Origin of the sequence: Belliella marina (assembly GCF_042682445.1) — a bacterium.
Taxonomy (GTDB): Bacteria; Bacteroidota; Bacteroidia; order Cytophagales; family Cyclobacteriaceae; genus Belliella; species Belliella marina.
Genome location: NZ_JBHUHR010000046.1, coordinates 1 through 57,671 on the forward strand (window position 1 = coordinate 1; position 57,671 = coordinate 57,671).

General features: G+C 42.8%; 27 protein-coding genes and 1 rRNA gene (1 of these 28 running past the window's edge). 26 read left to right on the plus strand and 2 right to left on the minus strand.

Translation table 11 applies throughout. The features are described from left to right. Window positions 1-82, plus strand: a 5S ribosomal RNA gene (rrf, locus tag ACFSKL_RS19195); the annotation flags it as partial. Window positions 83-1,226: 1,144 nt separating this feature from the next. Here rrf and ACFSKL_RS19200 read toward each other — a convergent pair. Continuing rightward, on the minus strand, window positions 1,227-2,243 hold the full coding sequence (locus ACFSKL_RS19200; RefSeq protein ID WP_376888444.1) for an NAD(P)/FAD-dependent oxidoreductase: 1,017 nt from the start codon (window positions 2,241-2,243) through the stop codon (window positions 1,227-1,229). A gap of 353 nt (window positions 2,244-2,596) precedes the next feature. Here ACFSKL_RS19200 and pyrR point away from each other — a divergent pair, with 353 nt between their 5' ends. The 13 genes from pyrR to ACFSKL_RS19265 all read left to right on the plus strand — a co-directional run bounded on the left by pyrR (window position 2,597) and on the right by ACFSKL_RS19265 (window position 28,378). After that, the gene (gene pyrR, locus ACFSKL_RS19205) at window positions 2,597-3,139 is read left to right on the plus strand and encodes a bifunctional pyr operon transcriptional regulator/uracil phosphoribosyltransferase PyrR (RefSeq protein ID WP_376888446.1); all 543 of its coding nucleotides are present in this window, start codon (window positions 2,597-2,599) and stop codon (window positions 3,137-3,139) included. 8 nt (window positions 3,140-3,147) lie between these two features. Next, window positions 3,148-4,071, plus strand: coding sequence for an aspartate carbamoyltransferase catalytic subunit (locus ACFSKL_RS19210; protein ID WP_376888448.1), 924 nt, complete (start codon window positions 3,148-3,150; stop codon window positions 4,069-4,071). Between the two features lie 995 nt (window positions 4,072-5,066). Continuing rightward, window positions 5,067-8,153, plus strand: a complete 3,087-nt coding sequence (locus tag ACFSKL_RS19215) for a SusC/RagA family TonB-linked outer membrane protein (protein ID WP_376888450.1) — start codon at window positions 5,067-5,069, stop codon at window positions 8,151-8,153. A gap of 17 nt (window positions 8,154-8,170) precedes the next feature. Next, entirely contained in the window at window positions 8,171-9,805 is a 1,635-nt protein-coding gene (locus ACFSKL_RS19220) for a RagB/SusD family nutrient uptake outer membrane protein (protein ID WP_376888452.1), read from the plus strand. A 35-nt stretch (window positions 9,806-9,840) separates the two neighbouring features. Next, entirely contained in the window at window positions 9,841-12,855 is a 3,015-nt protein-coding gene (locus ACFSKL_RS19225; RefSeq protein WP_376888454.1) for a SusC/RagA family TonB-linked outer membrane protein, read from the plus strand. A gap of 11 nt (window positions 12,856-12,866) precedes the next feature. After that, window positions 12,867-14,567, plus strand: coding sequence for a RagB/SusD family nutrient uptake outer membrane protein (locus ACFSKL_RS19230; protein WP_376888456.1), 1,701 nt, complete (start codon window positions 12,867-12,869; stop codon window positions 14,565-14,567). A 29-nt stretch (window positions 14,568-14,596) separates the two neighbouring features. After that, window positions 14,597-15,565: a BT_3987 domain-containing protein gene (locus ACFSKL_RS19235; RefSeq protein WP_376888458.1), complete on the plus strand. Its 969-nt coding sequence runs from the start codon at window positions 14,597-14,599 to the stop codon at window positions 15,563-15,565. 329 nt (window positions 15,566-15,894) lie between these two features. Then, the gene (locus ACFSKL_RS19240; RefSeq protein ID WP_376888459.1) at window positions 15,895-17,928 is read left to right on the plus strand and encodes a beta-N-acetylhexosaminidase; all 2,034 of its coding nucleotides are present in this window, start codon (window positions 15,895-15,897) and stop codon (window positions 17,926-17,928) included. Between the two features lies 1 nt (window position 17,929). Continuing rightward, entirely contained in the window at window positions 17,930-21,268 is a 3,339-nt protein-coding gene (locus ACFSKL_RS19245) for a VCBS repeat-containing protein (protein ID WP_376888460.1), read from the plus strand. Window positions 21,269-21,524: 256 nt separating this feature from the next. Beyond that, window positions 21,525-22,754: a metallophosphoesterase family protein gene (locus ACFSKL_RS19250; protein ID WP_376888462.1), complete on the plus strand. Its 1,230-nt coding sequence runs from the start codon at window positions 21,525-21,527 to the stop codon at window positions 22,752-22,754. A 49-nt stretch (window positions 22,755-22,803) separates the two neighbouring features. Continuing rightward, window positions 22,804-25,167, plus strand: a complete 2,364-nt coding sequence (locus tag ACFSKL_RS19255; RefSeq protein ID WP_376888463.1) for a glycoside hydrolase family 95 protein — start codon at window positions 22,804-22,806, stop codon at window positions 25,165-25,167. Between the two features lie 248 nt (window positions 25,168-25,415). After that, window positions 25,416-26,987 (plus strand): sulfatase-like hydrolase/transferase, encoded by a 1,572-nt coding sequence (locus ACFSKL_RS19260; RefSeq protein ID WP_376888464.1) that lies wholly within the window; start codon window positions 25,416-25,418, stop codon window positions 26,985-26,987. Window positions 26,988-27,013: 26 nt separating this feature from the next. Beyond that, window positions 27,014-28,378 carry an alpha-L-fucosidase gene (locus ACFSKL_RS19265; protein ID WP_376888465.1) on the plus strand — a complete coding sequence of 455 codons (1,365 nt, stop codon included), beginning with the start codon at window positions 27,014-27,016 and terminating at the stop codon, window positions 28,376-28,378. Window positions 28,379-29,065: 687 nt separating this feature from the next. On the opposite strand, the gene ACFSKL_RS19270 is transcribed toward ACFSKL_RS19265, so the two are convergent. Beyond that, window positions 29,066-30,658 carry a discoidin domain-containing protein gene (locus ACFSKL_RS19270; protein ID WP_376888466.1) on the minus strand — a complete coding sequence of 531 codons (1,593 nt, stop codon included), beginning with the start codon at window positions 30,656-30,658 and terminating at the stop codon, window positions 29,066-29,068. Between the two features lie 452 nt (window positions 30,659-31,110). On the opposite strand from ACFSKL_RS19270, the gene ACFSKL_RS19275 reads away from it, so the two are divergent. From ACFSKL_RS19275 to ACFSKL_RS19330, 12 genes are all read left to right on the plus strand, one after another. Continuing rightward, window positions 31,111-34,236 (plus strand): glycoside hydrolase family 2 TIM barrel-domain containing protein, encoded by a 3,126-nt coding sequence (locus ACFSKL_RS19275; protein WP_376888467.1) that lies wholly within the window; start codon window positions 31,111-31,113, stop codon window positions 34,234-34,236. 405 nt (window positions 34,237-34,641) lie between these two features. Next, complete coding sequence (locus tag ACFSKL_RS19280; RefSeq protein WP_376888468.1) at window positions 34,642-36,387, plus strand: hypothetical protein; 1,746 nt, start codon at window positions 34,642-34,644, stop codon at window positions 36,385-36,387. Window positions 36,388-36,991: 604 nt separating this feature from the next. After that, a complete protein-coding gene (locus ACFSKL_RS19285; protein ID WP_376888470.1) occupies window positions 36,992-39,766 on the plus strand; it encodes a hemopexin repeat-containing protein in 2,775 nt (924 codons plus the stop codon). Window positions 39,767-39,825: 59 nt separating this feature from the next. Next, the gene (locus ACFSKL_RS19290) at window positions 39,826-47,616 is read left to right on the plus strand and encodes an MBG domain-containing protein (protein ID WP_376888472.1); all 7,791 of its coding nucleotides are present in this window, start codon (window positions 39,826-39,828) and stop codon (window positions 47,614-47,616) included. Between the two features lie 73 nt (window positions 47,617-47,689). After that, window positions 47,690-48,658 (plus strand): PorP/SprF family type IX secretion system membrane protein, encoded by a 969-nt coding sequence (locus ACFSKL_RS19295; RefSeq protein WP_376888473.1) that lies wholly within the window; start codon window positions 47,690-47,692, stop codon window positions 48,656-48,658. A 253-nt stretch (window positions 48,659-48,911) separates the two neighbouring features. After that, window positions 48,912-49,940 (plus strand): LacI family DNA-binding transcriptional regulator, encoded by a 1,029-nt coding sequence (locus tag ACFSKL_RS19300; protein WP_376888475.1) that lies wholly within the window; start codon window positions 48,912-48,914, stop codon window positions 49,938-49,940. 852 nt (window positions 49,941-50,792) lie between these two features. Continuing rightward, window positions 50,793-51,737, plus strand: a complete 945-nt coding sequence (locus tag ACFSKL_RS19305; protein WP_376888477.1) for a class II fructose-bisphosphate aldolase — start codon at window positions 50,793-50,795, stop codon at window positions 51,735-51,737. 28 nt (window positions 51,738-51,765) lie between these two features. After that, the gene (iolB, locus tag ACFSKL_RS19310) at window positions 51,766-52,653 is read left to right on the plus strand and encodes a 5-deoxy-glucuronate isomerase (RefSeq protein ID WP_376888479.1); all 888 of its coding nucleotides are present in this window, start codon (window positions 51,766-51,768) and stop codon (window positions 52,651-52,653) included. Window positions 52,654-52,657: 4 nt separating this feature from the next. Next, window positions 52,658-53,668, plus strand: coding sequence for a 5-dehydro-2-deoxygluconokinase (gene iolC / locus ACFSKL_RS19315; RefSeq protein ID WP_376888481.1), 1,011 nt, complete (start codon window positions 52,658-52,660; stop codon window positions 53,666-53,668). 34 nt (window positions 53,669-53,702) lie between these two features. Beyond that, window positions 53,703-55,568, plus strand: coding sequence for a 3D-(3,5/4)-trihydroxycyclohexane-1,2-dione acylhydrolase (decyclizing) (gene iolD, locus ACFSKL_RS19320; protein WP_376888483.1), 1,866 nt, complete (start codon window positions 53,703-53,705; stop codon window positions 55,566-55,568). A 46-nt stretch (window positions 55,569-55,614) separates the two neighbouring features. Next, window positions 55,615-57,198 carry a solute:sodium symporter family transporter gene (locus ACFSKL_RS19325; protein WP_376888484.1) on the plus strand — a complete coding sequence of 528 codons (1,584 nt, stop codon included), beginning with the start codon at window positions 55,615-55,617 and terminating at the stop codon, window positions 57,196-57,198. A gap of 16 nt (window positions 57,199-57,214) precedes the next feature. Then, window positions 57,215-57,671 carry the 5' portion of a CoA-acylating methylmalonate-semialdehyde dehydrogenase gene (locus ACFSKL_RS19330; protein WP_376888485.1) on the plus strand. It continues 1,019 nt past the right edge of the window, so the window shows 457 of its 1,476 coding nt (coding positions 1-457); it begins with the start codon at window positions 57,215-57,217; its stop codon lies beyond the right edge, outside the window.

The window sequence follows — 57,671 nt, forward strand, 5'->3', positions numbered from 1 at the left end:
TTCCCATCCCGAACAGAGAAGTTAAGCCCTGCCGCGCCGATGGTACTGGGGTTACACCCGGGAGAGTAGGTCGCCGCCACATTATTCCAAAGCCAGTCCCGATAGCATTCGGGACTGGCTTTTTTGCGTTTGGGGCATTGTCCCCCGCCATCCACCTCTTCCCATCCCGATCCGCCGTGGCGGATAAGCCCTGCCGCGCCGATGGTACTGGGGTTACACCCGGGAGAGTAGGTCGCCGCCACATTATACCAAAGCCAGTCCCGATAGCATTCGCGACTGGCTTTTTTGCGTCTGTCCCATTGCAACCCCACGCAAAGACCGCAGGGGGGCAGGGAAACGCAAAGGAAGTGGGGGAGGGATGCAGATGGAATGGATGGGTTCTCTACAATATTCCAATCTTCCAATCTTGTAATTTTCCAATCTCCACAAAATCACCAACCTTACAACCTTCAAACTTTGTAACTTTCCAACTTTCTAACCCAATACTTCCCCAGTAAAAAATGGAAGGAGTGGTAATGGGTAGATCACCATGTTTCAAAACCCTTTTCTTAAACTTTTTGTCTTTTCTAAGTCTCCTAAATTGTAGTTAAATGTACCTCATGCTTTAAGATAGCCTGTTTTTGTGGTTTTTCATCAATAATTCAAACCCATAGAAATAATCAATTTAGAATTATTCTAAATAAGTTGATTTGTAATGCTTTCTTTCTTTTATTTGTAACGTAAACACTAACTCTTAAATAAAGAAATGGGGTATTGATGAATAGAGGAACGCATGACAGTTGGAGCAGAAAGTGAAAGTGCAACCTGTTCAAGTTGTGATACTCAATTATTCAAATTGGAAAATATCAAGTCCTGGATCCGGATTGAGTACTTTTGTCAATTGGGTTTATTTGTAATGGTAATTCCGATCCGGATACCAGGCACTAATTATTGATCTTCGAAATAGGGATCTGGAAAAGGCAAAGCTAGCGGTCTTTAAAGTATTGAATGTTTGATTTTTTGATAGACTTGGGAGGCCTTTGACATAGAGGTCTCCCTACTTTTAAAGTGGATTTTGGCTATTTCGGATTTATCATGCTAGAAGAAATAGGTGTAAACTTGGCTGGCTCGTAATTGAATAGTAGCTTTGGTTTTCTACAATTGGGAAAAACCGCCCAAGTTTCAATCTGCCAACCTATTTTGAGAAAGTTGGATAATCTTAGCTAATACAATAATTCATCTGGGTTTTAAAACTCTTCTCCCGTCATGACATTGTTGATCATAGCACCAGCAAGATTCCCTGTGGATACTGCATTGGAAACGGATCGCATCAAACTCGTACTATCTCCACAAGCAAATACATTGTCAATGTTTGTTTTCTGCAACATGTCCACCTTGATGTGGCCTTGTTCTGTCATTTCACAGCCCAATGCTTCAGGGATTTTGCAATGCTGTTCGAATTTAGGTCTTGAGTAGATAGCTGTCAAGTCAAAGGCTGATTTGTCTTTGAATACGATTTGTCTGACTTTTCCATCTTTATGGTTCAGATGGTCAATTTCCTTTTCAATAATAGCAATATTGTTCTTCGTGATTTTATCAAGTTGTTCTGGGCTAAACTTAGCTTCCCCATTCGTGAAAATAGTCAGGTCTTTTGTCCAATTATTGATAAGCTGGGCATAGTGAAATGCGAAATCACCATTGGCCAATATGCCTGTCTTTTCATTTCTAACTTCATAACCATGACAGTATGGACAATGGATAACTGATATCCCCCAGCATTCTGAGAATCCATCTATGGAAGGCATGATATCTTTGACACCTGTTGCAAAAAGCAACTTCTTTGCCTTGAAACTTTCCCCGGTTTCTGTTGTGATTATAAAGCCAGAATCGGTTTTGGTGCTACTGATGGCAAGGCCATTATGGAACTCCACAGTGTCGTACTTCAAGACCTGGGATTTTGCTTTTTGTGCAATTTCATGTGGTTTCTCTCCGTCTTGGGTGATGAAATTGTGGGAATGTGGAGTCTGTCTGTTACAGGGAAGTCCACTGTCGATGACCAGTACATCCCTCATCGCACGCCCTAGAGCCATCGCTGCAGATAAGCCTGCATAACTACCACCGATGATGATTACATCAAAATACTTTTCGTCTTTCATATAATTAGGTTTTGCTATTGTAGAAAATGGGAATGGGCTTGCCAAAGTAGAAAAGATAATGCCACTTTGGATCAGAAAGCTACGCCTTGTTTGCCTTAAATTTCCCATAGAAGCCAAGTTTTATATGCAACATAGTTGCAATAAATTCCGTTCACAATTTTTGTGAAATCTATTGAACAACGGAAAATCCAAAACCCTCTTTAATTTATATGACTATCCGCTTTCTTGCAGGTAGCCAAACAATAGATTGTTGGATGAACGATTTGTGGCTCTGTTGACTGTCAACAGTCGACAATTATCTGCATGATTACATATTCATAATTTAACTACTGGTGCCATTGCGGATAATCATATTAATTTATTTGTCTTGAATGCAATAGTGCAAGTCTTACCGTTTAACTTTAAAATCTTTTCCTTTATTCCAATTCAATTCTTTTTATATTTGCATCCAAACGAAAGCTATGCAAAAAAGACTTGTCCTAGATCAGCAGCAAATCGATATTATTTTGAAGCGATTTTGTCACCAATTGATCGAAAACCATGATACTTTTGAGAATACAGTCCTTCTGGGGTTGCAGCCAAGAGGGCCGATAGTATTGGATAAGCTGGTAAAGCTTTTGGAAGAGATTTCAGGGATCAAAGTTCCTTCAGGCTACTTGGATGCAACATTCCACAGAGATGATTTTAGACGGAGAGACTTTCCGTTGAAGGCAAATGAAACCAAAATCAATTTTTTGATCGAAGGAAAGAAAGTCATCTTGGTGGATGATGTGCTGTACAAAGGCAGGTCAGTTCGTGCTGCCATGGATGCAATGATTGCCTTTGGAAGACCTGCAAAAGTGGAATTGATGGTGTTGGTCGATAGAAAATTTACAAGAGATTATCCAATTATGCCGGATTACTGTGGGCTGAAAGTCAATACCCTTGAAAGCCAATATGTAATGGTGGAGTGGGCGGATAATGGATATGAAAAGGACGCAATTTGGATAACTGAAAAAGCTTAAGAGAAGATATGTCACAACTCAGTACGAAACATCTTTTGGGAATCAAAGACATCAGCACAGAGGATATTCAATTGATCTTTGAGACCGCCGATAATTTTAAAGATGTACTCAATCGTCCCATCAAAAAAGTACCTTCCCTTAGAGATATTACGATTGCCAATATATTTTTTGAAAATTCAACGAGAACCAAACTCTCCTTTGAACTTGCAGAAAAAAGACTCTCTGCCGATGTGGTGAATTTTTCATCAAGCAACAGTTCAGTGAAGAAAGGTGAAACCTTGATCGATACTGTCAATAACATATTATCCATGAAAGTTGATATGGTGGTCATGAGACATAGCAGTCCCGGAGCACCCCATTTTCTTTCAAAAAACATCAAAGCTAATATTGTCAATGCCGGTGATGGGACGCATGAACACCCAACCCAGGCACTTTTGGATTCTTTTTCTATTAGGGAAAAATTGGGGGATGTTGCCGGGAAGAAAGTTGCGATCATCGGGGATATTCTACACTCTAGGGTAGCATTGTCAAACATCTTTTGCCTCCAAAAACTTGGAGCCGAAGTGATGGTATGTGGACCGATTACCTTGATTCCAAAATACATTGCCAGTTTGGGTGTGAAAGTTGAATATGATGTGCAAAAAGCCTTGGCATGGTGTGATGTTGCGAATGTGCTTAGGATACAATTGGAAAGACAGCAGATCAAGTATTTCCCTTCCTTGAGAGAATACTCATTGTATTACGGGATCAACAAAAAGATGCTGGACAGATTGGATAAAGAAATCGTCATCATGCACCCTGGACCGATCAATAGGGGTGTAGAACTGAATTCAGATGTAGCAGATAGCGAACATTCCATCATCCTCAACCAAGTTGAAAACGGGGTAGCCACTAGGATGGCGGTTTTATATCTGTTGGCAGGGATAAAGTAGATTTAGGAAACTGTTGACAAAAAAAGCTTAAGCATCAAACCCATCAAGGGGTGGTTGTTTTGAAATTACACTTCTATTTTGTTGAGTTAGGATATGTCATTGGCGAACCCTTGAAGGGTTTTGCGGTAAAGTCCGTTTCTTTATTTTTAGAGTTGAAAAAGTTTTGTGATTACTTCAACTAGGTTAATAACTCTTTTGATGACAAGATGGCCATGATGCATTTTTTGTAGTCTTTGGTATTTCTGATTATGATGATGGATATCTCCGGGAGTGTTAGCAATACTCTGTCCTTCCCGTTCCCAGGGAGCAAAAGCTTTATCTCCAATCCCCCAATTTGAATCTTATTGATTTTGACTTTGTGATAACAATCGAACTCAGGTCTATATATTCCGTTTTTCCGAATTGTATTTTATGACTGTCCGCTTTCTTGCACGTAGCCAAACAATATATTGTTGGGTGCACGGTTTGATTTTCTGTTGTCTACGCCGCGGAATAAGTTGTTGACGAATATCCGCATCGGATAAATTCTTTTCTATCACAACGTGCAACATTGTGGATACTCATATTGTATTTATGCGCTTTTGCTCATGAATTTATTAATTGTTCCGATAAGGGGTCAATACGGCCTGATGACATTATATATTTTATCAGATATTTTTTGTGGTCAACTATATTTGTTTTGATTTTGAATTTCAATTACTTGTTTTATTATTAAATAATATTTCGAAAATTTGATTATGAAAGTTTTTTATATTTCGAAAAATTACTAAATTTCAAAATCATAGTAAAACTTATACTTTGTTAATTTATTTTATATTCTAAGTTTTGAAGTTATTCATACTTTCAAAGTTGTATTTGAAAAAGGATGTTTTGAAAGGTATTAGTATATAATATAATAATATGAAAGTATTTTGTTTTGGCTTGTATTGGTACCAAAGCTGAAGGCTTGGGTAAAAAGAATGAAAAAGCTAGTAATTATCTCTAAACCTTTAAGAATGATTAAAAATTTACAAAAATCTAAATTGAACTGGCTCTTTGGATGCATCCTGTGTTTGTCCAGTTTGATGGCTGTTGGAGAACTCCAAGCCAGTGAATGGTTGCAGGAGAGGGTGGTGACAGGTGTGGTCACAGATGACGCAGGAGAAACGGTTCCAGGTGCAAATATCCTTGAAAAAGGTACAGGCAATGGTGTTGCTACTGATATAAACGGAAAATTTAGATTGGTGCTCCGCTCGGCAAATCCTGTACTTGTGGTTTCTTATATCGGGTTTCAGACGAAGGAAGTTCCGGTTGGAAATATGTCCTTTATTGAAATTTTGCTTAGTCCAGACTCAAGAAACCTAGATGAGGTGGTAGTGGTTGGTTTTGGGGAGCAAAAGAAGTCTACACTTGTAGGTGCTGTCAATAGCATTGGCACAAAGGAGCTATTGCAGTCTCCTGCCGCAAATCTAGGAAATGCCTTGGCGGGAAGGCTTCCAGGGCTTATAGTACAGCAAAGAGGAGGGGCTCCCGGAGGGGATGCGCCTGCGATTCAGATCAGGGGTATTGGTACGACCAATAATGCAAGTCCACTTGTCTTGGTAGATGGAGTAGAGCGTCCCTTTGATCAGATCGACCCCAACGAAGTGGAGTCTATATCTATTCTGAAGGATGCTTCTGCGACAGCTGTGTTTGGGGTGAGAGGTGCCAATGGGGTTATTTTGGTAACTACTGTCAGGGGTAAGCAAGGCAAGGCAACAGTCTCTGCCACAATCAATACAGCACTCCAGACACCGACCCAGACTCCTAGGTATCTGAATTCCTACAATACTGCAATCCTGAAAAACGAAGGCCTGGCCAATGAAGGGCTTGCACCCATGTGGAACTCAGAACAGCTTGAAAAGTTTAGAACAGGCTCAGATCCGTTTTTGTTTCCTGATGTAGATTGGTATGATGCAGTACTCAATGATTATTCCCCACAGAGCCAAGCCAATGTCAATATCAGTGGTGGGACAGAAAATACAAGGTATTTTATCTCGGGATCATATCTTTCCCAAAAAGGTCTATATAAAGATGCAAAAACGGCGGATTATGATGCTACAGATAGATTTCAGAGGTTCAATTTCCGATCAAATTTAGATTTTGATGTAACCAAGAGATTTAAGGCATCTGTGAATCTGGCAGGTAGGAAAGAGATTAGAAACCGCCCAGGAATACCTTTGGGGACTGTTTTTTCACATATGAACAGATTGCTGCCATGGGAAATGCCTGTATATAACCCAGATGGTTCTTTGGGGGCTAGTAATACCAGCGCCAATCCCGTGGGGCAGATCAGGGAAACAGGAGTAAACCGACAAGACCTGAATACCTTTGAGTTGACGGTAAATCTAAGCCATGATTTGGATTTTATTACCAAGGGACTTTCGGTACGGGCCAGAGGTGCCTATGACAACCTATATAGATACAATCAGAATTGGAGCAAGTCCTTTGTCCCTGTGTTCTATACAGTGGATTCAGAAGGAAACCCAAAGTACGAGCCAGCCCCCGGAAATGAAACCCCATTGAGCTTCAGTTCAGATTTTGGGAACGATGCTGTTGCCACAAACAATAGTAGAAGGTTGTATTCCGAATTCGCCTTCGATTATGCAAGGGATTTCAATGACAAACATAATGTAACAGGTTTGTTGCTAATGTTGACGGATAGGACTTGGGGCAATGCAAATTGGCCTGCTTCTAGGCTTGGCCTGGTTGGCAGGGTGACCTATGCCTACAATGAAAAATACCTGACTGAGTTCAACATGGGATACAATGGGACTGATAACTTTGCTCCAGGGCTTCGTTTTGGTTTTTTTCCTTCTGTATCCGCAGGATGGGTTGTCAGTCAAGAGAGTTTTTTGAAAAATAATGTCTCAGCCATCAGCTTTTTGAAGATCAGGGGCTCATATGGTCTGGTTGGGAACTCGGGGATTGGTAGTCGGAGATGGCTGTATTTTCCCGATAAGTATGGTAGTGTGAACGGTTATCCATTTGGTGAAAGCCCGAATAATACAGGAGGATTGGGAGAAATAGAGCTTGGAAATCCATTTGTGACTTGGGAGAAAGCAAAGAAGGCCAATCTAGGGGTCGAGATATCATTTTTGGATGATAAATTGAGTGCAGAAGTGGACTTTTTTGATGAAAGAAGAAATGATATCCTGAGAACCAGGCTAGATGTATCTGCCATCCTCGGCCAGTCAGCTTTGCCACCTGTGAATGTGGGGGAAATGACCAATAAAGGGTTCGAATTATTGGTGGCATATAGAGACAATATCACCCCTGACCTTAGTTTCTTTGTAAGTGCGAACTATTCCTTTGCCAGAAACAGTAGAACCAACCTTACGGAACCTACTCCCCAGTATCCATGGATGGCACAGGAAGGGACACCTTTCGGACAGACTTTTGGATATCAATCTATGGGATTTTTCAATTCCCAGGAAGAAATAGACAACTGGGCTGATCAATCAAGCTTCGGGACTATAAGACCGGGAGACATCAAGTACCAAGATGTCAACGGAGATGGAGTTATCAATGCGCTTGACATGGCACCGATTGGTTTCCCATTGTTTCCGGAAGTGATATATGGGGCATCCTTTGGATTCAATTATAAGAATTTCGATTTCAGTGCCTTGCTTCAGGGAGCTGCGAATGGCAGCAGTTATTTTATGCAGGAAGCAGGTTGGGAATTTTTCAACAATGCCAAAGCCATGGAACACCACCTTGGAAGGTGGACACCGGAGACAGCGGAATCTGCTACCTATCCTAGGATCAGCAGTTTCTCAGATGGTGCCAACAACAATTTCCAAACTTCGGATTTTTGGTTGAAAGATGCCTCATATATAAGGTTGAAGAACCTGGAGGTGGGCTACAATCTTCCCAAATCATTTACAGGGAAATTCAAGATCCAGTCTGCAAGGGTATTTGCCAGTGGAACCAATTTGTTGACCTGGGATAAGGTGGGGTGGCAAGATCCTGAGATGCGTAATGGCGACGGTAGCAGGTTCTTCAGAGGACAGCAGTATCCCATCATGAAGATGTACAATGTCGGAGTAAACATGAGATTCTAAGCTTTATGAAAACTAAGATGAAGAGATTAATCAAAAATATATTAATAAAATCAAATCTGGCATTGGGGCTAGCCATCAGTGTGGGGTTTGGGTGTGATGGATTCCTAGACCCTGAGCCACAGACGGAAGAGCTGACCAAGGATATCGTATTTGGGGACATACTACAGGCGGAGAAAGTACTGAACAATGTCTATTCTTTTATGACCAGTGGACTGAGTGAAGGAGCATATTACTACGCAATGTTGAGCAGTGTGACAGATGAGTCTGTAAATTCATTCAATTGGGCAGGTAGCTGGTCAGTGACCAATGGAGCATGGACACCGGTCAACCAATTTGACAATAGGTGGAATTCCAGGTACCAAGCGATCAGAAGGGCAAATTTGTTTTTGGAAAACATAGATGTTACCCCTGGGAATGAGCCGCTGAAGACCCGTATGAAAGCAGAAGCTAGGTATCTTCGGGCATTCTATTATTTTGAATTGGTACAGCGTTACGGTGGGGTGCCTTTGGTTACGGAGCTTTTGTCATTGGATGGAGACCTTCTGTTGCCAAGAAACACTATGGAGGAGTGCATCAATTTCATAGTCAGCGAATGTGATGCTGCAGCGGATGTATTGCCAATTGCCTATGGTTCGGGGGATTTGGGAAGGGTTACAAAAGGTACAGCAATGGCATTGAAATCACGCGTTTTGTTGCTTTATGCCAGCCCATTGCACAACCCAAGCAACGAACAGGGGAGGTGGCAGGCTGCGGCAAATGCTGCTAAGGCTGTGATTGATATGGGCGTCTATGAATTATATCCTGATTATCAAAAATTGTTTTACACACCCTTTAACAAAGAGGTTATTTTTGCAAGAGAAAACTACGGGAATACATTTTTTGACAATTGGAACAGACCCAGTGGAAATATCAGAGGGGGATGGGGAGGTACAAATCCTACAGTGAACTTCGTCGAATCCTATGACATGGAAAATGGTCTTGCCATCGATGACCCTGCATCAGGGTATGATGAGGGAAAGCCTTTTGATAACAGAGACCCGAGGTTGTATCAAACTGTCGTGACTCCAGGATCAACTTGGTTTGGTGATAGTTATGAGCCCTGGATAGGGGGTAAAGATGGCAGGAATCCTCCGGCAGGTGTAGGAAATGCCGGTGATGGAACATGGACAGGAATGAACCTGAAGAAGTTCCTCCAAGAGAATTTTCAGAACAATACACGTACCTGGATCATTTTCAGGCTTGGGGAAATGTACCTAAACCATGCAGAGGCCCTCAATGAGGCACAAGGGCCAGTGCCTGCTGTTTATGATGCACTGGACATGTTGAGAAGTCGTCCTACAGTTGGGTTGCCACCATTGGCAAGGACACTCTCCAAAGAACAGATGCGAGAGAGAATCAGAAAAGAAAGGCAGGTAGAGCTTGCTTTTGAAGAGCACAGATGGTTTGATGTCAAGAGATGGCAGATAGGGGAGCAGGTACTGGACGGGCCTGCGTATGGTTATAGGATTACCAGAAATGGGGCAGGAGACTTGGCTTATGAGAAGTTCGTATTCCAGCAGAGAAGGTATGTTACACCGACTTTTGATCTATATCCTATACCACAGTCGGAAATCAATATCAACAAAAACCTGGAGCAAAATCCAGGCTGGTAAGCTGGCTTTAGTCGCAAATTCTAAACGTGAACAAAATGAAATTAAGATATATAAAATGTTTAAGCTTGGTTATTGGCTTGGGACTCAGTGTCGGTATATCGGCAGGGGTTCTTGCTGCCGGTAATTTGACTGGATATGAATCCCCTACAGATCCTGATAAGTTACTCAAGGGGAGACTTGTGAATACCAAGGGTGAAAAATTGTCCGGGGTATTGATAAGGGAAAAAGGAGCGGAAAATTATACTGTAACAGACCATAAAGGAGAGTTTTCCATCTATGTCAGCCAGCATGCTGTATTGGAGGTGGGGAGAGCTGATCAACACTTTGAGGTCCAGGAATCAGACGAGGATGAGATAAGGTTGGTGCTGGAAGAGGGAGAGTTGATCCATGCATCTTGGACACAGGTTGAAAAGCGATATTTCACGGGATCAGCAGCAGTCATATCGGGAGAGGAACTGGCACAGAGCCCGGTGACCAACCTGACGAATGCCTTGGCTGGCAGGGCAGCCGGATTGGTGACCAATCAAGGTGACTTTCTGCCTGGGAGAGATCAAAGTTCCCTTTATTTGAGGGGGATCTCTACCTTTGGGGTTACCGGTAGCAGGGTGTTTGTTGATGGGTATGAAAGGGACTTTGCAGATTTTGATCCCAATGAGATAGAATCTGTCACAATCCTCAAGGATGCTGCCGCCAATGCACGCTTTGGGATTTTTGGGGCAAACAGGGTGATTTGGGTTACAACCAAGAGGGGTTCTGCGGATAAAACCCGTATCAATGTGAGTTCAGAATGGGGAGCACAGGTGCCTTATGAATATCCCAACTTTTTGGGATCGTATGATTATGCCAGACTCTTCAATGAAGCATTGGCCAATGATGGATTGCCACAGAGGTTCAATGACAACGATCTGGAAGCATACAGAACAGGATCTGATCCCTGGCTCTACCCTGATACAGACTGGCACGATGAATTGCTGAGGGACAGGACTGCGCAAAGAAGACATAATTTCAATATCAGTGGTGGAGGGAAAAACTCCAGGTATTTTGTGTCTATCGGTGCTGTGAACCAACAAGGACTCTTCAAGTTTGGGGATCACAACGAAGGTTATAATACGAATTCAGACTATAGCAGGTACAATTTCCGAAGTAATATCGATGTGGATCTAGACGACAAAACCTCCATCCGCTTGGATTTGGCAGGAAGGTTGGAAAACAGATCTACTCCAGGAGTTAGTCCCAATGATATATTTGAGAATATTTCGGGTTATCCAAGAGGCTTGTTTCCAATGCTCAATGAGGACGGATCTATCGGTGGCAATGCACAGTATACCAGGAATCCATATGGCTTGATCACTTCAACTGGGTACAACGATAGGAGGACAAATTTCTTTTTGGGAACGGTGGAGGCCAATAGAAATCTATCTTCCATTACAGAAGGGCTTACAGCAAAGGTAGGTTTCTCCTTTGATAATTTCTTTGATCAGAATGTACGTCAAAGTTCAAACTTCCAGGTGAGGAATTTGCAACCTGACGGTACATATGATTCATTTGGAGCCGATCAACCTCTTAGCGGAAGAGCCCAAGACCGATTTCAGAATAACCGTGTAGCGCTCAGGGGAGGGTTGAACTATAATAGAACTTTCCAGGAAAAGCACCAGGTATTGGCTGACTTGGTCTATTATCAATCCAAATTGACAATTAATGGTCAGGCCGATCCTTTTGCAACCCAATTACTTTCGCTCAACACAACCTATATCAATAGCGGTAAGTATGTTGGTTCTCTAGGCTTGTCTTATGGTGGATCGGAAAATTTTGCACCGGGCAGTAGGTTTGGATTGTTTCCGACCGTATCAGCTGCTTGGATTGTTTCGGAAGAAGAATTTTTGAAGTCAAATGAGACTATTGATTTTCTGAAAGTAAGGGCCTCTTTTGGCATCCTAGGCAATGACAATACAGGCTTTGGAAGGTTTCCATACCTTAATAGATTTTCAGGTGGAGGAAGTGGGCTTATGTTTGGAAACCAGCAACAAGTAGAAACACTAAGAGAAGGAAATATGGCCAATCTGGCCGCGACTTGGGAACGGGGTCAACAAAGCAATTTTGGTATTGACATGGCTTTTTTCAACAATAAGCTGGATGTCTCTTTGGATGCATTCTATGAAAAGCGAACCAATATACTCTCACCGCTCAATTCAGTCCCTGATCTGATAGGGGCACTTTTGCCTCCCAGCAATGTAGGGATCGCCGAAAATAAAGGTTTGGAATGGGATATTACTTATTCCAACCAAGTAGGTGGGTTTTCTTATTATGTGAGGGGCTTGGGGTCATGGATCAAAAACCACATGATATATCAGGATGAGCCATTGAGGGAAAATCCTTGGGAATATAGATCTGGAAATCCAATTGGACAACCATTTGCCCTGACTGCTATTGGTTTCTTCCAAAACCAAGAAGAGATAGACAACAGTCCTATCCAGACCTATGGGATTGTGAAACCGGGGGATCTCAAATTTGCAGATCTAAATGGGGATGGGATCATTGATTTTAGGGATCAAAGTCCTATTGGGAAGCCTTCCCTTCCTACATTCTATTATGGTGCGCAGTTTGGCTTTGATTTCAAAGGTTTTGACTTCAGCATGCTATGGCAAGGGGTTGGGGAAAGAAGTGTCTTTATTCTCAACCGAGCTACCAAAGGGTTTGATGGAGGTGGGATGCCGACAGATTTTGTACTCAACCGTTGGACACCAGAAACAGCCGAAACAGCAGACTATCCGCGCTTGACTTCAGGCAATAACTTGAACAATTACCAGCCATCTTCTTTTTGGCAGCGGGATGCCCGCTACCTGAGGTTGAGAAATGTGGAGTTGGGGTATACTTTCCCAGCAAAACTATCGAACAAAGTAGGTCTGGACAATGCTAGAATATACCTCAGTGGTTTCAATCTGATTACCATCAGTGATATGGGTTTTATGGATCCTGAGCAACCAAATGCGGGCATTGAAAGATTTCCGGTGAACAGAGTGTTCAGTGCGGGAATTAGGGTTTCACTTTAAAATAAGAACATATGAATTCTATATATAAATATTTATTTGCAGTGGCAGCCGCAGTATTGATGCTGTCTTGTGATAGCTACTTAGATAGGGAGATTGTCTCAGATGTAAATAGGGAGAGGGTATTCTCCGATTATCAGCAGACATATAGATTTGTAAACCAGATTTATGGATATAGGATTGATGGCTATTCAGGGAGGATGAAGCTTGAAAGTGTCGCAAGTTTAAATCGAAGCTTATTTGGACCGGGAATGCTGGCATCAGCTTCTGATGACGCGAAATATTCGGATCTTTCATCACCTATTAACTTCTTGGCCAATGGAAATTGGAGTGCAGTGTATAATCCTGCGAATATATGGAAGGACTCATATGCTGCGATTAGGGCTACAAACCTGTTTTTGGAAGAGTCACACAGGATGGTGACTTCCAGGTATGAGCTTTCCATCAGGGATGGCAATGAACTCAATGAAAGTGGCAACTTGATCACTGCCGAAGAGTTGAAAAATAGGATGACGGGGGAAGTATTGTTTTTGAGGGCATATTTCTACTACGAATTGCTCAGAAGGTATGGCCCGACTCCATTGATAGACAGGACTTATGAATTGGATGAGGAAGTGCCATCTGACCGTCCTTCATTTGATGCCCATTTGGCTTTTATCCTCAATGACTTGGAGCAGGCTATGACGCTTTTGCCGAATAACTACAACCACTATGCTTCCAATAGAGGCAGGGCTACACGTCCGATGGCCATGGCTTACAAGGCCCAGGCGCTGCTGTTGGCTGCCAGTCCATATTTCAATCCAAGCAATGATTCCGAAAAATGGAGAAAGGCGGCAGAAGCTTACAAAGCAGTGATTGATGTGAATGCCTATCAACTCAACCCTTCCTATGACCGGGTGTTTGTCCGAAACCTAAATAGCGTGGAGAGTATCCATGAAATTATCAATAGCAATAGAAATGATATAGAGAGAAATCATACACCTGTGGGGTATGAAGGAGGTAGTGGGGGCATCAATCCAACCCAAGAGTTGGTTGATGCCTATGAAATGGCCGATGGTTCCAAGTTTGATTGGTCCAACCCTGACCATGCTTCCAATCCATTTAGGGATAGGGATCCAAGATTTTACCTTTCAATATTGTACAATGGTGCGACATGGAGGGAAAGACCTGTAGAGTCTTATGTAGGAGGCAGAGATGGTCAAGGTGTCAATAACGCGACCCTTACCGGATATTATTTCAGGAAATTTTTGGATCCAGATGTGGATCTGCTGAGAAACCAAACCAGTACAAAAAACCATCTTCTATTGAGGTATGCAGAAGTATTGTTGGGATATGCAGAGGCACAAAATGAGTATGAAGGACCAGATGCTTCTGTATATGAAGCTGTGAACCGGATCAGAAGCAGAGCAGGTATGCCAGCTCTGGAACCAGGATTGAGCCAGGCTGAAATGAGGATGAAGATCAGGAATGAAAGAAGGGTAGAATTTGCTTTTGAAGGGCAGAGATTCTTCGATGTGCGGAGATGGAATATTGCCACAGATGTATTCAACAGTCCCATTACAGGTTTACGGATTACCCAAAACGGCGGCGGTTTTCAATATGAGCGGATAGCGGCAGAGAACAGGGTGTTTACACCGAATATGTACTTGTTCCCTATTCCCCAAAATGAAATCAATTCCACGGGAGGATCCCTTCAGCAGAATCCAGGCTGGTAAGTTCTTTCCATCCCTTAAACTAAATCGAGATGAAAAATATACTCAATACAAAACAATTTTGGTCACTGCTGACCATCTCCATCGTATTGTTTGGCTGTGATCCGGATTTTATTGTGGAAGAGCCGGGTGAATATACTTTCTTTTACATGCCACAGGCAAAGACAGGAGCCAATGCCAAGACTTTGGTGATGGTGGACAGTGTGCAGTCCATTACTTATGGAGCAGCATATGGTGGGCCTTATCTGATCAAGGAAGATGTGACTGTAGAATTCGAGGTCGTCGAATCTTTGGTTGGTCAATACAATGAAGAAAATGGCACGAATTACCCTTTGATACCAGCTTCATCCTATGAGTTTGAATCCAAGCAAGTAGTGGTGCCAAGTGGGTCTTTGGCTTCCACACCGCTGAAGATCAACATCAATCCAGGTAAGGGTTTTGAATTTGAAACTGCATACCTGCTTCCGGTGTCTATCAAGAGTGTTTCGGGCAATCATGCGATCAATGAAAGTAAGAAGATAACCTACTTCTTGATTGATGCCAATCCGCCTGTTTATGAGCCATTTGTTCGGACAGGATGGACTATAAAGGATGTATCCTCTGAGGAGTTGGTCGGTGAGGGAGCCAATAATGGCAATGCCATCCATGCACTGGATGGTGCAATCGGCACATTTTGGCATACCAAATGGTCTGGAGGGACAGATCCCATGCCCCATCACATTACCATAGATATGGGAGAAGTCAAGACAGTCAATGGCTTCTCATTTGTCCAGCGACAAAACCGCTCCAACGGGAATGTCAAAGACATCTCTATAGAACTGAGTGTAGATGGGGATAGCTGGGTTGAGGGAAGTATCTTTCCATCATTTCTACCCAGTAATAATAGCAACAATCCTATTTTCCTGAGAAGTTCGACAGAAGCAAGGTATTTTAGGGTCAATATAGTCAGCACCTATGGAGATACCCAGTTTACCCATTTTGCCGAAATATATGGTTTCTAGTTTTGGACAATTTTCAGAGCAGAATAAATGCGTTTTGGCTTGAAGGTATCTAGAACTTATCTCTAAGGTCAATTTCAGGATTGTTTTTCCAATTGCTATTCTGACAAGCAATTTGAATAAAATAAATGGGATGAGGGAAAAGGTGAAGGAGATGGCTCCTTTTATCTTTTCCCTTTGACCTTTATCCTATAAGTATCGATTCCCGGAAAACAATGAGGTCGGATAACTTCTTGGAGGGTTTTTAATTGATGGAGTTTAAAAATAAAATCTTAATGAATTTGCAGCCAACTATTCATATTTACAAGTACATTATATACCACGCATTTGCCATGTCTAGACTTATTTTGATAATTTCGATTGTTTTGTTTTCTTCCACTGCCTTTGGGCAGGTGAATATCATTCCCGAGCCGAGTTCGGTGCATATGGGGAGTGGGGTTTTTACAGTAGATAGGGAGACGGTGATAGTGTATAGAGGGGAGGTAAGTGATATTGTAGAGGTGTTTGCAGACAGAATGAGACAGGCTACGGGATACCCTTTTGGGATCATGCTTGAGGACTCTAATTCCACATTTCAAAACATAATAAGGGTAATAGAAGACCCTTCGTTGGACTTGGAAGATGAAGGCTATCTGCTGGATATCACTGAAACGAATGCTTTCATACGATCTTCTTCGAGAGCAGGAATTCACAATGGTATCCAGACATTGCGCCAACTTTTCCCAGCGGAGATAGAACGTGAAATTGAAGCCTCGGATGTACATTGGGTATTGCCAACCCTCAGCATTGAAGATTTGCCTAGATTCTCATGGAGAGGATATATGAAAGATGTTAGCAGGACTTTTTATAGTGTGGATGTTTTGAAAAAATACATCGATGTCATGTCATATTACAAGTTGAATATGCTGCATCTACACTTGACTGATGATCAGGGGTGGAGAATTGAAATCAAAAAATATCCTGAATTGACTTCTGAAAAAGCTACTGTGTTTCCAGGGGAATTCGACCAGCCTTCAATACGGAGTGGATATTATACACAGGAGGAAATCAGGGATTTGGTGGACTATGCGTCGAAAAGAAACGTAACGATCGTCCCGGAAATAGATGTGCCAGGCCATATATGGCCTGCGCTGATTGCGTATCCAGAACTTGGGGTCAACGATAAGCTTGATCCTGACTACGTTTTTCCCTTCTTGGATTCATGGTCTATATGGGGCAATCAGTTTACGCCCAATACACTTGATCCGAGCAATGAAAAAGTATATGGGTTTCTGAATGATGTTTTTACTGAGATTACCGAACTTTTTCCTTCGGAATATTTACATTTTGGTGGGGATGAAGTGAGACATGACCTGTGGGAGACACAACCTCATGTTGTGAAGTTTATGGAGGAAAAGGGGATGACTTCCACCTTGAATCTACAGAGTTATTTTGTGGATAGGGTAGTCCATATCATCAAGGGTAAAGGGAAGACACCTATTGGTTGGAATGATATCCTCAAAGATTCAGAGAATCTTCCCCGTGAAACGACGATTATGTCATGGCTTGGGTCCAAAGCAGTGAAAGAAGCTGCCAGCAAAGGTTTTTATACAGTTGCAACACCTACCTCATATCTATACCTGGATATAACTCAGGACAGCAGGAATGATGGCACCATGTCAGATTTGGCTTACAGTAATGTCAATTCACTTGAAAGAATATATGGGTATGACCCAACAACTGGTCTTGAAGATAAAGAGATTCCCTACGTATTGGGTGTGCAAGCCAATCAATGGACTGCGATTCCCCAAGAAATAAAGGATGTCAATGTTCAGAATTTCCCAAGGTTATTGGCACTATCTGAAATAGCCTGGTCTACTCCAGAAACGAAAGATTACGGGAATTTCCTTGAAAAACTAGAGACGCATTACAGACGTCTGGATTTTTTTGGAATGGACTATTTCACCGAAGGTGGCTATATAGTGGCCAAATGGAGTCCTGATGATATCAGTGAAGATTACACCTTTTTGGATTTTGATATCACTGACGAGGTATATGCTTCCGGCAGGGCCATGGCAGGGATGTTTTATGTAGAAGGTGCTTCTTATTTGGACATAAAAGGCGCGCAGATTTTGGAGGATAAGCAGGTAGTGTCGGAAGATTTACATCAAGGTCTTGCAGATACTTTTAGAGGTACTTCAAAGAAGAAAAGTTTTCTATATAACTTGGAGGTGGAAAATTATAATCCGAAGGCAAAATATACACTTAGGATAGAGGTAAAGGGGACTGATGGAATAAATTCATTTGGCAATGTCACATTCAATTTAAGTCCATACGAACCTTTTGACAAATACACTATAAAGGAGAAGGGAAGAAAATCAAAATAGTATGGGGAAATTTCGAACGTTAATAATTCTGGCCGGTTCTTTATTGGTATTGGCTTGTGGGAAAGAAGAGGATTCTTCTTTGGTCCTTTTGGAAGAGCTGTCGCCGGAACTGACGGGGGTGAATTTTGAAAATACAATCATTGAAGATGATGAATTGAATATTCTTACCTATGAATACCTCTACAATGGGGGTGGGGTAGCAGCTTCGGATCTGAACAATGATGGCTTGCCGGATTTGATATTTACAGGGAATAGGGTCGGAAACAAAGTCTATCTGAATCTTGGAGACTACCGGTTTGAAGATATTACTGAATCTTCCGGGTTGGGAGGAAGAGAGGGGTTTAAAACCGGAGTGACGGTAGCTGATGTGAATGGGGATGGGTTTTTGGACATCTATTATTGCTATTCCGGGCCTGGTTCCGACCAAGACAGGAGAAACGAACTGTATATCAATAATGGTGACTTGACATTTACGGAGTCAGCTGCCGAATATGGTCTTGATGCTGTAGGTACATTCAGCACCATGGCAGCATTTTTTGATTATGATGGTGATGGAGACCTGGATATGTTTTTGCTCAATCACGCAAAAACTTTCTTTAACCCGACTTTCAACACAACCAAGCTCCGTGCAAGCAGACATCCACAATATGGCAACAGACTCTATAGAAATGATGGAGGTGTATTTACAGATGTTAGTATAGAGTCGGGGATCAATGGCAGTGGATTGAATTTTGGCTTGGGCCTGTTTGTCAGTGATGTGAACAACGACGGCAAGCCTGACATCTATGTCACAAACGATTACAATGAACAGGATTTCTTCTACTTAAACAATGGGGACGGCACCTTTGATGAAGTCCTCCAGAAGTCTTTTGGCCATATTTCCAAATACTCGATGGGAGGGGACTTTGCTGATTACAACAACGATGGTTTGGTAGATTTATTGACTTTGGATATGCTCCCCGAGGATAACTATAGACAAAAATTACTGAAGGGGCCTGATGCTTACAATACCTACAATTTGTTTTTGGACAGTGGATACCACCATCAGAACATGAGGAATATGCTGCAGCTCAACAGGGGTTTTGATGAATCCGGAATTCCTTATTTTTCCGAAATTGGTCAGCTGGCAGGTGTTTCCAATACAGATTGGAGTTGGGCGGGATTATTTGTCGATCTGGACAATGATGGCTGGAAGGATATGGTAATTACGAATGGGTATTTGCGTGATTTTACAAATATGGACTTTCTGAATTTCACTTATGCCGACGCAGCCAAAGAAGCACAGCAGCGGGGTGAGAAACCTGACCTGGTCAAATTGGTCAACCAGATACCATCATCCAAAATTTCCAATTATATTTTCTCAAACAATAAAGACCTTACTTTTTCGGACAAAACCAAAGCTTGGGGATTTGATCAACCTGCCGTCTCTAATGGGGCTGTCTATGTAGACTTGAACAATAGTGGTGCCATGGATCTGGTAGTAAACAATATCAACCAACCAGCTTCTATTTATAGAAACAATGTCAAATCCATTTTGTCCCACAATCATCTTAAAATCAAGCTTGTTGGTTTGGGGCAGAATTCCTTTGCTATAGGGGCAAAAGTCGAAGTCTATCATGGGAAATCCTATCAAATGCAGGAACTGTTTCCTGTAAGGGGCTATCAGTCTACTACGGACCATATTCTTCATTTTGGAATAGGGACGGAAGATAAGGTTGATAGTTTGAAGATATACTGGCCCAATGGCTTGGTAAGTGATATCTTGAATCCAAAGGTCAATACTTTGTCAGAATACTCCATGGAGGATGCGATTCCTGGAGAAGGGAAAGCATTGCAAATTGCAGCGGATGAAAAAATACTCAGACTTGATGTTCCGAGTCGCATTGATTTCCAACATAGCGAAAATACGTATGTGGATTTCAAGTATGAGCGTTTGTTGCCTGCCCAACTATCGAGGTTGGGACCTAAGATGGCAGTGGGTGATCTCAATAATGATGGGATAGATGATGTTTTTATTGGAGGTGCTTCTGGTCAAGCAGGCCGTTTGTATATGGGGATGCAGAATGGTGGCTTTGAAGCAAGCCTTTCCCAGCCTTGGGTCTCACACAAGGTAAGTGAGGATTTGGGGGTTTTGTTTTTTGATGCGAATGGGGATGGCTTGGATGACATTTACATATGCAGTGGAGGCAATGAGTATTCAGAAGGTTTTTTTACATACCAGGACAGACTTTATATCAATGACGAGAATGCTGGGTTTGTACACCAACCCAATGCACTTCCCGAAATGCTTACCAGCAGCAGTGTGGTAGAAGCTTACGATTTTGATGGTGACGGAGATTTGGATTTGTTTATTGGTGGGAGGTTGGTTCCCGGTAAGTATGGGGAGTCGCCCAGAAGTTATCTGCTGAGAAATGACACTGATGGGAATCATGTGAAATTTACTGATGTGACTCCGGAAATACTCCAATTTCCCGGTATGGTCACGGGAGGACTCTGGACCGACCTTGATAAGGATGGCAAAAAAGAATTGGTTATAGTTGGTGAATGGATGCCTATTATGGTATTTGAAGAGGTTGGGGGGGATTTTGTAGAGTCTAGTGCCAAATATGGACTGGGCAATAAATATGGTATGTGGACTGGGATTTTCGAAATCGGGGAAGACAAGGATGGCTTTCCCCGGATACTTGTCGGGAATTTGGGGAAAAACGCACAATTCAAAGCCTCTGATGACAAGCCATTGAATCTTTATGTTGGGGATTTTGATGGGAATGGGTCGATGGATCCCGTGATTACCCAATATATAGGTGATGGAAGTTACCCTATAGCTTCGAAAGATGAGTTGATCGAGCAAATGCCCGGTTTAAAGCGGAAATTTTTATCCTATAAATCCTATGCAAATGCATCAATAACTGACATTGTTGATGTTGGGAAATTGAAGGATGCTAAACACCTCCATGTTAACTGCCTGGAAAGTGTGATGCTAAGGAAAACTGAAAAAGGCGATTATCAAACCACCAGTTTGCCATTGGGAGCCCAATTTTCCCCAATCTATGGAGTAGAAAAGTATCCCGGTCGGGATTTTTGGATACTAGCCGGGAATTTTATCCCCAACCGGGTAGAATGGGGGCCATATGATGCTTCCAAAGGAAATATTCTCCAAATCAATGAATCGTCTGAGATGACGATTTTAAATAAAAACATAAGCGAATTGGATCTGTCAGGAGATATCAGGGATATAAGAATAGTCAAACTCCATGATGGTTCACATGTCTTGCTGGTTGCGGTAAACAATAAACCAGTGAAGGTATATAAGCTGCCAATCGATACATCAAAACCATAAACAAATACAAGAAAACAAGAAACATGAATATAGGGGCTATAATTGGGGTTTTTATTTTGGTCTTTTCTAGAAAAATAGCGAATGGGTTTATTTCAAAAACCGAAATGATTGGTTCAAACAACTAGCAGTATGCTTGCTGAGATATCCTAAATGAAGAATCATTTCGAATCTCTTCATGTAAAAGCCATTTTGTGAATAATGATGGTCTTGTCACTAGAAGCAAAAAGTTATCCTTAAATGAAATATTAAAAGCTTGATGAAAAAAATAATTGATAATATTGGAAGAAGGAACTTCATAGGGAAAATCACCAAAGGCTTAGGTGCTGGTGCGGTGTTGGGAGTTGGTCCTGTGCAGTATGTCTTAGCTGATCCTGAGGAACAGAATGAAGGGTCGTATTTTACAGTAATGCCATATTTGCAAAACCCCACACCCGCGACAATGGATATATTGTTTGTCACACGTGACCCATCATTCAGTTGGGTGGAACTGGAAGATGGAGAGAAAGCCCAAGGGAAGTTTTATGCTGTAGAAGATGGATTGATTCAGGCAAATCAGCGACATTTTTGTGTAAGGCTGTCAGGGATGAGTCCGGGGCGGACATACCGATACAAAGTGTACTCCAAAGTCATTGATCAGTTTAAACCATATGAAGTAAAATACGGTGATGTCATGGAAAGCCAGGTGTATAGTTTTACCACACCAGACCCCGGGTCAGCATCTGTGTCAGCTCTTGTGCTCAATGATCTTCATCAAATTGATGGGGTGTTAAAGGAGCAGGTAGAGTTGAATGGAGACTTTGATTTCGATTTTTGTTTGTTGAATGGAGACGTATTTGACCATCCGGAATCCGAAAGCCAAGTGATAGAAAAGCTACTCAGTCCGATTACGGGGCTGTTTGCCTCCGAAGTTCCTTTTATGCTTGCTCGGGGTAACCATGAGACGAGAGGTTCATATGCAAGGAATCTCAAGGGGCATTTTTCATTCCCTGATGGGAAATACTATTATGAATTCAAAAACGGGCCAGTGCAATGGGTTGTATTGGATACAGGAGAGGACAAACCTGACGATCATCCTGTATATGCAGGCCTTACGGATTTTGACACATACCGGGAAGAACAAGCTTTGTGGTTAGCAAAGATATTTGAGCAGGGCTTGGATGCTGGGATCTTGTATCGGGTGGTAGTCATGCATATCCCGCCATTCAACTCTGGTGAATGGCACGGTACTTTGCATTGTAGAAGTGTTTTTTCTCCTGTTTTTGAGAAATACGGGGTGGATATGGTGTTGTCAGGGCACACACATAAGCATGGGTTTTACGCTCCCTGTGAGGACCATTCTTATACCTTGATTATCGGGGGAGGACCAAGGAAAGGCAGTCGGACGATCACACAAGTTTATGCAAACCAGGCTGGGCTTCATGCCAAGTTGATTGCTGAGGGTGGTGAGGTAATCGGAAAGACCACTCTAGTACCGCAAAAAAAATAGACAATGCATACAGGTAATATCGAAACCCAAAGATTTACAGAAACTGACCATGAAAAAATTAGATGTTATGATTGAAATGTTGAATCGATCAACTGTATTCGGGTTAACCTGTTTGTTGTTGTTTGTTGTAGAGAAGTCATATGGACAACAGTCATTATGGTACACCAGTCCCGCCGAAAATTGGGAGGAGGCATTGCCTCTGGGGAATGGTAGGGTTGGGGCGATGGTATTTGGAAAGACGGGAATTGAAAGAATCCAACTCAACGAAAATTCATTATGGCCGGGAAGTCCGGATGATTGGGGAAATTCTGAAGGTACTCCTGAAGATTTGGCCCAGATTAGGGCGTTTTTATTTGCAGGCGAAAACGATAAGGCTGACTCCATGCTCGTGGCCAAATTGTCACGAAAATCTATCGTAAGGTCCCATCAGACGATGGGTGATTTATGGATAGATTTGGGACATGGTGAAATGACCGACTATAATCGAAGGCTTAGCTTGGACAGTGCGCTGTCTATTGTTAGGTATAAAGTTGAAGGTTATGACTTTACGCAGGAAGCATTTATCTCAGAACCCGACCAAGTGCTGGTAATCAGGCTGAAAACCAATCATCCAGAAGGGATCAATGCAAATGTCAGCCTCAGTAGGCCGCAAGATCAAGGGTTCCCGACAGTAGTGGTCAAATGTCTTGCAGATAATAGGTTGCAAATGTATGGGGAAGTGACCCAAAGGAAAGGCATGATAGATTCTAAGCCTTTCCCAATACTTCATGGTGTGAAATTCAATACCCTGCTGGACTTACAATCTGATGGGACCATTCGCCAAAAAGGAGATCAATCACTCCAAACAAATAATTCCAAAGAGTTGGTTATCAAGTTGGTGTCTGCTACATCATATTACCATAGCGATTATCTGGAAGAGAGTTTGTCACAGATCAAAAAATTGGAATCCAAAACATATGAAATGCTTCTGGATAGACACCTTGAGGATTATCAAGCATTATTTCAAAGGGTTCGATTGGATTTGGGAGTAGGGGAAATGAACCTACCTACCGATGAAAGGATCAGGAGGGTGAAATCAGGAAGTGATGATTTGGGTTTGGAGACTTTATTGTTTGACTTTGGTAGATACCTGTTGATTTCAAGCTCTAGGATGGGTTCGCTTCCGGCAAATCTCCAAGGATTGTGGAATCAACATATAGAAGCGCCTTGGAATGCAGACTATCATATGAACATCAATCTGCAGATGAATTATTGGCCGGCCGAAGTCACCAATTTGTCTGAATTGCATTTTCCATTATTTGATTTTACCGATAAAATGATACCAATCGGAAAAGTCACAGCAAGTGAATCGTATGGCATGCGTGGGACAGTTTTTGGTCACAGTACCGATATTTGGGGGCCGACATTTTTAAATGCCGCCACAGCATATTGGGGAGGTTGGTTTGGTGCTTCCGGATGGATGATGCAGCACTATTGGGAACATTACCTGTTTACTGAAGATCTTGATTTTTTGGAACATAGGGTGTTTCCTGCACTTCATGAAGTCGCTCAATTCTACGCAGATTGGCTTGTAGAAGATCCTAGGGATGGGCAGTTGGTATCTTCTCCTTCAACCTCACCCGAGAATTCATTTAGAAATTCATCAGGAAAAACAGTCGCAACGACCATTGGTGCGGCATCGATTCAGCAGATTATTACTGAAGTGTTCAATAATTACCTACATACAGTCAATCTATTGGGTAAAAGTACTGCACTTTCGGAAGATATAAAGTTGAAGCTGCCAAAGTTACGTTCAGGATTGAAGATAGGTTCTGATGGGAGGTTGATGGAGTGGGATGAAGAATATGAAGAAGTTGAAAAAGGCCATCGACATATGTCACACCTGTATGCTTTTCATCCGGGTGATAGGATCACCAAAACCAAAACCCCGGAGTTGTTTGATGCAGCCAAAAGAACCTTGGAATATAGATTGGCCCATGGAGGTGCGGGGACAGGATGGTCCAGAGCTTGGTTGATTAATTTCTCTGCCAGATTACATGACGGAGATATGGCAAGGGAACATATCAAGAAACTGATTACGGCATCCCTTTATACGAATCTATTCGATGCACACCCGCCATTCCAGATAGATGGCAATTTTGGCTATACCTCAGGGGTAGCAGAAATGCTGCTGCAGAGTCACGACGGGTATATTCATTTGCTGCCTGCGCTTCCTTCACAATGGAGTTCAGGGGCTGTGAAAGGGTTGAAAGCAAGGGGTGATGTAGAAGTGGGAGTGCTATGGGAAGAAGGAAAGGTGAAAACATTTACCTTGAAATCTTCCAAGCCAAAAACCGTGAAGGTAATGCGGAATGGAATATTGGAGGAATATGAATTGCTTGGTTCAGGTGTAGTACAGGAATTTGAAAAGTAGGTTTAACCCGAAATATGCTTTAGAATTTCTATTACGACCTAAAACCACTTCATAATCAAACGATTCGGTGAATTTAGCTCACTCACTATAGAGATGACTATGCTTCACTCGCTAAATGCTTGATTATTTTGTGTTTTTAGCCCTCATCACGAATCCTAATGCATAATCCGGGTTTAAGGTGATATTACTTGGTTGAAAATCCTAATCATAGAGTCTTTAATTCAATTTTATACTAAATAATAACCAGCATGAGCATACTCATAGGCAAATTTTGTCGGGGTTTCTATAGGATTGCCAAACAGTGTCTTTTTTTGGTAATCTTGGCAATATTGCTTCTTTCTTGCCGAAAAAGTGATCAGGAAACACCCCCCTTCCCCAATGTCATTTTAATCTACACAGATGATATTGGATATGGAGATGTAGGTGCTTACGGAGGGTTGATCCCTACACCAAATATTGATAGGTTGGCAAAAGAAGGGTTATTGATGGAAAATGCTTATGCTACTTCTGCAACCTGCACACCTTCCAGATATGCAATGCTGACTGGAGAGTATGCTTGGAGGGCTCAGGGTAGAGGGGTTGCTCCCGGAGATGCTTCAGCCCTAATCCGCAAAGGCAGGGAAACCTGGCCAGCCATCATGCAAAGAGCAGGATATAGGACTGCAGTGATCGGGAAATGGCACTTGGGACTTGGTGGTGATGATGGTCCCGAATGGAATGGTGAGATCAGTCACGGACCTTTGGACATTGGGTTTGATTATGCTTTTATCATACCTTCAACCGGAGATAGGGTACCTACTGTATATGTGGAAAACAAACACGTTTTGAACTTGGATCTGAAGGATCCAATAGAAGTGAATTACCAAAATAAAGTGGGAGATAGACCTACTGGGAAAGACCATCCTGAACTCCTGAAAATGATGTGGTCCCATGGTCATAACCATACCATTGTCAATGGAATCAGCAGAATAGGGTACATGGCAGGAGGAGAATCTGCCCTGTGGAGAGATGAGGATTTTGCGGATATTTTTGTGGAAAAATCAATCAGTTTCATTGAGGAAGAAGAGGAGATACCGTTTTTTCTTTTCTTGGCTACCCATGATATCCATGTTCCCAGAATGCCGCATGAAAGGTTTCAAGGGAAATCAGGATATGGGTATAGAGGAGATGCCATTCTTCAGCTGGACTGGACTGTCGGTGAAATACTAAGGGTTTTAGATAAGAATGAATTTACTGAAAATACCATAGTTGTTTTCACCAGTGACAATGGGCCAGTTCTTGATGATGGCTATGAAGATTTGGCAGAGAAACTCACTGGTGATCATAAGCCGTGGGCTAATTTGAGTGGAGGGAAATACAGCGCTTTCGAGGCAGGTACCAAAATCCCAATGATGGTGCGATGGCCTAAAAACATACAGCCGGGTAGCATCAGTCCTGCTCTTTTTTCCCAAATAGACTTTATGGGTTCTTTTGCAGGATATTTGGCGCAGTCATACAATCAAAATCAAGCAGTAGATACCCGGGACAGTTGGGAAGTGTTGATTGGACGGGATAAAGAAGGAATGGAAGGTCTGGTTCAGGAAGCGATACAAGGAGTCCTTGGCTATGTCAGCCAAGATGGCTATAAATTTATTCCGGCGCACCAAGGCCCTGAATTTGTACCTTGGGGTACCGGAATTAAGACAGGTTTTTCACAGGAAGATCAATTGTTTTATTTGCCGGACGACCAAAGTGAATCAGAAAACCTTGCTAAGAATAAACCTGAAATAGTAACAGCGCTAAAGCGCAAGCTAGAAGAAATTGTCAGAAATGATAGATAATGAAGGCATAAATAAAGAATGTAACAATGAAAAAACTACTTATTTTGTTTGTATTGCTTACTGGGATCGTTCGTGTTTCGGTTGGGCAGGCTGATTTTAGACTTGAAAGCCCAGAACAAAAGCAGGCCCGGATGAAGCAGTGGGTGGATGACCGTTTTGGACTGTTTGTCCACTGGGGGATCTATGCAGTCCCTGCCCGTCACGAATGGGTACAAAACTATGAAAGTATCCCAGGAGAGGTGTATAGGAAGTACTTTGAGCATTTCGATCCTGATCTCTATGATCCTGTCATTTGGGCAAAGGAAGCCAAAGCGGCAGGGATGAAATACATGGTCATCACTACAAAGCACCATGATGGTTTCTGTCTTTGGGATACGGAATACACTGATTTTAAAGCGACGAATACTCCGGCAGCCAGGGATTTGATCAGGCCAATGGTTGAGGCTTTCAGAAACGAAGGCATAAAGGTTGGCTTCTATTATTCGCTGATAGATTGGAACCACCCTGATTTTCCTTTGGACAAACTGCACCCTATGCGCAACAATACCTCTGCCAAAGAAGAGGTTCGGAAAATTGAAAACTACCAGCACTATGTCAAGAACCAGCTTACAGAGTTGCTTACCGAGTATGGGCAGATAGACCAGTTGTTTTTGGATTTTTCCTATCCTGGAGATAATGGCAAAGGGAGGGACGATTGGGATTCGGAAAACCTTATTTCCCTGATCAGAAAGCTACAGCCGAATATCATTCTGAACGACAGGATGGATCTTGATGACAAGTCGTATGGTTGGGATTACAAAAGTCCCGAGCAATTTATGCCACGTGAATGGGTATCGCATCAGGGAGAGCTGGTTCCTTGGGAAACCTGTCAGACATTTTCCGGTTCATGGGGCTACCACAGGGATGAGAATACATGGAAAAGCACCAACCAGCTGTTGGTCATGCTGATTGAGACAGTCAGTAAAGGAGGCAATTTGCTGTTGAACGTTGGTCCCACAGCCAGGGGGAATTTTGATGACAGGGCTGTAGAGAGATTGAGGGGGATGGGAGACTGGATGAAATACAACCAATGGGCTATTTATGCTTGTACAGCAGCACCAGACCGTTTTGAAAAACCAGAAAATTGCCTGTTGACTTATAATCCTGAAAAAAACAGATTGTATATCCATGTATTGGAATGGCCTTTTAAGTCCCTGTATCTGAAAAACTATAAAGGAAAGATCAAATATGCCCAATTGCTACATGATGGTTCGGAAGTCAGGCACAGCCAAGTGGCATCCCATGGGAGCCATACTACCGAGACTGGTGGGGAAAGCGACCTAATCCTACACATTCCGGTAGTAAAACCAGGAACAGGAGTCCCAGTGATAGAGATATTTCTAAATGATTGAGGTTTCGTGGAATGTGGGAATGAAACTCGATAGAATTATAAACCCAAAGAGTATTTTTGATCCTCTTTGGGTAGGAATATCAATTTGAAATCTCCTTAATGTATCAATCTGGGTGAAAATACCTCGCTTTTAGGCGAAGACTATAGTGTTTTTTTCTTAGTGAACTTGGTGATTTTACTTGGTGATCCTTTGTGGTAAAAATTATAACCACAAAGATCACCAAGTTTTTCACAAAGAACGCTAAGTCTAGGATTCACTTTAGTCGCCTTTAGGCGAAACCAAACCTATCGGTCTTTAGCCGATAGTTGTTTAGTTGTTGGATATAATAGTTTTATAACCCAACCTCTACACATTTCAAATCCAAATAGAGCGCCTGTTTTGACATTGAATTCTTCATTCCTTCGCATCTTTGTGACAAAAAAAGAGTATTGCCACGAAGATGCGAAGGTGTAAAGTCTGATTAAACCCGAAATATGCATTAGAATTTCTACGCCACGGCGCACAAGTTATTACGACCTGATCCGCCGCGGCGGACATACTCAATCGCTTCGCTGCATTTACCTCATTCACCATAGAGATGACTATGCTTCATTCGCTAAATGCTTGATTATTTTGTGGTTTCAGTTCTCATCACGAACCCTAATGCATAATCCGGGTTAAAATAAGGCAGAATAGCTGATAATCACATTAATAAAATCCGATTTCTGCCAATGCAGCAAACTGCTGCCCATCATGGGAACTGATAGCTTCAAATTTGAAATACCTGAAGCTTGCGGTTTCTTCTAGGTCTATATAGACTCTTCCTGGCAGGTTGGGGATCTGACTGCTGATCAGAAGTTCCCAATCAGAGTTGTTGTCGCTGACATATAGTTTGTAGTCTTTGATTCTCCTTTGGCCATTTCTTTGGGTGATACTGAGTCCATTTACAGCTTGTATTTGGGACATATCTATGGTGAAATGATGTGGGTAATCTGAGGCATTGCTCGTCCATCTGCTATGCCAGTATGTCTCTGGCTTGCCGTCAATGACATCGGATATCCTACCGGTGCTACCTTCACCAGAAGTCTCCTCGGAACTGAAGTCCAAGATGGTCCAGTTGTTTTTGTCAAGTTCGTCCCTGTCTCCAAAATTGATCATAGGGATATCATTTTCGAAGGTATAAGCGTAGGCCGTAGAGGTATTGGCGCCATTGGTATGATGCCTTACGATAGAGAAATCGTAGCCCATATTGTCTTTTTCCCAAAACTCTGAGATGGGCATGTTGACTTCGAACCCATTTCCATCTGGTTTTTCAACCCACTTGACAGCTTGGTATCCCCCAGCGTCAGTTTCCGGTCGGTTAGAGAATGTGATATCGGTGACAGGCACGTCAGATTCAAAGGTGCCAGAGATATGGATATGTCCATTTTCATATTTGGCCAGAATGGTTTTTATACTGGAGTTGACTGGACCATAGAAGTTGCCCTGTGTTTCGGCAAACACCTGACAATTGTTGAGATAGGCAGCTGAGGAATGTGTAAGGCAAGTAGGACTTTTACCATAGGTATAGTTGCCCGCTCCCATTAGGGAAGTTCCCATGTTGGGGTTGGAGGCTTCGGATACTTTTTCCTTGCAGTGGGGGAGGTTGAGCCCATGACCCATTTCGTGTAGGAGCCCGCCGATCCATTTGGTTGCCTCGGATCCCGCCACTCCGTCTTTGCCCAGATCCTCTATGCTCATGCCGGGATAGTCTAGTGCATAGGCATATCTTCCCATTCCATAGAATGGTACATCAGCCGGGTTCGCACCTCCTGTGGCCGGATTGTTGACGGAAGAGATAATGAGGTAGTGGTCGCTGGATTTTTCAGATGGGCTCTCTGCAAAATAGGCATCTACTTCCTTTCTTATTTCGTTACCCCCTCCTTCATAGGGGTATGCTGAAGCCGGTTTTTCCCCTCGGATTACATGGATCTTGACCCTGTTTTTGGATTGGTCTTTCAGAAGGCCAAAAGTCTTCTCGCCATAATCCCAATGTTTCATGTATTTCAGGAAAAACGCTTGCCCATCAAGCATGATTTCAGATATACGTTTGTGGTAATCAGGATTTTCTTCCCGATCACTTGGGACAAAATAGATGACATTCAGATTGTATGGATTGTTGGAGGTGTAGTCAAAAGTTTCTTCCTCAAGATTTTCGTCATCTTCAATGATAGGGATTTCTTCCATTTGGCTACAGGAAATCAGAAATAGAAATAAAACCCATTTTTTCAAGTGAATAAGATTGGTATTCAATGTTTTCATGTTGTTTGGTTAAGTGTGTTGATTCGAAATAATTGTAATATGTTTATAGTATCAATATTTTGAATAAGAAATTAAACGTAATAAAAATATATAATTAAAATAACTAAATGAAATATATTATATTTTAATTTAATAAATTTGAGTAAAAATATTGGTTGTTTTGGATGATTATTTCCATTAATAATCGAATTGTTAGGCTTAATCAAAAGAATTTGATAAGAATAAAACTTTTGATTAATTTCGAAAATCAACAATGTCCATTACAAAAGAAGATGTGAAATTGAACCTGTCTGCAGGTCAAGGCAGACCGACTGCCTGAGGCAGACAGGCATAATGGGTACAGCACGCACAGGGATGACTGTTGGCAATGCGAAAATTCTCCCGAACCTGCCTTGGCCAGATGGTAGGTTTGGGACAGGCTATACGATCATTGAAAGACAAATTATAAACATATGAAAAAAACAACTCTTAAAACCTATTTAGCCTATTTGATCTTATTGACAGTCCCAGGGACAGTTATGGCCCAAGAAAGGGCACCGGATCCAATTTTTGAAAACCCTTCCATTCAAGAAGAAAACAGGTTGCCAATGAGAGCCTCTTATTTTCCTTTTGAATCACAAGCTACTGCCAATACGGGAAGGGAATCCTCGTCCAGGTTTTTGGATTTAAACGGAACTTGGAAATTTTTCTGGACTGATCATTACAAAAAGCTTCCCGATGCTTTTGAAGCAATCGACTTCAACGATGTTTCTTGGGATGATTTTCAGGTTCCTTCAAACTGGGAATTCAAGGGTTACGGTACACCAATATATGTCAACCATCCTTTTGAGTTTGAAATAAAAAATCCCCAACCCCCTTTTATTACCCACCAAGATCAACCTGCCGGGGTATACAGAAGAAATGTGTCCATTCCCGAAGATTGGGAAGGTCAAAGGATTTTTATCCATCTTGGAGCTGTAAAATCTGCATTTAGACTTTATGTCAATGGGGAATATATAGGACTTGGAAAGGACAGTAAATTGGAATCTGAATTTGAGCTTACGGATTTTTTGACTCCTGGCAACAACCTGATTGCCATAGAGGTAAGAAGATGGAATGATGGCTCTTTCTTGGAAGCACAGGATTTTTGGAGGATCTCGGGAATCCAGAGGAATGTTTATCTCTATTCCCGTCCCTCTGTCCACTTTTACGACCTGCATGTCAAAAGCCCTCTGACAAACAATTATAAAGATGGGGATCTCAATTTCACGGTTGAATTATGGAACAGAACCGATAAAGAGCAAGATGGGAATGCTGTAAAAGCGTCCCTGTATGATGCCGAAGGGAACTTGATATATGAGAGCATACAAAAAACCACCGGGCTGAAGAGGAAGCTCGGAAAGACAATATTGCAATTTGATACATCTATAAAAAATGTACAACCTTGGTCGGCAGAAATCCCCTATCTCTATGATTTGAAGATTGTATTGACGGATTCGGACCAAAATACTTTGGAGCTTATTGATCAAAAAGTCGGCTTTAGATCATATGAGATCGTAGGCAACCAGTTTTTGGTCAATGGCCAACCTGTGCTTTTCAAAGGGGTGAATAGGCACGAGTCACATCCGGAAACACACCATGTTACTACTAGGGAACAGATGGAGGAAGATGTACGCATCATGAAGGAACTCAACATGAATGCTGTAAGACTTTCACATTATCCAAATGACCCTTACTGGTATGAACTCTGCGATAAATTTGGTTTTTATGTAATCGACGAGGCCAATATTGAATCCCATGGGCTTTATTATAATCCGGAAAAAACTCTAGGAAATGATCCGGAATGGGAATATGCACATTTGCTTAGAATCCAGCGAATGGTTCAAAGGGATAAAAACCATCCTTCCATTGTCGCGTGGAGCATGGGGAATGAAGCCGGGAATGGGTACAATTTTTATAAAGCATACCAGTGGCTCAAGGCATTTGACCCTTCCAGGCCTGCACAATATGAAAGGTCTACTACAGAGTGGAATACCGATATCATCGTGCCTCAATATCCCCATCCCCAGTCTATGGCAAGATATGCTGAAAGCAATCCGAAGAGACCTTATATCATGAGTGAATACGCACATGCGATGGGCAATAGTTTGGGCAATTTCAAGGAATACTGGGAAGTGATCAAAAAATATCCAGTGCTTCAGGGAGGGTATATTTGGGATTGGGTAGACCAGGGGGTGTATCTTGAAAAGAATGGCAAGAAGATTTTTGGATACGGTGGTGATTGGGGACCTGATGGTACTCCGAGTGATGATAATTTCCTTATCAATGGTGTTATTATGCCGGACCGAACCTGGAATCCCCATGCATATGAAGTCAGAAAAGTGCATCAGGAAGTAACCTTCACCCTTGATAGATCCAACAGGTTGGATATTTTCAATGAGTATTTCTTCAGAAACCTAAGCAATTATCTATTTGAGGCATTTTTGCTAAAAGATGGTGAAATAGTCAATCAGGGCACGATCGGGTCACTGAATGTTGGTCCTAGGCAAACAGCTAAAGTATTGCTCCCATTTGATCTGGAAATAGATGACAAACATGAGTATATATTAAGGGTCAAAGGGTCGATAGTGCAACCTGAAGGCAATATGAAGCCTGGCACCTTGCTTGCCGAAGAAGAGTTTGCCTTGACCAAGCCTGTTTTCAAATCTCCGGAGATGGCTGCTGGAAGTTTTACGGTAAATGACTCTGACGGGGATGTGAGGATATCCAACAAAGAGTTTTCTATCAAATTTGATAAAAAGAATGGAAGGTTTGCCGATTATGTATACAAGAAGCAATTGCTGATAAGTCAAGGTCCTGAGTTTAGTCTGTTCAGGCCATTGGTGGATAATGATTTTGGTGCAGGGTTGAATAGGACTGCAGATTATTTGAGGACAGCGCCATTAGTATTGCAGGAATTCAGCCATGAAATGGATGAAGGGGGTACTTATCAGGTAAAGGCCAGCTACTCATTGTTGAATGGTGATGCGGCCTTGGAGCAAATTTACCAAATCAGTGAAAAGGGGCAGATAAAAGTAGAAAACAATTTCAAGGCCATAAAAGGTAACCACGATAAACTCTTGAAAATCGGAAATCACTTAATACTTCCAAAGCAAATGGAAAATGTTAGCTGGTACGGAAGGGGGCCATGGGAAAGTTATGCCGATCGTAAGTACAGTGCCCATACCGCAATATACCGGGCAAAAGTAAATGACCAATACCATCCATATATCCGTCCACAAGAAAGTGGAAACAAAACTGACGTCAGATGGATAGCGTTGAGCAATAATAAGCAGGTTGGGATAAAGATTATGGCTTTGGACCAGTTACTCAATGCCTCAGCATTGCCGTATGCACCGGATCAGCTATATTCTGGCCCTCAAAAAAACAATGCAAATTCAGGATTGCTTGAGCATAGCCAATATACCCATGTGCATATTGACCATTTGCAAATGGGAGTAGCAGGAATCAACAGCTGGGGTTCCTTGGCTCTTGATGAATACAGAGTGCCTTTTAGGGATTACAGTTATTCATACATGATCGAACCGATTCAAAAATGAGTGTGTGATTGAGCATTTGCTTTAATAGCCCCCTCCCCTTAACCGAAGAAAAAACGACCAAACACTCACAACATAACCCTACTTCATTTTCAAGTTGTTTATATATGCTTGTGGGGTGGTTAAGGTGCGGGGGGCTATTTGAAGTTCTTCAGATAGGAGCTTTATTTTAACATTTCCTTTCTGATACTTTTTCAGGAAAAATGAGCGGAGATACAGCAAAGTGGTCCTGATTTGGTAAATACAACCCGGTATTTTCTTGTTTTCAAATTGTGGTAAGGCAAAGTTCAGTAAATCAGAAGGTTTTAAATGAAGTTGCCATACTTTCTGTTAAGTTTTTAGTCGTTTTCAAAAAACAATGTATTTTTGTTGTATCCCCGAATAGGAATATATCCTTAAGTACGGTCTATGAAAAAAATCTATCTTTTTCTTTATTTTCTGTTATGCAGTTTTTCACTATATGCCCAACAATATTCCGATGATATAGCGGAGTTGTTGGAAGGGCGGTCTTCTATAGAGAGAATTAGGGCTATTAATAGGTATATTTTGGAGCATGATGATGAGGAAATGATAAATCCGATATTGGAAAGCGCCACTTTTTTTGCCAAAAAATATCGGGATGAATATCTTATAAAGGAACTCAGCTTTTTAGAACTAAGGCAATCGGCTCTGTTTGAGTCTGACAGCTATAAACGGATGAAGGTCTACCAAGATATACTGGAAAACAAAGAATTTAAAGACGAACCACTTTACAATGGCATTTGCCTCCATGAGATTGGGCAAAATCAGTTTGTACTGGAAGAGTATGGCTTGGCATTTGAAAATTCATTAAAAGCCCAAAAAATATTTAGGGAGTTGGGTTATGGGAATGTACCCAATATCGGCAAGTACCTGCACGACCTGGCACTCGATTATTATTTTTTCCGAAACTACCATGAGGTGATCAGGGTGATGAAGACTTCCATTGAACTGCCTGCATTTAACGACAATCTCGATATTCAGCGCTACAATACATTGGGAATGGCCTATCTGAAGTCGGACAACCCCGACGAGGCCCTCGAATACCTGGAAATGGCCTACAATAAAGCAGCGCATTATCGAGATACCATCTGGATGGGACTGGTATCTGGCAATATTGGGGAAGTATATTATGAGAAGCATGAATATCTAAAATCTTTACCTTACTTCCTTAAAAACCAAGAGTTTAACAAAGGTACATATCAACATTTTGAGATACCTTTGGAAGCCAATGCAGATCTGGCCAAGACATACCTTAAAACCGACTCTTTACAAAAAGCACATCAATTTATCCTGTCAACTGAAAGTTATTTTCCGAAAGACAGGATCTTTCAATTTGGAGAGCAACAAGGAGTTGAGTTCATCAAAAGACAGCACTATGAAAATTTATATCAATACCACCTCAAAAGTTCAGACTATAAAAAAGCAATCTTTTATCAGGACAGCCTGGTGGCGGTAGACAATGTGCTGAATTCCAAATACAATACTGCGCTGGTCAAAATGACACAAGACCAGCTCCACATCCAGGAAAGCCGTGATACGATGGCCCGGCAGGAAAAAGAAAACATAGCCATGCGCCTTCGTTACAGTATCTTCATAGGGATAATTTCTCTATTGGCTGTCACAGGATTTGCCTTGTACTATGTAGTCCGGTTTAAAAAAAGAAAAGAAAGACAGCTTTGGATTCGTCAACAGCAAATTGAAGAACTGGAACATAAAAATACCCTGCAGGCTTTAAAACACGCCAAGGGGAAGCTAGACAGCCTCACCCAAAAAATACGGGAGAACCAGCAGGTGATCGAGAAACTCCAAAAAACACGCAACACAGCCAAGGATGGTCTGCTGGAAGAACTGAAAAACAGGAATATTCTTACACCCAAGGATTGGGGGAGTTTTAAAAGATCATTTATCGAAGCGTATCCCGACTTTATCAGCCGACTGACTGCCTTGCACCCCAGCCTTACCCAGGCAGAGCTACGTTGTCTATGCCTGGGAAAATTACAGCTTTCAAGCAACGAAATGGCCCTGATGTCCGGTGTGTCGGCCAATACCATTTTGGTAACCCAGCACCGCATCCGCAAGAAACTACAACTCAACGACCGTGAAGAACTCCATCAGTTGGTTCGCAGCCTGTAGAATCTTTTTCACTTAACACAGAACCCATTTCCCTTATACCGATGCGAAGGGGGGGGCATGTTTTGTGTTCTGTTTCTTTATTTTTACGACTATCCACTTTCATACCAGTGTACACTTAAATATAATGTTCTCACTTTATTTGCAGATTCAGTTGACTGTTAACCATTGACAGTTGTCGATTATCCGTATGATTCTAAGCGTTTAATTTACCTACTGGTATCATTGGGGATAATCATATTTATTTTTTTGCATTTACGATTTCTTGCCACCAGCCTCTTATAGCATTCCCAACGACGGGCCTATCCAATCTGTTGACAAGTATCCGAGATATTATGTCGTATTGATTTCCTTATCGAAAAAGCTGTGGTTAAGCAGGTGTTTTAGGTGAAAAACAGTTGGTTATATTTTAAAATTGCAAATTGTAAGGTTTTTGTAAGGTTGTTTTTTTGATGTTTTTTCAGGGAAAAAGTAAATTTGTTATACAATGAATGTTTAAAAATCTATTCTATAGCAACATCATTACTCTATTTTAAATATCAGTTTTCCTTACCTCTGATTTTTAGAACAGTTATATACTTGAATTAATCGTTAAAACGAGCATAAAATGAAAACGGTCTTACTATTTACAGAAAACTATGAAAAGTCCTTAAATGAACTTATAGAAAATGACGGCCAGGTGACCCAGAAACTTACTGATTCCGTATTTGTAGCAAATCTTCCGGAAGATTTAAAACTGGATGTATTAAAATATTCTTCTGAAAAGCTGGAGTTTGAACTGGATGAACTGTCAAATTCCATGATCCAGTCGTGGTCGGATATAGAAAATAAGCAAAAAACACTTGTAAATCGAGATGTTAAAGAATTTCATGGGCCGGATAATTTAATCGATGTCATAAAAAGCACCATAGACGCAGCCTTTACCCAGAAATGGGACGGAAGAATTTATTTCTTTAAAGGCGATCAGTACGTTAAATTATCTGAGGATGGTTCATATGTTGAAACAGAATACCCAAAGTCTATTAAAGAGAATTGGCCTGGTTTACCTCCATCTTTTCAAAAGGGGGTAGATGCAGTACTTATGCGTGATAATGAGAAAATATACATGTTTAAGGGCGACCAATATATCCGATATTCAGAAGTTTCCAAGGGCATTGATGAAGGATACCCAAAAAAAATTGCGGGCCATTGGCCAGATGATTTGCCTGTCTCCTTTAAAAAAGGAATAGATGCAGCTTTTACAGGAAAATGGGATGGCAGAATTTATTTCTTTAAAGATGAGCAATACGTTCGATTGTCCGAAGATGGTTTACATGTTGATGCAGGATATCCAAAGTCTATTAAAGAGAATTGGCCTGGTTTACCCGAAACTTTTCAGGAGGGCATCGATACAGTGCTTATGCGTGACAATAATAAAATATACATGTTTAAGGGCGACCAATATATTCGATATTCAGCCGTCCCAAAGGGCATTGATGAGGGGTATCCAAAGCCTGTTGCCAGTAATTGGTTAAAATATATGAAGGAAATAGCGTTTAGCTTTTCCAAAAAACCTGATCCAGACAGTAGTGGTATACAGACTTCTGTTGCTATAAATAATACGGGCAAGGTCATAGAGGTACATCAATCCAAAGGAGGTGACAAACTGTGGTGCCGCACCGGGCAAGCCTATCAGATGGATGTGCAATGGAATGCAAGTACATACTATGATAAGGGTACTACCCCTTCTGTCTGTATGAATGACAAGGGGACTATGGTTGAAGTACATAAAGCACAATCTTGGGATGAATTATGGTGCCATGTCGGTCAAACCGATGGAGATATTATCCGATGGGGAGCAAGCAATAAATATGATAGTGGCATATTACCCTCTATAGCTATGGATGATAAAAATTGGTGTGTAGAAGTACATAGTTCACAGGGGGCAGCAACGGGTCTTTGGTACCGTTTAGGTGTCGTAAATGAGAAAAAAAAGAAGATAGATTGGCTCTTTAGTAATGCTAAAAAATATGGTAAAGGTTATCGTCCTCGTATAGCTATGAACAATAAAGGTGTCGTGGTAGAGGTCCATAACAATGAAGTGACACATAATACTTTATGGTATACTGTTGGAATCCTGGATAGAAAGAATAATACCATTCGTTGGGGAAATCATATAAAATTTGGTAATGGTGGAACTCAACCTTCGGTAGCGCTTACCGATGATGGATTTGTAGTCGAAGTACATAATAGTGAAAGCAAAGGTACCCTCTGGAGACATGTAGGAAAAGTAAATGTCAACGACAAAACTATTGAATGGTCTGGTAGTAGGTATTTCGATGACGGACAAGCCCCTTCTGTAGCTTGTACATCAAACAGTTCTATGGTTATTGAAACCCATCAGGCTGAAATTTCACCGGTTTTATGGTACTCCACTTCATTAATCATTGCCAGAGAATGTTATCTCATCGATCCGGGTAACTGGATGCAAGCCACCATGGATACCATTGGGAAGTACACGCTAAGAGAAATAGCGATTCCAGGGTCACATGATGCTGGCATGTATAAACGCAATGGGGGTACTACCTTTGGTAAGGATTGCAATACCTTGACACAAACACTTTCCATAGGGGGACAATTGGCCAATGGCTCAAGGTATTTTGATATACGCCCTGTGATTCACGATGACCAGTATTACACCGGTCATTATACGAAAGCTTTAGACATGACCTGGCAAGGAGCCAATGGAGAATCCATTGCTGATATAATTAAAGAGGTTAATGGATTTACTTCGAAGAGAAAAGAGCTTATTATCCTTAACCTTTCCCACGATTATAATACCGATGTTGGCAATACCAGTTATCGGAAATTCAATGAGGAGGAATGGACAGGCCTGTTCGGGCAATTGTCCAAAATAAACGGATTACTCCATTCGGAAGCAAATGACCTGACCCATATAAAATTAAATGATTTGATTGCAGATGGAAGTAAAGTTATTATTGTTATAGAGGGACTGAATAAAAGTAAATTAGGCAAATATTATCAAAAAGGATTTTTCACTTCCTGTGAATTCAATGTATATAATCAATATGCTGATACAAATAGTGTTTCGCAGATGATGGTAAACCAGATAAAAAAAATGAAGGAAAATCCTTCTGCCTACTTTCTGCTTTCCTGGACCCTTACGCAATCAGATGGGGAAGCTGCAGGATGTTTTTTATTCCCAAACGTTGATAGCATACTGGATCTTGCCAAAACTGCAAATGCCAACCTTTATAGGGCTTTCCATCAAGTTTCAAGTTCACTATACCCGAATATAGTCTATATAGACAAATTTGATAGTCCTTTGGCGCTTTCCTTAGCTATGTATATCAATGCCTTTAAATCCATGGTAAGTGTCTGATACAAGTCAAATACTGAATTGTCTTCACAGGTAAAAGATAACCAAAAAACCTCATCTAAATGAAAACACCTTTACCCTTCTTATGGCCAGTTGGGTCATTTACCAATTCTCGAAGCATCATGATAACGATGATGTTGTTGTTTTTTTCGATATTCTCGGTCGTGGCACAGATTAGCCCTACCAACAACATCCTCTATATTAACAAAAATGTTTCCGGCGGCAACCAAAACGGCTCCTCCTGGGCAAACGCCCTGCCCGAGCTGCGGGATGCCCTAAGCTGGGCGGCAACCGGCTGGGATGCAAGCACAAACGGCACCCTACAAATCTGGGTGGCAGAAGGCATCTATACACCCACAGCCAGTCCCACCGACCGCGATGCCACCTTTCAATTGGTCAACGGCGTGGAGCTCTACGGCGGCTTTGACCCGGATAACGGCATTGAAGATTTAACCCACGACCGCATCCTCCCCTCCTTTGGAGGGGCCGGGGGAGGACAAGGAACCATCCTAAGCGGCGATATTGACACTAATGATACCGCAGAGGTAATTACCGACCCCGATACCCAAATACAAGGGAACAACAGCTATACCGTGGTAAACGGCTCCGACACAGACAATACCGCCAAGCTCGACGGCTTTACCATTACCGCAGGAAATGCCGATGTAGCAACTACAATTGCCGATACTTCTCCTGCCAGATGTGGCGGTGGCATATACATCAACAACGGTTCCCCTGTGATTGCCCACACCACCGTAGCCGGAAATAAGGCAACCGCTTATGGAGGAGGACTGTTTATGTATGGTAGTGGAAACCCGGTACTCACCCATTTAAACATAAGCCACAACAAAGCAGGTAGCATCGGCGGTGGGGTAAGTAATTTGGGTTTAAATATAAACTTGACCATCAGCCACAGCAACATTGCTGAAAACACGGCCAATTCTTTACACGGTGGCGGGATATATAATTCCGGCACCCTCAACCTAACCAATACCACCCTTTCCGGGAATACAGCTGGTTCTCGCGGCGGCGGGATATTAAACTGGGGAGGCACAACTACGCTTTCCAATACCATTGTTTGGGGCAATACCGCAGGCAATGAAGGGAATGAAATTTATAATAATAGTAATCCTTCTGGAAACGTTACCCTTACCCTAAGCAATTGCCTGTATCCCAACGGGGGCATTTATGACCGGGACAATGGAGGCACTATTACGTTCAATGAGACCAACATCCTCCATAGCGATCCACAATTTACCGATGCTGCTAACGGCGATTTTGCCCTGCAAAACACCAGCGCCGCCATCAATGCCGGCGATAATACACTTTATACTGCTGCCGGGAGTGATTTGGCCAACGATGTCGATCTGGCCGGGAACCCTCGGGTATATGATTATGCCGATGGAGGTATCATCGACATCGGCGCTTATGAATACCAGGGCGAGCTCTTTAGCATTACCCCCACCAATGGTGTGCTTTATGTCGATAAAAACGTAAGCGGCGGCAACCAAAACGGCTCCTCCTGGGCAAACGCCCTGCCCGAACTAGCCGATGCGCTCAAATGGGCAAACGACAACAAAGCCAATTGGACAAATACCAGCCCGCTCCAAATATACGTCGCCAAAGGCACCTACAAACCACAGTACAAAGTCGCAGAAGTAGACGACCAAAACAATCCAACGACGGATAGAGATAAGAGCTTCCTCATGGTGCCCAACGTACAGCTCTATGGCGGCTTCGATCCTGAAAACAGTATTACAACTTTAGATGATGACCGAGAACTTCCCTCCTCGGGAGGATCAGTGCTAAGTGGCGACATCGGTACGGAAAACAATAACGCTGACAACACCTACCACGTCGTCCTCTCCCTAGGTGCTGTAGGCACAGCCCTGCTGGATGGCTTTACCATTACAGGCGGAAATGCAGATGGTGGTTTAGCATATATTACGGTTAACACAAAAATTATATGGTTAAATTCCGGTGGCGGAATGTATAACGATTCTTCGTCTCCTGTTTTAACCAATGTAACCATCAGTGGAAATACGGCTAGTGATTATGGCGGAGGGATAGTTAATGCTTATACTTCGTCTCCTGTTTTAACCAATGTAATCATTAGTGGAAATACGACTGGTGGTTATGGCGGTGGAATGGATAATTCTTATTCTGCTTCTCCTGTTTTAACCAATGTAACCATCAGCGGGAATACAGCCACATATGGTGGTGGAATTTTTAATAAGGAATCTGCCCCTGTTTTAACCAATGTAACCATTAGTGGAAATAGGGCTGATGATGAATCAGGTGGTATTTATAACCAGTCATCCTCATCTCCTTTAATACGCAATAGTATTATTTATAATAATAATACCGGAATAAAAAATACCGATGCTAGTTCTTCTCCTTCCATTTCATACAGCTTAGTGCAAGGTATAAATAGTACAGTTGATGGCAATATAGATGGCAGTATCGATCCGCTCTTTACCGACGTGGCAAACGGCGATTACACGTTGCAGGCAGTCAGTCCGGTCATCGATGCCGGTAATAGTGCCTTATTTGCCGGATTAGATGCCAATACTCAGGATCTGGCTGGCAACCTGCGATTGATGGGCGATAATATTGATATGGGTGCTTATGAATTTCAAGGCGAACCGGCCGGGCAAATTAGCCCTACTAACGGTGTACTTTATGTCGATATAAACGTAGATGAAGTCGACCCAAACTATACCGGCGACGGCTCCTCCTGGGAAAACGCCCTACCTCAGCTCGCCGATGCCCTTAAATGGGCAAGAAAGCAACACGAAACAGACAACAATTGGCTGCAAAACGATTTTTTACAAATTTATGTAGCCCAAGGAACATACAAACCACTTTACAATGCCGAAGATGGGCAATACTCCGCCGACGGTGGCCGCGACAACGCCTTTGTAATGGTAAAGAATGTACAACTTTACGGCGGCTTTGACCCCGCCAACGGCATTGTTGATTTAACCCACGACCGCATTCTTCCCTCCTTTGGAGGGGCCGGGGGAGGAACCATCCTTAGCGGTGATTTGGATGCAAACGACACCCCCGGAATTCCCTCTGAAAATGACCCGTTGCGCAATGATAACGCCTACCACGTCCTGATCTCAGCCGGTGATCTTGAAAACGCCCTGTTGGATGGTTTTAGCGTCATGGGTGGCCACGCCAATATCTGGAACAATGGAAGAGTGGACGTTTGGGGAACATCTATTGACCGAGCTTATGGAGGGGGGCTGTATATAGATGGAAACGGGTTAACAGTGAGCCGAACAGCGTTCAGTGAAAACCTCTCCTTTCGTGGTGGTGGCGTAGTTGGTATATATAATGCTTCCGCAGATTTTTTAAACAGCACGTTTATCAACAACTATAGTCCTACCTACGGAGGAGGAATATCCTTGTTCCCGGGAGGGACCTTTTCGATAGTTAATGGATTGATAGCGAATAATACCGCTTACAATAGTGGCGGCGGGATAGGTAATTCCGGCACCCTTAACCTGACCAATACCACCCTTTCCGGAAACACAGCTGGTTCTAGCGGCGGCGGGATATTTAATTACCCCGGAAGCACGGCTACGCTTTCCAATACCATTCTTTGGGGCAATACCGCAGGCAATCAAGGGGATGAAATTTTTACTTATAGTGATGAGTTTGGAAACGTTACCCTTACCTCAACCAATTGCCTGTATCCGAACAATGCCATTTATAACAATGACGTGTTTGGAGGCACGACCACGGTCAATGAAACCGATATCCTAGATAGAGACCCACAATTTACCGACCCTGCCAATGGCGATTTTAGCCTGCAAAACACCAGCCCCGCCATTAATATGGGCGATAATACACTTTATACCACTGCCGGCGGCGATTTGCAAAATGATGTGGATTTGGCGGGGAATACCCGTTTGATAGGTACCAACATCGATATGGGTGCCTTTGAGTTCCAGCAATTACCTCAAACCATTACCTTCAATTCTCCACCTACCCTTACTTACGGAGATGTAAATATAGGATTTGATGTCTCAACCACTTCAGGTTTACCTATCACTTATTCTTTAAATGACAATGACTTTGTTTCTGCTACATCGAATGGATCCGGATTGAATGCGCTTCAAGCCACAGAAAGTCTGATAGAAATCACTGTTTCAGTAGCTGGAAATGAAACTTACGAAGCAACAAATGTCACTGTATCCATTCCTGTTGGCAGACTCCAATTGGAAATCGCAGCTCCTATAATTTCTCCAAAGGAATATGACGGAACAACTGATGTCATTTTAGAGCTTGGCTCAATTTTGAACCAAATAGAAGTAGATGTTTTACAGGTAGACTTTACAGCGTTTTTTGACAATCCAGATGCAGGGTCAGAGAAAACAATAACTGTTCAATTTATGATTTCTGGAACAGATGCAGACAACTACCTTGCTCCAAATACATTTATCAGCAATGAAGGTATTATCACCCCTGCCACTATCACAGGAATTACTTTCGAGGACCAAAGCTTTGTATTCGACGGAACGGAAAAAACCATTGAAATCACAGGAACACTTCCAGAGGGAACTTCGGTAGCTTATTCCGACAATACGAGGACAAACGTAGGAACCCAGGAAGCAACTGCCACGATCACTGGAGCGAATTTCACAACAGTAGTATTGACAGCAGACCTGACGATCATCCCAGCTGATATTTTGGGAATCGGTTTCGAAGATGCCAGCTTTACCTATGACGGAACAGCAAAATCCATTGAAATCATGGGTACACTTCCGGCAGGAACAAGTGTAGCTTATTCAGACAATACAAGGACAAGCGTAGGAACACATGAAGCAACAGCCACAATCACTGGATCAAACTTCACGACTTTGGTATTGACCGCAGAGCTGACGATCACACCAGCTGATATTTCGGGAATTGTTTTCGAAGATGCCAGCTTCATCTTTGACGGAACAGCAAAAACCATTGAAATCACAGGAACACTTCCGGCAGGAACAAGTGTGGCTTATTCGGACAATGCAAGGACAAACGTCGGGACTCAGGAAGCAACAGCTACAATCACAGGTTCGAACTTTAACGATTTGGTATTGACAGCGGATCTGACGATCACACCAGCTGATATTTCGGGAATTGTTTTCGAAGATGCCAGCTTTACCTATGACGGGACAGCAAAATCCATTGAGATAACTGGAACACTTCCGGCAGGAACAAGTGTAGCTTATTCCGACAATTCAAGAACAAACGTAGGAATCCAGGAAGCAACTGCTACAATCACTGGATCAAACTTCACGACTTTGGTATTGACAGCAGATCTGACGATCACTCCGGCAGAGATTACTGGAATCACATTTGAAGATGCCAGTTTTATTTTTGACGGAACGGAAAAAACCATTGAAATCACAGGAACACTTCCAGAGGGAACTTCGGTAGCTTATTCCGACAATACAAGGACAAATGTTGGGACCCAGGAAGCAACAGCCACGATCACTGGAGCGAATTTCACGACTTTGGTATTGACAGCTGATCTGACAATCACACCTGCTGACATCAGCGGAATCACATTCGATGATGCAAGCTTTGTATTTGACGGAACGGAAAAAACCATTGAAATCACAGGTGCACTTCCGGAGGGAGCTTCGGTAGCTTATTCGGACTATGCAAGGACAAATGTCGGGACTCAGGAAGCAACTGCCACAATCACTGGATCAAACTTCACGACTTTGGTATTGACCGCAGATCTGACAATTGTACCAGCTGATATTTCGGGAATCGGTTTCGACGATGCCAGCTTCATCTTTGACGGAACAGCAAAAATCATTGAAATCACAGGAACACTTCCGACAGGAACAAGTGTGGCTTACACAGATAATACAAGGACAAACGTAGGAACCCAGGAAGCAACAGCCACGATCACTGGAGCGAATTTCACGACTTTGGTATTGACAGCTGATCTGACGATCACACCTGCTGATATTTCGGGAATCACATTTGAAGATGGCAGTTTTATCTTTGACGGAACAGCAAAATCCATTGAGATAACTGGAACACTTCCGGCAGGAACTTCGGTAGCTTACACAGACAATACAAGGACAAACGTAGGAACCCAGGAAGCAACAGCCACGATCACTGGATCAAACTTCACGACTTTGGTATTGACAGCAGATCTGACGATCACACCAGCTGTTATCAGCGGAATCACATTCGATGATGCAAGCTTTGTATTTGACGGAACAGAGAAATCCATTGAAATCATGGGTACACTTCCGGCAGGAACAAGTATAGCTTATTCTGAAAATTCAAGGACAAACGTAGGAACACATGAAGCAACAGCCACAATCACTGGATCAAACTTCACGACTTTGGTATTGACGGCTGATCTGACGATCACACCTGCCGACATCAGCGGAATCACATTTGAAGATGCCAGTTTTATTTTTGACGGAACAGAGAAATCCATTGAAATCACAGGAACACTTCCAGAGGGAACTTCGGTAGCTTATTCCGACAATACAAGGATAAATGTCGGGACTCAGCAAGCAACAGCCACAATCACTGGATCAAACTTCACGACTTTGGTATTGACAGCGGATCTGACGATCACACCAGCTGATATTTCGGGAATCACATTTGAAGATGCCAGCTTTACCTATGACGGGACAGCAAAATCCATTGAAATCACAGGAACACTTCCGGAGGGAACTTCGGCAGCTTATTCCGACAATACAAGGACAAACGTAGGAACCCAGGAAACAACAGCTGCAATCACAGGTTCAAACTTCACGACTTTGGTATTGACAGCGGATCTGACGATCACACCTGCTGACATCAGCGGAATCACATTCGATGATGCAAGCTTTGTATTTGACGGAACGGAAAAAACCATTGAGATAACTGGAACACTTCCAGAGGGAACTTCGGTAGCTTATTCGGACAATACAAGGACAAACGTAGGAAGCCAAGAAGTAACAGCAACGATCACAGGTTCGAACTTTACCACTTTGGTATTGACAGCAGATCTGACCATCACTCCAACTGAACTTGCGGAAATCCTTGTAGATGATGAAATAACTACCCCGTGGTCGGTCGACCCTGAACTCCCTGGAGAAGTGGATGTTTTGATGCAGGATGGACAGATTCTCCGCTACGAAGTAGCATGGGACAAATCGACCCTCAACTTGTTGGATCGTGGCACTTACTCGGTATCCGGAACGGTCAATCTCCCTACAGGGGTTTTGAATCCATCCGGCAAGGAAGCTATTCTTCAGGTCATTGTCCTTCCAAAACCAGCACCAACAGGTTTGACACTTTCGAACAACCGCTTTGTCCCTGATCCCAATGTGTCCATGCAGGAGATAGGTTCTTTCACGGTCATAGATGAGATCGACCAAATCCATACTGTAGAGCTGGTTCCTGGAGCGGGTGACAATGTTTATTTTGAAATCAGCGGTGATGTACTCTACTGGAGCAGCTCTGAGGAAGCGGCTGGAAGGATGGAGTTTAGGATATTGGCCAGGGTCACTGACCGTGATGGGAACGTGATGGAAAGATCATTTACCATTCTGAGGGATCGAAAGGATATCTCAGAGATCACGGTTTTCAACACCTTTTCTCCAAATGGTGATGGGGTGAACGATACCTGGGGTGTGCCTGACCTCAAATACTACGTTGGTGGAAGGGTGCAGGTCTTTGACAAGGGTGGTGAAAGGCTCTTCTACACCGAAAGCCCCGAAGAGCGCTGGGATGGGACCCACAACGGGAAACAAATGCCTGTAGGGACCTACTACTGGGTACTGGAATCCAGGGAAACGGGTGAGATCAGAAGGGGTGTTTTGACCATATTGAAAAATTAAGGATTTGAATGATTTGGGAGGGTTGTTTTGATTGGCCCTCCCGATTTTTCCCACAAAAGAGAATGACATCAAAATGAAAACAGCAAAAAACAACATAGCAATTGGTTTTCTGGTCTCCCTGCTTTTAATGGGGGGGAGTCTCCATGCCCAGTCCAGAAAATGGGTCAGCCAGTTTTCACATTTCCAGGGTTACTTCAACCCTGCCTTGACAGGCTATGAGGGGAGTATGGTCCGTGGTTTTGTGCGCAACCAGTGGGGAGGGATAGAAGGAGCCCCCAAAACATATTTTGTGTCTGCGGAACTGGATTTTGGGGAGCTGTCAGGAGTGGAAGATCCGGCTTTGTTGGGCAAAAACTCCTTTTCCCTGAACCTTGTCCAGGATAATTATGGGGCGTTCAGGGACAATGAGGTGACGGTGAACTATGCGGCAAGGATCCGTCTGACGGAGCGCCACAACCTGCGCCTGGGTACCGGTGTGAGTTACCAAAGTGTCCGTCTGGATGGGAATTCATTGACTGCTGAAGAGGCAAACGACCCAGTTATCGGGAAGTATATCGGCACTTTCAGCAATACGAATGTATTGGATTTCAACATCGGCATGGCCCTGACGCATGCCAACTACTATATTTCCTACGGAGTCCACAGGGTCAATGGGGGAAGTATCCAGAATGGGGATGAGTTTATGGAAGGGTATCCGGCAGAGCAGATGGTCCAGGCTGGATACAGGGAAGCTGTATCAGACAACATTGCAGTGGCAGCCAATGGTATGGTAAGGTTCAGGAAAGATCTTCCCGATGCAGTGGAATTCAATTTCAAGGTACTGATGATGGACCGGGTATGGCTTGGCTTCGGGCATCGCATAGATTATGCATCCCATGGACAGGTTGGGTTTCTGACGGGGAGATTGCGTTTGGGCTATGTTTATGAGTTTCCTACCGCCAAAAGCTACCTGCTTCCGGGTGGGATCCATGAGTTTACCGTTGCCCTGAGTGTTTTCAGGAAAAATGAGCGGAGATACAGCAAAGAGGTCCTGATTTGGTAAATGCAACCCGATGTTTTCTTGTTTTCAAAGGATAGACTTTTGGTACCTACGAAAAGTGCCAAGCAGAATCCTATTTTATTTCCGGCATCGGATCATATCTCTTGTCATTCCCCGGCTCCACATTCTTTGGTTTTGGATGGATTTAGATTTTTTGTTCAGATCAGCCAATAGTTTTTATTTCCACAAAAAATGCCTAAATAGCTTTTGGGAATCGAGAAATAGGTAAATTTAATAGGACAATGCTTCATATATAATGAGAAAAGAGCAAGTAACCATCACTGATTTGGCAAGGGAACTCAATGTTTCTCCCTCTACTATTTCAAGGGCATTGAATAACAGCCCCTTTATAAGTGAGGAAAGGAAAAAAGTGATTTTGGATTTGGCAAAGAAAATGAATTATAGTCCAAATCAGCTGGCTTTGAGTCTTTTGAACAAAAGGACGAAAATCTTGGGTGTGGTAGTGCCGGAGATCACAAGCTACTATTTTTCTACCGCCATCAACGGGATTCAGGATAAGGTAGGAAGCAGTGGCTATAAGTTGATGATCAGCCAGTCCAATGAATCGTTTGAGGAAGAGATCAGGTTGATGGAAGCGATGGCGTTGGTCAGGGTGGATGGCTTTTTGATATCCCCTTCCTCAAATACAGTCAATTTTGACCATTTTGAAAAAATTAAAGGTTCGGGATTTCCCTTGGTTATTTTTGATAGGGATTGTTTGGGATTTGAAGCAGATAAAGTTGTCGTCGACGATTATTCAGGGGCTTTTCAGGCGGTGGAATACCTAATCCAAACAGGATGTAAGCGTATTGCACACATCACAGGCTCGGCAAACCTTTCTACTGCCCGGCATAGAAAAAATGGATACCTGGATGCATTGATCAAAAACAATTACCCAGTTTTGGATGAATTGATAGTGATTGGGGATGATTCTTCCTCCGAAAGTGGAGTAGCATGTATGCAAAAACTGCTTGATCTTGACCAGATGCCAGATGCGGTTTTTTGTTACAATGATGCCATTGCCATTGGAGCAATGTCTATCATTAGAGAAAAAGGAGTGCAAATCCCGGAGCAGATTTCACTGGTGGGTTTTGACGATGAACCATACAGTTCCTACTTTAAGCCCTCCCTGACATCAGTTTGGCAACCGATTTATGACCTGGGCTTATTGTCGGCCAAGATCTTGCTGGACAATTTGGATTTTGATAAGGAAAGCGCCGAATTTCGATTTGAAGTACTGAAGCCAGAATTGGTGATCAGGGAATCGTCTAGGAAGATTTCTTAGAAAAGCTGCCGCATGTGGTCAAAGCAAGAGTCAAGATGCGAGAGAAAAGATGCAAAGCCTGCCCCGGTGAATATCGGGGACACAAGATGAAATGTGACAGGGGCATATCGAATTTACCTCACCATAGGGAGGCAAAGTGAGATTTCTCCCCGCAATTCTGCGGGACAGGCTCCTTGCGGTCGATATGACTTGCCTCTAAAATGAGGACGTAAGTATAAAAAAAGTGTCAACAATTTTCAGGACGTGACAAGACATAAGACTTGAGATTCAAGACAAAGAGGCAAGAAACAAGAAAAAGAATCTAGAAACAAAACAAGAGTGTCATCTTCTAAAATAAGGTAAGAATCAAGAAATAACCCCGAATGGGGTTAAACCTTTCAGTTCGAGATTTCTTCCCACAATCCTGCGGGACAAGCTCCACGCCTCCCTAAAGTGAAGCAGGCTGTGAAAATTGAAGTTGGAGCGTGAATTTCAGTACGAGATTTCTCCCTCTAGTCGAAATGACCACAAGGTCACTCAACCAACCAATCAACCAGTCCCTCCATCAACTAGTCCCTCTATCAACCAATCCCCAATCAACCATTCCCTCCATCAACCATTCCCTCCATCAACCAGTCCCTCCATCAACCAATTCCCAATCAACCAGTCCCCTAATAAACCAATCCCCCCATCCTTCCTTCAGTGGCAAAATTCTGACCTGTACCGTGCACTTCGGGTAATCATAATATAATGCTTAATATTCGTGAAATAAACTTTTGTTTATGCAAACCTTTGCATGATACTATTTGGTTGTAGCCTTTTATTTTTGGTGTTTTTCATGTTGTATTGTAATACAAAGACCTACCCAAAATAATGAAAGTAACAACCCAAAAACTATTGAATGATTGCTATGGTGAATATGCTTTGGCCGCTATTAATGTCTTCACAATGGAGCAGGTCTTGGGTGTGTTTGAAGCTGCTGATAAGGCAGCGTCTCCAGTTATCATCCAGACAACTCCAGTAGCACGCGATTACGCCGGGCCACATATGATCATTTCCATGATCGATGCTGCCGCAGCCATATTCCCAAAGGTGGTATATGCACTACACCTAGACCATGGCAATGAACCGCATATCCATGCCGCTTTGGAGTCAGGAAAGTATTCCTCCGTCATGATCGATGCCTCCCATGAACCCTATGATGCAAATGTAGAAAGGACTGCCAATGTAGTGGAAAATGCCCACGCTTTGGGTGTTCCTGTTGAAGCAGAGCTGGGGGTGCTGAGTGGGATTGAAGATGATATGGAGGTAGAGGACTCCCTAGCCAAATATACCAGACCGGAAGAAGTTTTGGATTTTGTCAATAAGACCAAATGTGACAGCTTGGCAATCGCCGTAGGTACCAGCCATGGGGCTTATAAGTTTTCAGGTGACCAAGGTATTCGTTTCGATATATTGGAAAAAATCCAAATATTACTCCCTGGGTTTCCACTGGTATTGCATGGTGGCTCTGCTGTCAATCCCGGAGAAATACAAAGGATAAACAATTATGGAGGGGAATTGAAAACCGGTAGCCGCGGGGTGTCTGATGGTGAAATTAAGAAAGCGATACGCCTAGGCGTGTGCAAGGTGAATATTGCCACTGACCTGAGGGTACTTTGGTCGGGTGTCCACAGAGAGTTCTTTCACCGCAACCCAAGTGTATTTGATCCCATATTGCCAGGAAAAACATATAAAAATGAATTGGTTGAGATGGTCATGGGAAAATTTGAATTGCTAGGATCAACAGGCAAGGCAAAGAATTTTGACCAAATCTAAATTTTCAAATCTATTAACATTATACCCAATGAAAAAAGACGAAAAGTATCCACTGTTGGCAAAACCCATAGCGGAAGAAGGAATTTATCAAAGGATAACCAAAGAAGAAGGGGATTGGGAATTTTTGAATTTTGAAGCCCGGTTGATGAATAAGGATGAAGTATGGAAAGGCTTTACGGGAGAGAATGAATATGCCATCATCCTGCTTTCAGGCAATTTCACTGTGGAATCCGACAAAGGGACTTGGAGCACAGTCAATGGACGCAAAAATGTGTTTTCAGGCATTGCCCATACATTGTATCTTCCTCGAAACACCTATTTTGAATTGACTGCCGAATCTGATTTACTCGATATTGCTTATGGCTGGTGCGAGACCGACAGGGATTTTTCACCTTATTTCAAGACGCCAGAAATGGTTCAGGTAGAGATCAGGGGAGGAGACAATGCCACCAGACAGATCAATGACCTGATGGGGCCAGGCTCACCGTGTCATCGCTTGGTTGTGGTGGAAGTGTATACGCCCTCAGGAAATTGGAGTTCTTTTCCCGCGCACAAGCATGACGAAAGGAAAATTGACAAGGAGGGGAATCTATTGGAGGCACGTTTGGAGGAGACATATTTTTATAAAATTGACAAACCCCAAGGTTACGCCATTCAGCAGGTATATACCCAAGACAGGAGCTTGGACGAGATCGCCGTTGCCAGAAACAATGATGTGGTCTTGGTGCCAAAAGGTTATCATCCTGTGGTAGCGGGACATGGGTACAATGTTTACTACCTGAATTTTCTGACAGGTAGTGACCAATCGTTGGCAAACACACCTGATCCCGACCATACCTGGGTTTTTGGTTCGTGGAAAGGAAAAGATGCAAGGATTCCAATGGTAACTGCTAAAATGAATGGACAAAATGAATAGGAAAATGGATAATAAATTAGATGTGCTCACCATAGGTCGTTCTTCCATAGATCTATATAGCCAACAAGTGGGGGCGGATTTTGTCGATATCAAGAGCTTTGATGCTTTTGTAGGTGGTTCCCCTTTGAATATCGCCACGGGCTGTTCCAGATTGGGGTTGAAGTGTTCCTTGTTTTCCGGTGTAGGGCAAGATAAGGTAGGGGATTTTATATTGAATTTTCTGGAAAAGGAAAATATAGACACCAGGCATGTGCCTAGGATTCCGGGGGCTAGAAGCAGTGCGGTTGTGCTGGGGATACAGCCTCCCGATAGATTCCCATTGGTCTATTATAGGGACAATTGTGCTGACATTCAGATTACCATCGACCATGCTTTGGAGATACCCTTTGAAACATACAGATTGGTGGAAGTGTCTGCAACGGCTTTGAGCATGGAACCCAGCAAATCTACGGTGTTTTTTGCGGTAGAAAAGGCGTATTCAGAAAATGTTCCAGTGGTATTGGACATAGATTTCCGGGCAGACCAATGGCATGATGTCCGTGCCTTTGGGCTCAATGTCAGGGCAATATTGCCCAAAGTGAAAATTGCAATAGGCACAGAAGAAGAGATTTTGGCTGCCATGCTGAAAGACCAAAGCCAAATCACCATAGAGCATCAGCAGATCTCTGCTCCCAAAATCACGGGTGACATCGATGAAGCGATTCGGTCTATCCTCCAAACAGGGGTAGAGATCCTCCTAGTCAAAAGAGGTGCCCAAGGGGTGACAGTTTACACCGCTGAAGGGGAAGTCACACAGGTCCCAGGGTTTCCTGTAGAGCCACTCAATGTCCTTGGGGCAGGGGATGCATTTGCTTCAGGCTTTATTTACGGGTATTTGCAAGGTTGGTCATTGTACAAGTCCTGTAGGATGGGGAATGCAAGTGGGGCACAGGTGGTCCTGCAATCCGGTTGCGCCAACTTTATGCCGACTTTGGAAGAGTCAATGGCATTTGTAGAATCCCATGGGGGATTTTAAATTCCAAGTAATTAATCAAATCAAGCCCAAAATCATGAGTACAATAAAATTAACAGTTGCCCAAGCGCTTATAAAATTTCTATCCATGCAAAAAGTGGAAAGAGATGGGATAATCCAACCTTTTTTTGCAGGTTGTTTTGGGATATTTGGTCATGGAAATGTAGGAGGTGTAGGTCAGGCACTTCACCAAATGCCTGAATTTAAATATTATCAGAGCAGGAATGAACAGGCTATGGTGCATACTGCCGCTGCCTATGCCAAGATGAAAAACAGGTTGTCTACTTTTGCATGCACTTCATCCATTGGTCCGGGAGCGACCAATATGATCACGGCGGCAGCAGGTGCAACTATCAATAGGATTCCTGTTTTGCTTTTGCCTGGGGATATATTCGCCACTCGAAAAGTCGACCCTGTTTTACAGCAGTTGGAAGCTTCCTACACACAGGATATTTCTGTCAATGACTGTTTCAAGCCGATTTCAAAATTTTGGGATAGAATCAACAGGCCGGAGCAATTGATCAATTCTCTGCCGGCAGCAATGCGGGTGCTTACTTCCCAGGAAGAAACAGGCGCGGTTACCATTTGTCTTCCACAAGATGTCCAAGCAGAATCTTTTGATTTTCCTGCGTCATTTTTCGAGGAGAAAATCTGGTATATCCCAAGGCCGGTTCCTGAAAAGGAACTGCTGAAGCGTGCGGCCGAACTGATCCGAAATTCCAAAAAGCCTATGATCATAGCCGGTGGAGGAGTAATCTACAGTGAGGCTTCAGGAGAATTGGAGAAGTTTATTGGCCATACGGGCATTCCTGTTGGGGAAACGTATGCGGGAAAAGGATCATTGCCTTATGATCACCCCTTGAATTTGGGGGCAGCTGGGGCTACTGGTACCGAAGGGGCAAATGTATTCAGCACTGAAGCAGATTTGATCATCGGTGTTGGGACCCGATACAGTGATTTTACAACTGCTTCCAAAACCGCCTATCAGAATAAGGACGTTAAGTTCATCAATATCAACATAGCTGCTTTTGACGCATTCAAGCATGGCGCATTGTCTCTGACCGGAGACGCTCGTGCTACACTTGAGGCGCTAGGGGAACTATTGGAGGGTTTCCAAACAGACAATGCTTATACAAACAAAGCCTCAGAGTATAACAGAAGTTGGGATAGCAAGGTAAGTGAGGCATACTCACCGGATTCTGAGGGGATGGTATACCAGTCCGAGGTGATAGGTGCAGTCAATGATTTTTCCAATCCCGAAGATGTGGTATTGTGTGCGGCGGGAAGTCTTCCGGGTGATCTTCACAAACTCTGGAGAACCAGAAATCCCAAAGGATTTCATCTTGAATATGGATTTTCTTGTATGGGATATGAAATAGCAGGAGGGCTAGGAGCAAAGATGGCATGTCCAGAGCGGGAAATATATGTGATGGTTGGAGATGGAAGTTACCTGATGATGGGAACAGAAATCGTCACCTCAATTCAGGAAGGGTATAAGCTGACAATTGTATTGATCAATAACAATGGCTATGCAAGTATTGGAGGCTTGTCCAAGTCATTGGGGACAGAAGGTTTTGGTACATCTTACCAATATAGAAATCCTGAAACGGGACAGCTTGACGGTGGTTATCTACCGGTAGATTTGGCAGAGAACGTAAGGAGTTTGGGTGCAGAATTGATCAAGGTATCCAATATAAAGAGCTTGAATGATGCTCTGAAACAAGCGAAGGGTTACGGAAAGACTACCGTGATCTATGTAGAGACCAAGCCTGAAAGAAAACTTGCAGGATATGGGCATGCTTGGTGGGAAGTTCCTGTTTCGGAAGTTTCAGAAAAGCAGGCTGTACGGGAAGCTTATGGCAAAATGAAGGAAAACCAGAAGAAGCAAAAGTTCTTTCATTGATATATCCAAGAATAAACCCTAGCCATCAAACCCAAAATATTATCCAATGGTATTAACCATCGTCAGTTTTGTATGCTTTACGCTCTTTGTGGCATTTTATTCTTGGTACAAAACCAGAAATGAAAATCTATCCACACAAGAGGGATATTTTCTGGGAGGCAAAAGCCTCACAGGAGTAGTCATAGCCGGATCCATGATTATGACAAACATTTCCACGGAACATCTGGTAGGCATGAATGGCTCTTCCTATAAAAATGGGTTTATCATCGTGGCATGGGAAGTGACTTCCGCACTGGCTTTGATTTTGGCAGCCTTGTATTTTGTCCCCAAATATCTCAAAATGGGACTCATTACCATTCCCCAATATTTGGAAGACCGGTTTGATGCTTCGACCAGATCTTTGGTAGCCTTTTTTCTCTTGGTTTCATTTGCTGTTACCTTATTGCCAATTGTGCTTTTTACTGGGGCGATCAACCTTGAAAGTCTTTTCGAGATCTCCGAATTACTCGGTGTAAGCCATCAGGAAGGCATTTGGATCACGGTCTTGTTTGTGGGGATATTGGGATCAATCTATGCCATTTTCGGAGGGCTCAAGGCTGTTGCCGTATCGGATACCATCAACGGCTATGGCTTGCTGCTGGGTGGTATCTTGATTCCGTTGTTAGCCTTGGTTTTCATTGGGGACGGAAACCCGATCAATGGCATTGTGAAAGTTTTTGAACATGAACCCGAAAAATTCAGTGTTATTGGTGATTCGGACTCAGTGCTTCCCTTTGAAACATTGTTTACAGGATTGATTATCAATCAGATATATTTCTGGTGTATGAACCAAACCATTTTGCAGCGGGCGCTCGGTGCAAAAAACCTTGTGGAGGCCCAAAAAGGCTTGTTGCTTACAGGGGCTTTGAAGCTGTTTGTACCTTTTGTTATCGTATTGCCGGGGGTTATAGGGTTTTATTATTTCGGCGATTCCCTGATGGAAAACCAAGACTTGGTTTACCCTGCTTTGGTCAAGAAAGTACTTCCCGTTGGATTTACAGGGGTCTTTGCAGCAGTGTTGATGGGAGCAGTCTTGAGTACTTTCAATAGCGTATTGAATAGTGCCTCTACAATTTTCAGCATCGATATCTACAAAAGGATCATCCATCCATCCGTAACCGACAAGAACCTCGTAAGAGCCGGGAAGATCTCCGCTACGGTTCTTGCTGTCGTGGCCATCCTGGCTGCACCGATGGTTTCAAATGCCCCGGAGGGATTGTTTCAGTTGCTGCAACAATTGAATGGGATATTCTTTATCCCGATTGCATCCATCATGTTGGCTGGGTTTCTGACTAAGAAAGTCACTGCTTTTGCCGCGAAAATAGCCTTGGTCATAGGCTTGGCATTCTATATCATCGTCACATTTATCTTGAAGCTGGACATTCATTTTGTACATGTTTGGGGCATAGAGTTTTTGCTCAATTGTGCCATCATGTTCTTGGTGTCCTACTTTGTCCCAGCTCCCGAAAAGACAGTGAAAAAATATCCCCTCGGTAATTTTCAGATGGAGGGGTGGCAATATGCCGGGTTGGTGTCCACGATTCTGGTCATCATCACTATTGCCGTGTATATCATATTTGGTTCTATTTAAAAATTGGAGAATTATAATGGAAAAACTCAAAAACTATATCAATGGACAGTGGGTAGCAAGTGCTGAAACACAGACTACCCCAGTCATCAATCCTGCTACCCAAGAGACTTTGGCGACAGTACCTTTTGGAATAGGGACTGCCAAGGATTTGGATGCAGCGGTGCAAAGTGCGCATGAAGCTTATTTGGAATGGAAAAATGTACCGGTCATGCAAAGGGTTCAGCCACTTTACAAGCTAAAGGTGCTTTTGGAGCAAAATCAGGAAGAATTGTCAAGAATCATCACCTTGGAGTGCGGTAAGACAATCGTAGAATCAAGGGCTGAGCTTCAGCGTGCCATAGAAAATGTGGAAACTGCTTGTGCGACTCCAACTTTGATCCAGAGCGAGTTTTCGGAAAACATCGCCAGGGGAGTTGATGAGTTTATGATTCGCCAAGCTTTGGGAGTCTGTGTCTGTATTGCCCCTTTCAATT

What these genes read in the sequence shown, in the direction of transcription:
- ACFSKL_RS19245 (WP_376888460.1), top strand. Translation starts at nt 17,930, where the DNA reads ATGGGGAAATTTCGAACGTTAATAATTCTGGCCGGTTCTTTATTGGTA.
- ACFSKL_RS19225 (WP_376888454.1), top strand. Translation starts at nt 9,841, where the DNA reads ATGAAATTAAGATATATAAAATGTTTAAGCTTGGTTATTGGCTTGGGA.
- ACFSKL_RS19325 (WP_376888484.1), top strand. Translation starts at nt 55,615, where the DNA reads ATGGTATTAACCATCGTCAGTTTTGTATGCTTTACGCTCTTTGTGGCA.
- ACFSKL_RS19270 (WP_376888466.1), bottom strand. Translation starts at nt 30,658, where the DNA reads ATGAAAACATTGAATACCAATCTTATTCACTTGAAAAAATGGGTTTTA.
- ACFSKL_RS19290 (WP_376888472.1), top strand. Translation starts at nt 39,826, where the DNA reads ATGAAAACACCTTTACCCTTCTTATGGCCAGTTGGGTCATTTACCAAT.
- ACFSKL_RS19250 (WP_376888462.1), top strand. Translation starts at nt 21,525, where the DNA reads ATGAAAAAAATAATTGATAATATTGGAAGAAGGAACTTCATAGGGAAA.
- ACFSKL_RS19200 (WP_376888444.1), bottom strand. Translation starts at nt 2,243, where the DNA reads ATGGGAAATTTAAGGCAAACAAGGCGTAGCTTTCTGATCCAAAGTGGC.
- iolB (WP_376888479.1), top strand. Translation starts at nt 51,766, where the DNA reads ATGAAAAAAGACGAAAAGTATCCACTGTTGGCAAAACCCATAGCGGAA.
- ACFSKL_RS19295 (WP_376888473.1), top strand. Translation starts at nt 47,690, where the DNA reads ATGAAAACAGCAAAAAACAACATAGCAATTGGTTTTCTGGTCTCCCTG.
- ACFSKL_RS19215 (WP_376888450.1), top strand. Translation starts at nt 5,067, where the DNA reads ATGATTAAAAATTTACAAAAATCTAAATTGAACTGGCTCTTTGGATGC.
- ACFSKL_RS19235 (WP_376888458.1), top strand. Translation starts at nt 14,597, where the DNA reads ATGAAAAATATACTCAATACAAAACAATTTTGGTCACTGCTGACCATC.
- iolC (WP_376888481.1), top strand. Translation starts at nt 52,658, where the DNA reads ATGGATAATAAATTAGATGTGCTCACCATAGGTCGTTCTTCCATAGAT.
- ACFSKL_RS19220 (WP_376888452.1), top strand. Translation starts at nt 8,171, where the DNA reads ATGAAGAGATTAATCAAAAATATATTAATAAAATCAAATCTGGCATTG.
- ACFSKL_RS19255 (WP_376888463.1), top strand. Translation starts at nt 22,804, where the DNA reads ATGAAAAAATTAGATGTTATGATTGAAATGTTGAATCGATCAACTGTA.
- ACFSKL_RS19260 (WP_376888464.1), top strand. Translation starts at nt 25,416, where the DNA reads ATGAGCATACTCATAGGCAAATTTTGTCGGGGTTTCTATAGGATTGCC.
- ACFSKL_RS19280 (WP_376888468.1), top strand. Translation starts at nt 34,642, where the DNA reads ATGAAAAAAATCTATCTTTTTCTTTATTTTCTGTTATGCAGTTTTTCA.
- iolD (WP_376888483.1), top strand. Translation starts at nt 53,703, where the DNA reads ATGAGTACAATAAAATTAACAGTTGCCCAAGCGCTTATAAAATTTCTA.
- ACFSKL_RS19275 (WP_376888467.1), top strand. Translation starts at nt 31,111, where the DNA reads ATGAAAAAAACAACTCTTAAAACCTATTTAGCCTATTTGATCTTATTG.
- ACFSKL_RS19305 (WP_376888477.1), top strand. Translation starts at nt 50,793, where the DNA reads ATGAAAGTAACAACCCAAAAACTATTGAATGATTGCTATGGTGAATAT.
- ACFSKL_RS19240 (WP_376888459.1), top strand. Translation starts at nt 15,895, where the DNA reads ATGTCTAGACTTATTTTGATAATTTCGATTGTTTTGTTTTCTTCCACT.
- ACFSKL_RS19300 (WP_376888475.1), top strand. Translation starts at nt 48,912, where the DNA reads ATGAGAAAAGAGCAAGTAACCATCACTGATTTGGCAAGGGAACTCAAT.
- ACFSKL_RS19265 (WP_376888465.1), top strand. Translation starts at nt 27,014, where the DNA reads ATGAAAAAACTACTTATTTTGTTTGTATTGCTTACTGGGATCGTTCGT.
- pyrR (WP_376888446.1), top strand. Translation starts at nt 2,597, where the DNA reads ATGCAAAAAAGACTTGTCCTAGATCAGCAGCAAATCGATATTATTTTG.
- ACFSKL_RS19210 (WP_376888448.1), top strand. Translation starts at nt 3,148, where the DNA reads ATGTCACAACTCAGTACGAAACATCTTTTGGGAATCAAAGACATCAGC.
- ACFSKL_RS19230 (WP_376888456.1), top strand. Translation starts at nt 12,867, where the DNA reads ATGAATTCTATATATAAATATTTATTTGCAGTGGCAGCCGCAGTATTG.
- ACFSKL_RS19285 (WP_376888470.1), top strand. Translation starts at nt 36,992, where the DNA reads ATGAAAACGGTCTTACTATTTACAGAAAACTATGAAAAGTCCTTAAAT.